48 protein-coding genes and 1 pseudogene (2 of these 49 only partly in view) are annotated in these 57671 nt (G+C 54.7%); 25 read left to right on the plus strand and 24 right to left on the minus strand.

Translation table 11 applies throughout. From position 1 onward, the window contains the following. The 3 genes from C1N59_RS10950 to C1N59_RS10960 form a co-directional block, all read right to left on the minus strand. Positions 1 to 405: the 5' portion of a bifunctional diaminohydroxyphosphoribosylaminopyrimidine deaminase/5-amino-6-(5-phosphoribosylamino)uracil reductase RibD gene (locus tag C1N59_RS10950; RefSeq protein WP_110267814.1), read on the minus strand. The gene continues 33 nt to the left of window position 1, outside the view; the window shows 405 of its 438 coding nt (coding positions 1–405); it begins with the start codon at positions 403 to 405; its stop codon lies beyond the left edge, outside the window. A gap of 62 nt (positions 406 to 467) precedes the next feature. Then, positions 468 to 1295 carry an MBL fold metallo-hydrolase gene (locus C1N59_RS10955; protein ID WP_110267543.1) on the minus strand — a complete coding sequence of 276 codons (828 nt, stop codon included), beginning with the start codon at positions 1293 to 1295 and terminating at the stop codon, positions 468 to 470. Positions 1296 to 1367: 72 nt separating this feature from the next. Then, positions 1368 to 2252, minus strand: coding sequence for an SDR family oxidoreductase (locus C1N59_RS10960; RefSeq protein WP_394549483.1), 885 nt, complete (start codon positions 2250 to 2252; stop codon positions 1368 to 1370). A gap of 114 nt (positions 2253 to 2366) precedes the next feature. On the opposite strand from C1N59_RS10960, the gene C1N59_RS10965 reads away from it, so the two are divergent. The 3 genes from C1N59_RS10965 to C1N59_RS10975 all read left to right on the plus strand — a co-directional run bounded on the left by C1N59_RS10965 (position 2367) and on the right by C1N59_RS10975 (position 5810). Then, positions 2367 to 3269: an AraC family transcriptional regulator gene (locus C1N59_RS10965; RefSeq protein ID WP_394549485.1), complete on the plus strand. Its 903-nt coding sequence runs from the start codon at positions 2367 to 2369 to the stop codon at positions 3267 to 3269. A gap of 502 nt (positions 3270 to 3771) precedes the next feature. Further along, positions 3772 to 4755: a DUF1852 domain-containing protein gene (locus C1N59_RS10970; protein WP_394549486.1), complete on the plus strand. Its 984-nt coding sequence runs from the start codon at positions 3772 to 3774 to the stop codon at positions 4753 to 4755. 26 nt (positions 4756 to 4781) lie between these two features. Further along, the gene (locus tag C1N59_RS10975; protein WP_039340472.1) at positions 4782 to 5810 is read left to right on the plus strand and encodes a methionine synthase; all 1029 of its coding nucleotides are present in this window, start codon (positions 4782 to 4784) and stop codon (positions 5808 to 5810) included. A 229-nt stretch (positions 5811 to 6039) separates the two neighbouring features. Here the strand turns inward: C1N59_RS10975 and C1N59_RS10980 are convergent, their stop codons facing one another. Continuing rightward, entirely contained in the window at positions 6040 to 6207 is a 168-nt protein-coding gene (locus C1N59_RS10980; RefSeq protein WP_006119054.1) for a con-10 family general stress protein, read from the minus strand. Between the two features lie 1182 nt (positions 6208 to 7389). Between C1N59_RS10980 and C1N59_RS10985 the strand changes: the two genes are divergently transcribed. Both C1N59_RS10985 and C1N59_RS10990 read left to right on the plus strand, forming a co-directional pair. Next, positions 7390 to 7557, plus strand: a complete 168-nt coding sequence (locus tag C1N59_RS10985) for a con-10 family general stress protein (RefSeq protein ID WP_006119050.1) — start codon at positions 7390 to 7392, stop codon at positions 7555 to 7557. A gap of 140 nt (positions 7558 to 7697) precedes the next feature. Beyond that, complete coding sequence (locus tag C1N59_RS10990; protein WP_394549487.1) at positions 7698 to 8357, plus strand: hypothetical protein; 660 nt, start codon at positions 7698 to 7700, stop codon at positions 8355 to 8357. A gap of 426 nt (positions 8358 to 8783) precedes the next feature. Here C1N59_RS10990 and C1N59_RS10995 read toward each other — a convergent pair whose 3' ends face one another. From C1N59_RS10995 to C1N59_RS11010, 4 genes are all read right to left on the minus strand, one after another. After that, positions 8784 to 11114, minus strand: a complete 2331-nt coding sequence (locus C1N59_RS10995) for an FdhF/YdeP family oxidoreductase (RefSeq protein ID WP_394549488.1) — start codon at positions 11112 to 11114, stop codon at positions 8784 to 8786. Between the two features lie 405 nt (positions 11115 to 11519). Then, the gene (locus C1N59_RS11000) at positions 11520 to 13070 is read right to left on the minus strand and encodes an MFS transporter (protein WP_394549489.1); all 1551 of its coding nucleotides are present in this window, start codon (positions 13068 to 13070) and stop codon (positions 11520 to 11522) included. Positions 13071 to 13169: 99 nt separating this feature from the next. Beyond that, the gene (locus tag C1N59_RS11005) at positions 13170 to 14234 is read right to left on the minus strand and encodes a Gfo/Idh/MocA family protein (RefSeq protein ID WP_054687783.1); all 1065 of its coding nucleotides are present in this window, start codon (positions 14232 to 14234) and stop codon (positions 13170 to 13172) included. Between the two features lie 10 nt (positions 14235 to 14244). Next, a complete protein-coding gene (locus tag C1N59_RS11010) occupies positions 14245 to 15414 on the minus strand; it encodes a Gfo/Idh/MocA family protein (RefSeq protein WP_058709183.1) in 1170 nt (389 codons plus the stop codon). 196 nt (positions 15415 to 15610) lie between these two features. Here C1N59_RS11010 and C1N59_RS11015 point away from each other — a divergent pair, with 196 nt between their 5' ends. After that, the gene (locus tag C1N59_RS11015; RefSeq protein WP_033741281.1) at positions 15611 to 16684 is read left to right on the plus strand and encodes a LacI family DNA-binding transcriptional regulator; all 1074 of its coding nucleotides are present in this window, start codon (positions 15611 to 15613) and stop codon (positions 16682 to 16684) included. 359 nt (positions 16685 to 17043) lie between these two features. Here C1N59_RS11015 and C1N59_RS11020 read toward each other — a convergent pair whose 3' ends face one another. The 5 genes from C1N59_RS11020 to C1N59_RS11040 all read right to left on the minus strand — a co-directional run bounded on the left by C1N59_RS11020 (position 17044) and on the right by C1N59_RS11040 (position 26739). Then, entirely contained in the window at positions 17044 to 18300 is a 1257-nt protein-coding gene (locus tag C1N59_RS11020; protein ID WP_394549490.1) for an MFS transporter, read from the minus strand. Between the two features lie 844 nt (positions 18301 to 19144). Continuing rightward, positions 19145 to 19843: a hypothetical protein gene (locus tag C1N59_RS11025; protein WP_110267549.1), complete on the minus strand. Its 699-nt coding sequence runs from the start codon at positions 19841 to 19843 to the stop codon at positions 19145 to 19147. A 422-nt stretch (positions 19844 to 20265) separates the two neighbouring features. Continuing rightward, a complete protein-coding gene (locus C1N59_RS11030) occupies positions 20266 to 21921 on the minus strand; it encodes a methyl-accepting chemotaxis protein (protein ID WP_394549491.1) in 1656 nt (551 codons plus the stop codon). A gap of 1258 nt (positions 21922 to 23179) precedes the next feature. Beyond that, positions 23180 to 24724: a methyl-accepting chemotaxis protein gene (locus C1N59_RS11035; RefSeq protein WP_394549493.1), complete on the minus strand. Its 1545-nt coding sequence runs from the start codon at positions 24722 to 24724 to the stop codon at positions 23180 to 23182. 584 nt (positions 24725 to 25308) lie between these two features. Beyond that, the gene (locus C1N59_RS11040; RefSeq protein ID WP_394550829.1) at positions 25309 to 26739 is read right to left on the minus strand and encodes a purine-cytosine permease family protein; all 1431 of its coding nucleotides are present in this window, start codon (positions 26737 to 26739) and stop codon (positions 25309 to 25311) included. Between the two features lie 286 nt (positions 26740 to 27025). Here C1N59_RS11040 and C1N59_RS11045 point away from each other — a divergent pair, with 286 nt between their 5' ends. Further along, complete coding sequence (locus tag C1N59_RS11045) at positions 27026 to 28570, plus strand: methyl-accepting chemotaxis protein (RefSeq protein WP_394549494.1); 1545 nt, start codon at positions 27026 to 27028, stop codon at positions 28568 to 28570. Positions 28571 to 28887: 317 nt separating this feature from the next. Here the strand turns inward: C1N59_RS11045 and C1N59_RS11050 are convergent, their stop codons facing one another. The 3 genes from C1N59_RS11050 to C1N59_RS11060 all read right to left on the minus strand — a co-directional run bounded on the left by C1N59_RS11050 (position 28888) and on the right by C1N59_RS11060 (position 31942). Further along, the gene (locus tag C1N59_RS11050) at positions 28888 to 29955 is read right to left on the minus strand and encodes a mechanosensitive ion channel family protein (protein ID WP_033741268.1); all 1068 of its coding nucleotides are present in this window, start codon (positions 29953 to 29955) and stop codon (positions 28888 to 28890) included. Positions 29956 to 30466: 511 nt separating this feature from the next. Further along, positions 30467 to 31090, minus strand: a complete 624-nt coding sequence (locus C1N59_RS11055) for a protein phosphatase CheZ (RefSeq protein ID WP_394549495.1) — start codon at positions 31088 to 31090, stop codon at positions 30467 to 30469. Between the two features lie 177 nt (positions 31091 to 31267). Next, complete coding sequence (locus C1N59_RS11060; protein WP_253274972.1) at positions 31268 to 31942, minus strand: hypothetical protein; 675 nt, start codon at positions 31940 to 31942, stop codon at positions 31268 to 31270. 287 nt (positions 31943 to 32229) lie between these two features. Between C1N59_RS11060 and C1N59_RS11065 the strand changes: the two genes are divergently transcribed. After that, the gene (locus C1N59_RS11065; protein WP_394549496.1) at positions 32230 to 32361 is read left to right on the plus strand and encodes a hypothetical protein; all 132 of its coding nucleotides are present in this window, start codon (positions 32230 to 32232) and stop codon (positions 32359 to 32361) included. Positions 32362 to 32479: 118 nt separating this feature from the next. Next, positions 32480 to 33166, plus strand: a complete 687-nt coding sequence (locus C1N59_RS11070; RefSeq protein ID WP_394549497.1) for an RluA family pseudouridine synthase — start codon at positions 32480 to 32482, stop codon at positions 33164 to 33166. A 75-nt stretch (positions 33167 to 33241) separates the two neighbouring features. Here the strand turns inward: C1N59_RS11070 and C1N59_RS11075 are convergent, their stop codons facing one another. Further along, complete coding sequence (locus tag C1N59_RS11075) at positions 33242 to 33781, minus strand: DUF2058 domain-containing protein (protein ID WP_039340501.1); 540 nt, start codon at positions 33779 to 33781, stop codon at positions 33242 to 33244. A gap of 225 nt (positions 33782 to 34006) precedes the next feature. Further along, positions 34007 to 34489: a cold-shock protein gene (locus tag C1N59_RS11080; RefSeq protein WP_033741260.1), complete on the minus strand. Its 483-nt coding sequence runs from the start codon at positions 34487 to 34489 to the stop codon at positions 34007 to 34009. A 267-nt stretch (positions 34490 to 34756) separates the two neighbouring features. Here C1N59_RS11080 and C1N59_RS11085 point away from each other — a divergent pair, with 267 nt between their 5' ends. The 5 genes from C1N59_RS11085 (at position 34757) to C1N59_RS11105 (ending at position 40528) form a co-directional block, all read left to right on the plus strand. Next, complete coding sequence (locus C1N59_RS11085; RefSeq protein ID WP_039340502.1) at positions 34757 to 35422, plus strand: haloacid dehalogenase type II; 666 nt, start codon at positions 34757 to 34759, stop codon at positions 35420 to 35422. 24 nt (positions 35423 to 35446) lie between these two features. Further along, positions 35447 to 36496, plus strand: coding sequence for a phosphotransferase (locus tag C1N59_RS11090; protein ID WP_394549499.1), 1050 nt, complete (start codon positions 35447 to 35449; stop codon positions 36494 to 36496). 14 nt (positions 36497 to 36510) lie between these two features. After that, on the plus strand, positions 36511 to 37872 hold the full coding sequence (locus tag C1N59_RS11095; protein ID WP_394549501.1) for an aspartate aminotransferase family protein: 1362 nt from the start codon (positions 36511 to 36513) through the stop codon (positions 37870 to 37872). 15 nt (positions 37873 to 37887) lie between these two features. After that, on the plus strand, positions 37888 to 38391 hold the full coding sequence (locus C1N59_RS11100; protein WP_033741252.1) for an Lrp/AsnC family transcriptional regulator: 504 nt from the start codon (positions 37888 to 37890) through the stop codon (positions 38389 to 38391). A 484-nt stretch (positions 38392 to 38875) separates the two neighbouring features. Then, positions 38876 to 40528: a methyl-accepting chemotaxis protein gene (locus tag C1N59_RS11105; protein ID WP_394549502.1), complete on the plus strand. Its 1653-nt coding sequence runs from the start codon at positions 38876 to 38878 to the stop codon at positions 40526 to 40528. Positions 40529 to 40739: 211 nt separating this feature from the next. Here C1N59_RS11105 and yjfF read toward each other — a convergent pair whose 3' ends face one another. From yjfF to ytfQ, 4 genes are read right to left on the minus strand one after another with little or no spacing between them, the layout of a single operon-like run. Then, positions 40740 to 41723, minus strand: a complete 984-nt coding sequence (yjfF, locus tag C1N59_RS11110) for a galactofuranose ABC transporter, permease protein YjfF (protein ID WP_394549503.1) — start codon at positions 41721 to 41723, stop codon at positions 40740 to 40742. Beyond that, complete coding sequence (gene ytfT, locus C1N59_RS11115) at positions 41720 to 42736, minus strand: galactofuranose ABC transporter, ATP-binding protein YtfT (protein ID WP_394549505.1); 1017 nt, start codon at positions 42734 to 42736, stop codon at positions 41720 to 41722. Before ytfT ends, yjfF begins: the two co-directional genes overlap by 4 nt. Beyond that, positions 42729 to 44249: a sugar ABC transporter ATP-binding protein gene (locus C1N59_RS11120; RefSeq protein ID WP_283786844.1), complete on the minus strand. Its 1521-nt coding sequence runs from the start codon at positions 44247 to 44249 to the stop codon at positions 42729 to 42731. Before C1N59_RS11120 ends, ytfT begins: the two co-directional genes overlap by 8 nt. A gap of 54 nt (positions 44250 to 44303) precedes the next feature. After that, complete coding sequence (gene ytfQ, locus C1N59_RS11125) at positions 44304 to 45260, minus strand: galactofuranose ABC transporter, galactofuranose-binding protein YtfQ (protein WP_033741249.1); 957 nt, start codon at positions 45258 to 45260, stop codon at positions 44304 to 44306. Positions 45261 to 45925: 665 nt separating this feature from the next. On the opposite strand from ytfQ, the gene ydgT reads away from it, so the two are divergent. The 9 genes from ydgT (at position 45926) to nth (ending at position 53490) form a co-directional block, all read left to right on the plus strand. Then, entirely contained in the window at positions 45926 to 46141 is a 216-nt protein-coding gene (gene ydgT, locus C1N59_RS11130; protein WP_033741248.1) for a transcription modulator YdgT, read from the plus strand. A 107-nt stretch (positions 46142 to 46248) separates the two neighbouring features. Then, positions 46249 to 46692, plus strand: a complete 444-nt coding sequence (locus C1N59_RS11135; protein ID WP_033741245.1) for a DUF2569 domain-containing protein — start codon at positions 46249 to 46251, stop codon at positions 46690 to 46692. A gap of 123 nt (positions 46693 to 46815) precedes the next feature. Then, the gene (gene rsxA, locus C1N59_RS11140; protein WP_013025663.1) at positions 46816 to 47397 is read left to right on the plus strand and encodes an electron transport complex subunit RsxA; all 582 of its coding nucleotides are present in this window, start codon (positions 46816 to 46818) and stop codon (positions 47395 to 47397) included. Then, a complete protein-coding gene (gene rsxB, locus C1N59_RS11145; protein WP_033741239.1) occupies positions 47397 to 47975 on the plus strand; it encodes an electron transport complex subunit RsxB in 579 nt (192 codons plus the stop codon). The genes rsxA and rsxB overlap by 1 nt, the downstream gene beginning before the upstream one ends. Beyond that, positions 47968 to 50469, plus strand: a complete 2502-nt coding sequence (gene rsxC / locus C1N59_RS11150) for an electron transport complex subunit RsxC (RefSeq protein ID WP_394549507.1) — start codon at positions 47968 to 47970, stop codon at positions 50467 to 50469. Before rsxB ends, rsxC begins: the two co-directional genes overlap by 8 nt. After that, complete coding sequence (gene rsxD / locus C1N59_RS11155; protein ID WP_006119020.1) at positions 50470 to 51528, plus strand: electron transport complex subunit RsxD; 1059 nt, start codon at positions 50470 to 50472, stop codon at positions 51526 to 51528. Positions 51529 to 51531: 3 nt separating this feature from the next. Continuing rightward, a complete protein-coding gene (gene rsxG, locus C1N59_RS11160; RefSeq protein WP_283788898.1) occupies positions 51532 to 52164 on the plus strand; it encodes an electron transport complex subunit RsxG in 633 nt (210 codons plus the stop codon). After that, positions 52157 to 52861, plus strand: coding sequence for an electron transport complex subunit E (locus tag C1N59_RS11165; protein WP_054633871.1), 705 nt, complete (start codon positions 52157 to 52159; stop codon positions 52859 to 52861). The genes rsxG and C1N59_RS11165 overlap by 8 nt, the downstream gene beginning before the upstream one ends. After that, complete coding sequence (gene nth, locus C1N59_RS11170; RefSeq protein ID WP_006119017.1) at positions 52858 to 53490, plus strand: endonuclease III; 633 nt, start codon at positions 52858 to 52860, stop codon at positions 53488 to 53490. The genes C1N59_RS11165 and nth overlap by 4 nt, the downstream gene beginning before the upstream one ends. Positions 53491 to 53533: 43 nt before the next feature. Here the strand turns inward: nth and C1N59_RS11175 are convergent, their stop codons facing one another. After that, on the minus strand, positions 53534 to 54238 hold the full coding sequence (locus tag C1N59_RS11175; RefSeq protein ID WP_039340525.1) for a CTP synthase C-terminal region-related (seleno)protein: 705 nt from the start codon (positions 54236 to 54238) through the stop codon (positions 53534 to 53536). Positions 54239 to 54835: 597 nt separating this feature from the next. Here C1N59_RS11175 and dtpA point away from each other — a divergent pair. Then, positions 54836 to 56313, plus strand: a pseudogene (gene dtpA / locus C1N59_RS11180) (dipeptide/tripeptide permease DtpA). A 153-nt stretch (positions 56314 to 56466) separates the two neighbouring features. Further along, positions 56467 to 57072 (plus strand): glutathione transferase GstA, encoded by a 606-nt coding sequence (gene gstA, locus C1N59_RS11185; protein ID WP_172912631.1) that lies wholly within the window; start codon positions 56467 to 56469, stop codon positions 57070 to 57072. Between the two features lie 29 nt (positions 57073 to 57101). On the opposite strand, the gene pdxY is transcribed toward gstA, so the two are convergent. After that, positions 57102 to 57671, minus strand: the 3' portion of a protein-coding gene (gene pdxY, locus C1N59_RS11190) for a pyridoxal kinase PdxY (RefSeq protein WP_006119013.1). 291 nt of this gene lie beyond the right edge of the window; 570 of the gene's 861 nt are visible here — the last part of the coding sequence; its start codon lies off the right edge, out of view; it ends in the stop codon at positions 57102 to 57104.

A 57671-nucleotide genomic window follows, 5' to 3' on the forward strand; every position in this document is an offset into this window, starting at 1 on the left:
AAAACACTCAACGTCATTTCTCGCCACGCCCAGCGTCACGCCGATGCCCGCTTGCTTTAAGATCGCAATCCCTTCTCCGCGATTACGCGGATGCGGATCTTCAATGGCGATGTAAATATGTCTGGGCCTGAGCCGGGCCAGTGTTAGTGCGCAGGACGGGGTTCTGCCCTGAAAGGCACAGGGCTCTAGCGTGACATAGATTTCGCACTCTTCTACAGGTAACGTAAGTGTGGAAAGTGCATCAGCCTCAGCATGGTACTGACCCGGTGAACGGGTAAATCCGGTCGAGACAACCCGACCATTGTGAACAATTACGCACCCTACCGGTGGGTTAGGTCTGCAATGCGGCAGCGCATGGCGGGACTGCGCCAGCGCTAACAGCATAAATTGTTGTGATTTTTGCATCATTAACAGGACTCGTCTCATTACCGTTTTACGTCCGTGAGCTTAGCTACAGAACGTAAAACTCAGATAAACTGCCATTCAAATCCCGCAGAGGTGCGGCTGACATAACCTGCCGACGAGCCCGGAAAATGCGAACTAAACCAGCGTGCCTGATGCTCACTCGCCCACGTCATTGCCCAGCGCCGCTGGGCTTCGGCCTGCGCGGCATCAGCACAAAAGCGCGAGGCAAGCTGGGGCTGACTGACCTGCAAATCGTTATGCATCAGGTCACCGGAAAACAGCGCATAATCGCCCGCACTGTGCAGAATAATCGACGCGTGGTCATGACTGTGGCCGGGCGTGGGCACATAGCGCAGCACATCAGCAAACACCGGCTCTTGCGTCACATCGAACGTCTCCAGCAAACCCGCCGCGATAACCGGATTAATGCTGTCCTCTAACAGCGTTTTGCGTGCCGGATCGTGTTGCCAGCCTTTTAACCCGCTATCCGAACAGTAGTAGCGGGCATGTTTGAAAAACGGTGTCCATTTACCGTCCATCCAGTGCGTATTCCAGCCCACATGATCGCCATGCAGATGGGTGATCAGCACGATATCCACCGCGTCAGGATCGACGCCCGCGTCACGTAAGCGCTGCGCATACGGCGTATTCAGCTGATGGGAGAGCGGAGAGCCTGCCCGCTCGCGACCATTGCCGCTGCCCGTATCGATCACAATAAGGTTGTCAGGCGTGCGGACCACCCAACTGTGAACAGAGAGCGTAATCGTTTCCGGCGTTCCGCTCGCTAACGCCTGCGCGGGAAACAGCCATTCCGTGGACAGAGACGCGTCCAGTTCAGGAATTTTAAAGACCTCGCACTCACCTACGCGGTAAACCGGCGTCACAGACATATGACCTCTCAAATCAGGGGAAAATGATACTGACTCGTCGCATATTGCCATCTTCCCGGCAGCTAAGCACGCTTAGCCCGGCATGCGTTCAAGATCGGCAATCAATCCCGGCCCTGTGGGCTGCCATCCCAGTTGCGCCCGAGTAAGCCTGCCTGAGGCGGACATATCCTGCGCAACGAAATGACTCAGCCAGCCAAAATGATCGGTAGCTTCAGCGGCTGAAAGGGATATGACCGGCAGGTTGAGGATCCGCCCGAGGGCGTCGGCAAGCACGCGCAGCGTAATGCCTTCTTCGGCGACAGCATGATAACGGCTTCCTGGTCTGTTTTTTTCCAGCGCCAGCCTGTAGAGGCAAACCGTATCGTCAAGATGCACTGCTGACCAGCGGTTTTGGCCTTCATCAATAAAAGCGGAAACGCCTGTCTGTCTCGCCACCTCAATCAGCGACGTAACCAGGCCCTGTTTCAACGGATTATGTACCTGAGATAACCGCACAACGGAAACGTTGCCCCCTTTTTCCAGTGCCACTATTGCGGCCAGCTCGGATGCCCGGCGCGGATTAGGATGAAGCGGGTTGAAATAGTCTTCTACGGCAGGTCTTCCCTGCCCCGGCGAGCCCAGTCCCACCGCCGAGGTGATGATTAAGGGCCGTGCGCTTCCTGCCAGTGCCGTGGCCATCGCGGCGATTGCCTGCCGATCGGCTTCACAGTTTGTCAGAAACGTCGAAAAATCATGGTTAAAGGCGGTATGAATCACCCCCTCGCAGCTTGCCGCGCCCCGTTGCAAACTATTGTGATCGTTAATATCACCCCAAAAGGGCTCGACACCTGCTTTGCTGAGCCTGTCGACACCCTGCTGATGTCGGGTCAGTCCGACCACCTCATGCCCTGCCGCGATCAGATCGGCCGCAATCGCCGACCCGATAAAACCCGTTGCTCCTGTAAGAAATAACCGCATGTCTGTTCGTCCTCTTGTCAGCCTTCGCAACCGTGGTTGTCTACTTTACGGTGGAGAAGGAATGCGCTCTATGTGATAACGTCGCTTTTTTATGTCTGACCGTCTGGGATGATCATGGACCCGCTTTCACAGCTCTTAGCCCTGCTTGAACCACAACGTTACGTTTCCGGTGGTGTGATACTGACGCCGGAGATGTCGGTACAATGGCCCGCTCATGATGGCGTGAAGTGCTATGCCGTCGTAGCGGGTGCCTGCTGGCTGACCGTTGACGGTGTTGCGGAACCCTTGCGCCTTAACGCCGGCGAGTGCTATCTGCTCCCGCCAGGCGCACCTTTCAGGCTGGCCACAAACCCGGACGCGCAGACTGTCGATTTTCAGACGGTGCGGTCTGAGATGGTTGCCGTGACAGCGGCAAAGCTTGATGAAACCTCCGCCTGTTTACTGGTAGGCGGGCATTTCCTGCTGACCGGACGGCCCGCACAGATGCTGTTAGGTACGCTGCCGCCAGTGGTGCATATCCGGCGCAGCGCAGACAGAGCCGCCATGCAATGGGCGCTGGAAAGAATGTCACAGGAAGTCCGTGAAGCGCAGCCCGGCAGCATCCTCATCGTGCAACAGCTGGCATTTATGCTGCTCATTCAGGCGTTACGGCTGTATGCAAATGACCCGCAGCAGTCAGGCTGGCTTGCGGCCCTGAAGGATAAAAAGCTGGGCGCGGCGCTGGCCTGCATGCACCAGCACCCCGAACACAAGTGGACGCTGGCGGAACTGGCAGCCAGGGTGGGAATGTCACGCGCGGTTTTTGCTGAACGATTTAAGCAAACGGTGGGCATCGCGCCCGTCGACTATCTCACGCAATGGCGCATGCATCTTGCCTGCGACCAGTTAAAAAAAGGGAATGGCGGGCTTACCGCGATTGCTGCCGGGCTGGGCTATGAATCTGAGAGCGCCTTTGCAAAAGCCTTCAAGCGTGTCATCGGTGTTTCACCAGGCAAGTTCAGTAAACAAAACGCCTGATCGGGCGGCCCGAAACCAGGGATGATGGCGGGCTTCAGGGGAATATGGCTGCGCGGCGCTGAAAAGCCCTGCGTGAGTACGGCAGCGCTTGCTGCGGGCCTGTACAACGCTCATGAAAGAGGCTCATTAACCTGAATAAATATCACCGCTTTTCCCGCAACATGAGAAATCTTCACATGAGCCGTTTTCATGAGGAGGCGGAAACCGGGATATTGGCAGGCCTTACGCCACAAGGGTTCAGGGCGCATTGCATCACGGCACAGTCTGTCCGTTTGTATCCATTCCGCGTATGGCAGAGGCTTTACCTCTGTCGACCATGAAGATGGCTCATGTTGTGTTGAAATTAAGTCGCTTTCCCTTCCTCCGCGCCTCTGGCATAAAATATGCTTTATTGACAAACACACAACGTGAAAGCGGTTAAACGAAAAACCAGAATGCAGGCCAGTCTGGATAACTAACAGCCACAGACCGTTTTTCACATCAGAACGCAGGGTGCATCACGATGAAAAAAGAATTCACATTTACGATTAAGGGCAGTGTTTTCGATGAGAATTACAACCCGTCTGAAAATACGCGCATCACCACCAATTTTGCTAACCTGGCGCGCGGGACGAACCGTCAGGAAAACCTGCGCAATGCCTTAACGATGATTGATAATCGCTTCAACTCGCTGGCGCACTGGGATAATCCAAAGGCCGATCGTTATGGTGTGGAACTTGAAATCATCTCGGTTGAGTTAAATATCGAAAACGAGACGCAACGCGGCGCGTTTCCTGTAATTGAAATTCTGAAAACCCATATCGTCGATAAAAAAACTCAGCAGCGTATTGAAGGTATTGTTGGCAATAACTTCTCCTCTTACGTGCGCGATTATGATTTCAGCGTGCTGCTGTCTGAGCACAATAAAAACAACACCGGCTTCAGCGCACCTGCTAACTTTGGCGATTTGCACGGCAATATTTTCAAGTGCTTCGTGAACTCTTCGGCCTTTAAAGAGAACTTTAAAAAACAGCCGGTCATTTGCCTGAGCGTGTCCAGCAAAAACGTTTATACCCGCACAGGAAACCGTCATCCGGTACTGGGTATTGAATACCAGCAGGATGCCTATTCCCTGACTGACCAGTATTTCCACAAGATGGGTCTGACGGCGCGCTATTTCATGCCGGAAAACAGTGTTGCCCCGTTGGCGTTTTATTTCTCGGGTGACCTGTTGAGTGATTACACCAATCTTGAGCTGATCAGCACCATTAGTACGATGGAGACGTTCCAGAAAATTTATCGTCCTGAGATTTACAATGCTAATTCACCGGCTGGCCAGTGTTATCAGCCAAGCCTGAACCATCTGGACTATTCATTAACGCGCATTGTTTACGATCGCGAAGAGCGTAGCCTGTTAGCGGTAGAACAAGGGAAATTTACCGAAGAGAAATTCATTAAACCTTATAAAGCCGTTCTTGAAGAGTGGTCTGCCAGTTACGCGCTTTGATTAACCGAAATACAAGGTCACCTATTATGAAAACGTTGTTACCTACCTCAACCGCAGGCAGTTTACCGAAGCCATCCTGGCTGGCTCAGCCTGAAACGCTGTGGTCGCCCTGGAAGCTGCAAGGCTCAGAACTGGCTGAAGGGAAAAAAGATGCGCTGCGTTTAATTCTGGACGATCAAATCCAGGCCGGTATTGATATCGTCAGCGACGGTGAACAAACGCGCCAGCACTTTGTGACGACATTTATTGAGCACCTGAATGGTGTTGATTTCGAGAAGCGCGAAATTGTCCGTATCCGTAATCGTTATGATGCCAGCGTACCGACGGTGATCAGCGCGGTTAGCCGTCAGAAACCCGTTTTTATTGACGATGCGAAATTCTTGCGTCAGCAGACTAAGCAGCCAATCAAATGGGCGCTGCCGGGTCCGATGACCATGATTGATACGCTGTATGACGGCCATTACAAGAGTCGTGAAAAGCTGGCCTGGGAATTTGCCAAAATTCTGAATCAGGAAGCCAAAGAGTTAGAAGCGATTGGCATCGACATTATTCAGTTTGATGAGCCCGCTTTTAACGTGTTCTTTGATGAAGTCAACGACTGGGGCATCGCCGCGCTGGAACGCGCTGTGGAAGGCCTGAAGTGCGAAACCGCTGTGCATATTTGCTACGGCTACGGTATCAAAGCCAATACCGACTGGAAGAAGACGCTGGGGACGGAATGGCGTCAATATGAAGAAGTCTTCCCGAAACTGCAAAAATCAAAAATCGATATCGTTTCGCTGGAATGTCAGAATTCGCGCGTGCCGATGGAGCTGATTGAGCTGATTCGGGGTAAAAAAGTCATGGTGGGTGCCATTGATGTAGCAACCAATACCATTGAAACGCCGGAAGAAGTGGCCGCGACGCTGCGTAAGGCGTTGCAGTTTGTGGATGCCGACAAACTCTATCCGTCAACCAACTGCGGTATGACGCCATTATCCCGTGAGGTGGCGCGTGGCAAGCTCCATGCCTTAAGCGCGGGTGCGGCTATTGTCCGTCAGGAGCTTTCAGCATAGTTCACGCGGGTAATCTGCAGCAGGTGAGCGCGCTGACGTGACTCGCCTGCCATCCCTGCCTTGTCGTTATCATCCCTTTGTGTAAGAACAGCCTGGCACTGACCGGGCTTTTTCGTGCGGGGGCCGCTGCCGTCTCTGATGAATTAGCCTGGGCATTGATGATGCCTGCGGAAACGGTGGGATCATGGAGCAGTCCCTGCTCCGCTGTTCAGTCCTTTATAAGCCGGTATCAGGAGCCACGATGGCTGTTCTGGCCCCCTTTCTTACCGGCTTCTGAGGCTTTTTCACGATCGTTTTTGAAATTGCCGCCGCTGTTCTGGCCGCCTTTTTTACCGGCTTCAGAAGCTTTCTCTTTATCTTCCGCGAAATTACCTGATCCGCCACGATGTTCAGTCATAATATTTCCTCTTCAGGTTAAAGTTGTCTGCTTCTTTGCTTCACCATTTGCATGGCACTGTTAAGGTTATAACGCGCCTGTTAATCTGCAAGCGTGGCGGATAAAACATTCGCCGCTTTGTTTAGCGCTTTTAATACTGCCGCGCAACCGCAACGGAGGGCGGAAAATAAAAGCGAAAAACAACAAGATAATCACCATAAAACTCGCTTCTCTTGTTTAAATGCGACTGCTTTCATTCGTCAAAAAATTAACAAGAGGTTACATTTAGGCGTGTAGAACGGCAATTTTCAGGCAAAATAAATACTCAGCCTTAGGCTGACATCCCTTCACGGTTAAAAGACAATCTGTTTACGCACCACCACGTGCTCCCGCAGCATCCCACTCAACCTTTTGCCAGCCTCAGAAAACGACGCTACCACGTCTGACGCCTGCCCTGTAATACCGTGCTCTGCCATTAAGCTTTACCTGTTGGCGTCGGCCACGTGTTAACGGCCTTATTGATCAGGGGCACAATAACGCTGCCTGGAAATAAAAGAGAGTGGTCTGTCGTCAGGAGCAGGTAATGTATTTCAGTCATCCGTCAGCGGCAACAGCGCGCGCTCAGGAAAAGCCACGGCGATTGTGAATATTCATTACTCATCGCGCTCTAAATAAAACCCTGCGCCTAAAAAAGGCTCCCCGCGCCTGTCGCGCGAGTGAATATACCGCTTTATTTTCTCGCCTGGCTGTTTAAAAAGACGACCTCCCGTTTCGTCGGTTAAAACATAACAGGACGCCCCCAACGCCAGCTATGAAAATAGTGGCATTCACTGACATCAAAAAATGCTATCGCGCCCTGTGTGTTGATAAGCGGATTGAGCGTTTCTGTTGGGTAAAAAAAGAAAATGGGATCGTTGCGTGGCAGCATGAATATGTCGCCGTCAGGCCGACAGGTTATAAAAAAGTTAAGATTCGTCTTAAAAAAATCGGGCAGTAAAGCTGTACATGGAATGAAACTTTCGTACAAATTTAATGCTAATAATCCTCATTTTCAAAGAGTAAAAAACCTTTCAAGACGAAGCGGTATTAAAAAAACCGTTTTTTATTTTTTTCCATTGTATTGTTTCGCATTGGAATTATCAGAAACCATCGACCAAAATGAGGCTTTCCACTGTTAATGATGAAATGAGAGAGGATAGACCCATGGTCAAATATCGTGGCGGCGCAGGAAATTTTGCAGCAAACCCCGAGAGAGCCTCTGAAGCGGGTCGGAAAGGCGGCAAAAACAGTAGCGGAAACTTCAGGAACAACCCCGAGCGTGCAGTAGAGGCGGGCCGTAAAGGGGGAAAAGTCAGCCGTCGTACGGGCTAGTTCCCTTTGCGATTTCGCCCGTCTGCCTTTGCCGCGCTGGCGAGCATCTCTTTATACCTCCACCGAAACGCGCAACGCCAGGAAGGCCGCTTATCTTCCTGGCGCTGGCGCACATCTGATTTTTATAAACAGGAGTTTTTATGTTGTCATCCGACACGCTTTGTGCGCTCACAGGCGCCTCCCTGACCAATGTACGACGCTGGCAACGGTATGGACTTGTTGCTGTAGATCCCGTGACAGACTACTGGACAGAAGCCCAGCTCGAAGAAATCCGCGAAGTCATGTCAGCCAATGCCCACGGCGCAACGGCGCAGGAAATGCACGATGGCCGCAGGCAATCAGAGGGCGTAATGACGTATGGCTGGCCCGCCCGCCGTGGCGAAATCCTGACCAGTCTGGAGTTTGGTTCAGACAGGCAGTTGATCCGGATTATCCGTAGCCTGAGTCGGGACCTTGCCGGTGACGATTTTATCCGGTCTTTAATGCGTCCACTCTGCAGTTGGCTGCGCGAGGACCAGCGTCGTGGCGCTGCGCGCAGGCTTGCCCGCTTTGAACATGTCACGGAGCATCATCACGCCTGTGTGACCCGCGCAGCCTCTCGCTCGGCCAGCGTACCGCTGTTGCTTGAGATTGCAGGTGAAGTACAGAACACGGATGTGCTGCTTGAGGCCATCCGGTTAACGGCACAGGGCTTTAGTGTGGATGTCTGCGTGGACACCTCTGTGCCGCTGCCAGCTCATCAGCGTAAGTCTTACGATCACCATCTGATCTGGCAGGCCAGCCAAATCAGCGTTCAGTAGCCGGTTCGCGTTAATGCTGCCCTTCCCCTCTTCATTCCGCAAACAGGTTAGCGTTTTCCCTTCACTCCGCGTGGCTGCGGTATGTTCTCCGGCGCTTTCCCTTGCGTTCTGACACCCCCTTGCGTGCTGTTCTGGTGTGGATACGCGTGACCCCAGCCTTACAGTAAACGCACTCATTTATCCTTCAATCCTGACGTTTTATGAAAGACCGTGGACTAACGCGGGCCATAGCATGGCGGTGATTGCGCCGGACAGGTTAGTTCCGGGCCGCCTTTTCCGGTTACGCATCCCCGGCGGTGCACGCCCCCAGTGATGCGCCCCATACAACTCAATGCCACTGGCGGCGCACAATGCGGTGGCGACGCGATTCTGCACCCGCTGCGTACCGCTTCTCTCAGAGGGCGCACACGTTCTGTGAATACCGGGCTAACGACGTGTGGCAGAGCCGGCCAGTGCGCTTTCAGGCTGAACGCGTTCGAGCCTGACAGGGGTGCTTTTATAGGCCGGTATACCACTTTTGGTATCATGGCTGTCCAGCGGTACCAGTACGTTCGCTTCCGGATAATAGGCTGCGACCGAACCATAGGCCATATCGTGCACCACGATGGTCAGCTTATCCATGCGCCTTGAGGTCGGGCTACCGTCCGGGTCCAGGGCGATGACGTTGACCTGCTCGCCGACGCGTAACTGCCGTTTTTCGGCCTCATCCGGGTTGATAAACAGCACATCCCGGCGTCCTGTTACGCCCCGGTAGCGATCGTTCAGACCATAAAGCGTTGTATTGTATTGGTCGTGGCTGCGCAATGTCGTCAGCACCAGATCGTGGCAGGTCAGTGAGCGTGGATCTTCATTGATGCCCGCCATCACCAGGAACTGCGCTTTTCCTGACGGCGTGTGCCAGATGCGCTCGGATGCGCCATTGGGCAGGCGAAAACCACCCGGTTGTTGAATGCGCTGATTATAGTTTTCGAAGCCCGGAAACACCGCTTCAATGGCCTGGCGGATATTACTGTAATCACGCGTCATCTTGTCCCAGTCGACAACCGTATCAGGCAATGTGGCTTTCGCCAGGCTGGCCACCAGCAGCGGCTCTGACTTCAGGTGCGGCGAGGCGGGATCGAGCGTGCCTCGTGAAGCATGTACCATCGACATGGAATCCTCAACCGTAACACTTTGCGCACCCGAGGGTTGCTCATCCACCTCCGTGCGTCCCAGTACCGGAAAAAGATAACTGTGCTTTGCCATCAACAGATGTGAACGGTTCAACTTCGTCGCCATGTGCACTACCAAATCCAGATTGCGCATGGCAGGAAAGGTGACCTGTGGGTCAGACATGGCTTCAGCCAGGTTGCCGCCAAGGCACAGCAGCGCTTTAGCACTGCCGTCACGGATGGCGCGAATTGCCTCAACCGCGCCGTGACCGTGTTGTCTGGGCGGCGTAAAGCCAAACACTTTTTCCAGACTGTTCAGCAGACTGTCAGACGGGATTTCGGTAATCCCAACCGTGCGATCACCCTGAACATTGGAGTGGCCGCGCAGCGGACAAATGCCGGCCCCCTTTTTGCCCATGTTGCCGCGCATCAGCAACAGATTCGCGATTTGCTGTACATTCTGTGTTCCGTACTGATGTTGTGTAATGCCCATGCCGTAGCAAATAATGGTGCGATCCGCCTCCGCATACAGCCGGGCAAGATGCTGAATCTCTTCACGCTCCATCCCAGAAACTTTCAGAATGTGCGCCCAACTGGTCGCCTCCAGATCGGCCTTCAGTGCCTCGAAGCCCTCAGTGTGTTCATGAATAAAGGCCTCATCCAGCACACCCGGTTCGCCCTGTTCTCTGGCCGTCGCATCCATAGCGATCAGGAATTTCATCATCCCTTTCAACATGGCCGCGTCACCGCCTACGCGCACTTTATAATAGGTTGACGCCAGCTCGGTTGAGCCCATCGACAGCATCTCGATCGGGCTTTGCGGTGAGGTAAACCGCTCCAGCCCGCGTTCGCGTAACGGATTAATCGCAACAATCGTCGCACCACGTTTTGACACCTCTCTGAGCGTGCCCAACATGCGCGGATGGTTGGTGCCCGGGTTATGACCAATACATAAGACAAGGTCGCAATGGTCAAAGTCATCCAGCTCGACGGTGCCCTTTCCTACGCCGATGGATTCCGGCAACCCCACACTGGTCGGCTCGTGGCACATATTGGAACAGTCTGGGAAGTTATTGGTACCGTATTCGCGGGCAAACAACTGCCAGAGAAAAGCGGCTTCATTCGATGCGCGGCCAGAGGTATAAAACTCAACCATGTTCGGATCGCTATAACTGCGCAGCCGCTCACCTATTTCACGAAAGGCCGTTTCCCATGCGATGGGCTGATAGGTATCGCTGGCCGCATCATATTTCATCGGATGGGTCAGCCTCCCTTCGCCTTCCAGATCCAACGCGCTGCGCGCCCACAAATCGCTGACCTTGTTAGCCGCGAAAAAATCGGGCGTGGCACGCTTACTGGTGGCTTCCCACGACACCGCTTTGGCCCCGTTTTCGCAAAACTCAAAAGAAGACGTATGCTGCGGATCAGGCCAGGCGCAGCCGGGGCAATCAAAGCCCTGGGGCTGGTTCACCCTGAACAGGGCAATGACGTCCTGTTTCACCGCCATTTGTCCCCGAATCGCATCCGCTACAGCTTTTAATGCGCCCCAGCCACCCGCTGATCCGCCATACGGTTTGACCCCAAAAGTACGATTCGTTTCTTTCATTTTTATTCCAACCTGTATCAATGACTTTTGCTTAAGCCTGGTACAGGATTAGGAACACGCCTGATAAGCAGGGCGCAAAGTCTGATTTAATTTTTGCAAAATGTTACCTCGCTGCGGTTAATTGCAGCCCATGCGCTTTTTGTGTCCCAACGGCGTTACCCGCCGTGTTTCGCTTAAAAGGCAGAATTTTAGATCACGCATAAATAGCGAGCCGGCGTCACTTTTCATTTGCATAATCATGGGCAGGCAGCGTCCGCCAAATAGCGGGAAAATGACGACGAAAATCATATCCACGCGCGTCGCGTGATATTTATTTATCCGTTCTGCTTATTTCTGGCTGGCCATTGACGTTTCTGGCGGTTTATATTTCTCCGGTAAGTCACGTCACGCCAACGGCCTGTTCGCTTACACTTTCAGTTCTGACTTTACAGCAGCATCCTGTACAGGTTCTTTTTTACTGGCTCCCCAGACGTCATCATAGGCATAGCCGGTCAGCGCTTTGATCACCTCACGGGTTTCGGCATCACAGTCTTTAGGTGAACCGCCCAGCTTACGGCGTGCGACCTCTTTAATCAGCAATTTGTGGCTGCGCTGGGTCAGTTTGAACTGGAACGTCAGCCAGAAACTCACGGCCAGAAGCGCGCCTGTCACGCCTACCATCAGCAGGACAATGGCGGTGACTGCGCTATCAGGCTGAGCGCCGTTCCCCTTGGCAAACCCGCTTTCCTGGAGCACCACGCCAATAATAAAGATGGCAATCGCGACCGAACTTTTGCGCGTAAGCACCATGACGCCCGCGAAGATGCCTTCCCGGCGCTGACGGGTTACCATTTCATCAATATCGGGAATAAAGCTGTAAATGTTCCACGGAATATAATACAGCCCCGCGCGCGCTATCCCCATAAACAGGAAGGCGGCGCTAAATAACAGCACGGGTACATGCCACTGCCAGAGATAAACGGCATACAGAAAAAGCAGCACGACGGCAATAGATATATAAGAGAGTCTCAAGGCGTTAGAGGGCGTCATAGAAAATCTGCCCAGCAACAGCATAAATAAAAAGGTGCCGGGGATAGACATAAACATCATATTACTCAGAAGCAGCGAGGCTAATGAGGCATCCTGTTTTAACCCATAAATAACGAAATAGGTAAAAACGGCAAGAAACACATCCATCGCTGTGAACGAGCAGATATAAATGAGCAGGTGCTGACGAAACGCCCGAATTTTAAATGACGAGGCGAGATCCACAAACATGTGTTTCACATGCGAAAGAAAATGACGCGCGGGTGCCGGTGGCTTTTGAACCTCGTCTGCATCCTGAATATCTTTCGCTTCCCAGGTGGTATACCAGGTAATAAATACCGCGACGCAGTAAATCACTGAGAAAATCACGCCCGTGAGTGTATAGGTGATGGCGTTGTCTTTGCCCGTGTACGTCATGATGACGCCCGGTACCGAGACCGCGAGAAAACTTCCCAGCGAGGAAAACATCATCCGCACGCCGGAAAGGCGAGTGCGTTCACTGAAACGGTTGGTCATTTCTGACGACAGGGTTTCCCACGGCACCAGCACCATGGCAGATAACAATTCGATGGTGAGATAGGTGCCAAGATAATACCAGTAGCTCATATCCGTGACCCACAATGCGCCGTACAGCAGCATCAGAGGCGAGGAAATTAACAAGAAAAAACGACGACGGCCGAATTTGCGCCCGGCCCAGGTATGGCCGAAATTATCCGTGATATACCCCATGATCGGACTCAGTACGGAATCAATCACCCTGGCGATGGCGAAGATGGATCCGGCTTCCAGCACCGATAACCCGCAGTAGGTGGTATAAAAAAACAGTAACCAGGCACCTATCACTGCAAAGGCACCGCCCCCAAATAAGTCGGTAATGCCGTAGCCTGTTGCTACGCCATACCCGACGCGACGTTCAGTCGGTTTAACCATTTATCTGCTTCCTGTTCTGGTCGGTGTTTTATAACGGCAAGCCAGTGCCTGCCGTCGCTGTTATCAACAGAATTGGAAAAGAATGGGCGTGCGGGCTGACTACACCGCGTTAGCTAACATTTGGGCTTTGATACACAGTTCAGCCGCTTTAAACGCATGTTCCTGCGTCATGGCGTGCTCTGTGCGATGCAGACAGTCGGTGATCAACTGGCCAAAGAACGGGAAACCCACCGTGCCCGCCACGCTGTAGCGAAACTCACCGTCCTGATTCACCAGGTAAACCACATCCTGCTCGTCACGCGTGAGATCGGTATACTTGCGAATTTCGATGTAACCGTCGGTTCCGAGCAGCGTCATTCGCCCGTCGCCCCAGGTCGATAAGCCTTCCGGGGTGAACCAGTCACAGCGAAAATAGCCGGTTGCGCCATTTTCCCCTGCCAGCATCGCCTCGCCGAAATCTTCAAACTGCGGATGGTGCGGATGGTGAAAATTGCGCACCTGACTGGCAACCACACGGGCCTGACTATTGCCGGTGTAATAGAGAAACTGCTCGATCTGGTGGCTGCCGATATCGCACAAAATGCCGCCAAAGTAGCGACGTTGATAGAACCAGTCCGGACGGCCGGTTCCTTCGCGATGCGGGCCCGTGCCCAGCGTTTGCACCACCCGTCCAATCGCGCCCTGTTCCACTAACTGTCCCGCGAAAACCGCGCTCTCAACGTGCAGACGCTCGCTGTAGTACACCGCATATTTGCGGCCGGTTCTGGCGCACATGGCTTTGGCATCGTCCAGCTGTTCCAGGCTGGTGAGTGGGGCTTTATCGGTGAAGTAATCTTTCCCGGCCGCCATGACTTTCAGTCCCAGCGCACAGCGTTCCGAGGGAATGGCCGCCCCTGCCACCAGCCGCACCTGTGTGTCAGCGAGGATCGTGTCCAGGGAATCCGCCGCCTGAGCCTGCGGAAACTGTTGCAGGAACCTGTCGACTTTGGTCGCATCCGGGTCATAAACCCATTTCAGCGTCGCCCCGGCTTCAGTCAGGCCATTGCACATCGCATAGATATGCCCATGATCCAGCCCGGCGGCAGCGATAATAAACTCGCCTGGGTTTACAACCGGCTGGGGTTTGCCTTTCGGCGCGTAGTTCATGCCATCCTTTTGATTCATGCTGTTGTCCTCACGCAAAGTTTTTGCCTAACGGGATCGCATCCTCATCCGCGAAATTTTCCACGGAGGCCTGTTTTTCATAAAAGTGCGGTGCGCTGGCAATCAGGCCACCGGTACGGTAGAAGGTGTCGTTGCTGGCAATCGGCAGCGTGACGGTGGTATGGGTTATAGCCGACTTGTAGATGGCGGTGATTAACGCCAGGGATTGCTTGCCCTGCTCACCGTCTACCAGCGGCGCACGCTGCTGCTCAATGGCCGAGAAAAAGTCATCCACCTGACCGGCATGCAGTGTCCATGTCAAGGGCGGGATCTGCGCATACAACTGGTCCAGTTCGTTTTCCAGCGCGATGTGATGATCCTGTTCCGGAAAGCCGTTTTCCGCCGCCTGATAAGCAACAGGTTGCCAGGGCGCAGAGAGCCGCGCTTTCTCGCCCTGTAAAATGATTTTTTGATCTTCACCGTGATGCACCACCGAGGCCGTCAGCTGTGCCAGCGTGCCGTTCGGGTAACGGAAAATAGCGGCACTGAGATCTTCGACCTCCGCATTGTCATGGGCGACATTGCTCATCATGGCGACCACGTCCGTCGGTGCGCCGAGCATCCATTGCAGCGCATCGATGTGGTGCACAGCATGATTGAGCGTGCAGCCCCCACCTTCTTTTTCCCACGTCCCGCGCCACCACAGGTCGTAGTAGGCATGACCGCGCCACCACAATGAATCAACCTGGGCGTGACAAATCTTTCCTGCCAGGCCGGAATCCACGGCCGCTTTTAACCGCCAGAAGGCATCGGTAAAGCGGTTCTGCGCCACCACGGAGAGCACTTTGCCGCTGGCCTTTTGCGCCGCGATCATGGCATCGCACTCTTCAAGCGATGCCGCCATCGGCTTCTCGCACAGCACATGTTTGCCTGCCTGTAGCGCCGCTATCGTATTCTCGGCGTGCACATAAGGCGGCGTGCAGACATCCACCACATCGATATCTGCGCCATCCGCCAGCATGGCGAGATGATCGCTGTACACGCGTACATCCTTCAGGCCGTAACGCTGCAATTTATCGCGGGCTTTGTCCGGGTACACATCCACTACCGCCACAATTTTGCCGCGTTCGGGAAACTGCAAAAACGCCTGAATATGTAAATTGGCAATATTACCCATACCTACTATCGCAATTTTTAACATGCCACTTCTCCGTCTTTGACCGTCGCTGTCGTCTTTGCGAGGAACATAGAAAAGCGGCTGTCGTGGGACAAACTGTTTTTGTGAGAATGTTCGCAGAGCGGCAAGGTAGTTTGTGAACAGCATGTAAAATCGCATTACTATCAAGCCACTACGACTGCAAAAAATTGCAAAAATTGATTGGGACGGGGATCACACTATGGCGGGCAAGCTCAGGATGGACGAAATTTCGGCAAAAACCGGATACTCTGTCAGTACCGTTTCGCGCGTACTGAGCGGCAAGGCCTATACCAGTGAAAAAGCCCGTAATGCGATTGTGCGCTGTGCACGTCAACTGGGTGTGTTGCACGACATGGTCAGCAGCCGCCTGTTAATTAACGGTCTGGTGGTCTTTGCGCCCGCCCGGACCTTTGCGCCGCGCGGCGATCACTTCTATCTGGAAGTGACGCGCGGGATTGCCGAAGCCTGTGCCAGCCATGATGTGCACATCAGTTACTGCCCACTGGAGGAACAGCGTGCCGATGTGAAACTGTTTCTGGAGAAGGCGGGCGCAAAAAGTAACGATGCGATCATCATCATCGGCACCGACGATCAGGCGATATTCAGCCTGGCAGCCTCGCTGAATAAACCCTGCGTCCTGATAAATTCCCGCGATAAAGACATGAAACTGGATGCGGTCTCCCCCGATCACCATGCGATTGGGTTCAGCGCCATGCAGCACCTGTTTGAGCAAGGGCACCGCCGGGTTTTGACCGTCACCTGTCTGCGCCGTGAAACACTGTTTCTGCGGCTGGAGGGAATTAAAGACGCGTACCGCCATTTTCACCTGCCCTTTAGCGCGCAGAAGGACCTGATTGTGGTTGAAGCCTATTCTGAGCATGAAACCGAAGCCGCTCTGAATGGCTGGCTGGACGAACATCCGCGTGAGGAGTGGCCCGATGTGATAGTGCCGGTGGGCAAAGGGATTATTACCGGCGTTCAGACTGTGCTGGCGGCACGTTCCTTGCGTATTCCCGAGGATATCTCACTGATGACGACCGATCTGGCAAGTCAGCTGGCGGGCGCGGCCGGCAGGCCGGTGACAGGCTTTGCCGTCCCGTGTCGGGAGCTGGGCTACGAAGCCATCCAGCTTCTACAGAACCGTCTGAACCGGCCCCATGCGCCCGTGTATAATCTGCTGTTGCAGGCAAAACTGATCGACCACGGCACGGTCGCCAATGCCACTCGCCATGCGGCGCGGGAGGAAATACGGGACGATCAGACACCGGCCTGAACAGAAGGATGCGGGTTTGCAGCAGGCAAGTCATCTGTTGCAGGCCCCGCTCAACGCTAGCATTTGTGATTAGCCGGCTGACACGGGCACAATAGGCGTGAATTCTCACCGAGCCCACAAGGCAAACTGTGCAAAACAGCCTGCCTTTCCTGCCCACATAGCTGAATACAGGCTTCCCTCTTCACCTCATCGTGCTTTGTAAACCGGTTTGCATCGTAGACCTGCCCTGCCGACGCTCTTGCCGGTTCGGCATCCTGACCTCCCCGCCGGACAGTTATCACGCCTGACCCGATCTTCTGGTTCGTTGCTGCGCATGTCAGTTGCCGTGACCGCCTCCCGTTTGCGCTATACAGGTGCCTTCACGATTTCGCCTGCAAACGTGCCAGCATACGTTGCCTGTTGACATAAATAATGGCGCAGAGCAGGAGGCTCAGCATGGCCGTGCTTATAAATACGCCCGGCCCGGTCATGGCCAGCATCACACCACCCAGTAGCGGCCCGGCAGCAATACCGAGCGTTGACAATGTTGAGGCGCCCAGGTAGGCACCTCGATGTTCGGCGGGTGCCAACTGGTCGAGTAAAATATTCAGGTTCGGCATCAGAATCGCTTCGCCTGCACTAAACAACACGGTGACAGACAGCCAAAGCCAACTATCCGCTGTTCGCAGGGAGAAAAAAGACAGCTGTGAGAAAAAGAAAATCACTGCACCCAACAGAATTCGCTGAGGTAAATGCATCCTCGCCATAATGCGGACCAGAAAGGTTTGAAATACCAGCACGGTCGAGGCATTCGTGACCAGTATTAACGTCACCAGCTTTACAGCCGCGTCGCTGTTCAGTAACAGAAGGTACTGGGGCAGTACCGCTTCAAAATGAATAAAAACGATACTGCACAATGTGCTGCACAAAAGCCCGGCCACAAAAATTTTATCTCTGATAATAATTCCCATAACCTGGTGAAGTCTAACAGCGGAAACCTTGTCGGCCGGCGGCGTGTTCACCGGTTTACCCGCCGGGATAAACAGGAGCACGTAGATAAAAAAAGGGAAATAGCTCAGGCCGGTTATCAGAAATGTGCCTTTCTGAGACGTCAGGCCAAAAGCAATGCCCACCAGGGGGCCCAACACCGCAGCGACGTTGACCAGGTAGTAGCGCACTTGCAAAGCCAGTGCGCGGCGGCGACGATCGCCCAGTAAATCACTCATTAGCGCACGCAAAGGCGGATCGACCCACGCAAAGCAAACGCCGATAATCATCAGGCCGGTAATAAACAGACCGACTCCCGTCGCCTGCGCCAGAAGGATATAGCCGACTGCCGAAAATCCACAGCCCATCAGCAGAATAATCCGTCGTCCTAACCTGTCCGAAATCTGGCCGCCATACATGCCCAGCCCCACGGATACCAGCGCACTACTGGTCATCGCGCAACCGATGGCAACAGGCGACATGTGGTAGTTCTGTGTCATGATCATTGCGATAAATGGCCAGGCCATAAAATAGCTGAACCGAATAATCAGGGTAAAAATGAGCAGCGCGTGAACTGTCGCCGGAAAGGTTTTTAACGTCTTAAATACACCGGGCTCTACCCTGATTTCAGCGGCGGGCTGTGTTGTCATACGTCACCTTATGATGGGTCTGTTGCACACTGAAGCGTCAGAGAAGCGCACGGTTTGTCAATTAGTAATATAAGTATTCCTGACACGATGCAATATAAAATCACGCTAACTCTTTGATTCACAGGCTTATGACGTATTCAACCCTCGCCACAGGATAATGTAATGAAAAGCCTGTTAATGATTTATAACGTCAGGCGTTAATCCTGAAACAAACACCAAGACCGCCAGGGGCGCAGGCGAGAAACAAGGCGATATGGCGCATCGTTGGAAAATTACGCCTGATTCTCACGTCAGCCTGAATGCACAGGATGGGTTTTACCCACTCTTTAAAGTTCGCCATCCCATCAATGTAAGGCGGCCATTTTTTCTCCTAACGCAGCGGTTTTTAACTGTTTCCTTACTAAAAGGGACGCCGCGCAGAGATAGCCGTTTTTTTATCCGTACATCATGCAGGCCCGGACGCTGCCTGAAATCAGACACTGTTTTGTCAGTGGTTACCCGACAAAGACCCACTCGATTGTGAATAGCAGGGATTATGTGCTCCGGGAAGAAGCCGGGATCGCCGTCGTTCAGGTGATAAGACCGGTTACACCGGATAACAGGGGACGGCTTACAGGTCGTCATACAGCGGGTCGGTTTCAGAGGAAATGGAGACAGGTCTGCCCGCACCAGGTGTTGCTGCCAGTAGAAAGCTTTAACAGGTTGCATGAAGCGAACAGCGCTACAGGCTGGCTGTTTCACCACGTGCTTGTGTTTTCAGACCGGAAATAACGGACCCTGTTTAGCATAATATGGCACCCCTCAGGCTGGTGATAACAAGGCGCTAAGCGCGCCCCGAATACCCTTATTGCGGTAGTGCATGCGCAAAGAATTTAACCCCATCAGGCCAGGCGCCCCGGTGGCCTGAAAAGGCGGCAGCGGCGTGACCGATCGTCATATTTCGGCTGCCTGCCTGGGTGATATCCGGGCCGTCTGCGCGTAATCTTGCCAGCGAGATGCGTGACGGCCTGACAACAGCGATATGACCTGGTCTGTGCTGATCCGGGCTTTCATAGGCGACCACCACCAGCATGCCTTTATTCGCCAGCTGCTGAGCGTGCCACGCATCGCTGACCCTGATCCAGCCTGACTGACGCCCTTCACTACTGTCAAACCAGCGCGTTTGTGCGCTCGCCAGGAAAATCTGGCTATGCTGAGGCGGCCTGAGCATATAGACGCCCAGGCGTGCGCCTACCGCCGCCGCAAACGCACTGCAGTGCGTATGATTACCGGGACCAGAATAGGTATCCGGTCTGTCAGGCTTGCCCGTTTCCCAGTTGACGTGATGATGATTCAGCCATAAATGCTCCACGTCCGCATGGTCAAGCACGGCCAGAATCTTTTGCGCGTTGGGCGTGAGCGCGCCGCAACAGGGCGCATCCTGCGGCGGCACGGACTGGACGTTGCCAGCCGGAACCGGGCTGGCGACAGCCGACAGGGACGGGAAGAGAAAAGCCGCACTCGCAAAGACGGCCAACGCATATCTGCTCAGTGATGGTTTCATAGTGACCTGACTGTATAGAATTAAGGTTCGGCATTGAAGGGGCTCCTTGAGGAAGCGCGCGCACCCCTTCGTCCGCCATTCCGTGCGGTGAAGCGCCGGAACCCATCGCGCCTGCCTGCACCTTTATTTTACGCCTCTGCCACATCTTCAGGGTTGGGTTTCTGCATGGCGAATTGAGCTCTGCCTCCCGGGTATCCCGCCTGAAGCGGCGAACAGCCTGCATGTTTCTGTCATCGCACACCCGGTCGTGGCGTGCCTCGGTGACGTGACACGTCAGGCGGATTTCAACTTACTCCGGTAGGGATTTTTTGCAAGGATCACGTTCTGTAAGAACCGCAAGGTCACCACGGAGAATCTGTGGTGACCCCTGCCCGTTCAGAGCCTGCGCCCGTTTTCAGCAGCACAGGCGTTTGTGTTGATTTTCAAAAACTCTGCCAGTTGGTCTCCGCTGCAGCGGGAACAATATTGCTGACAGGGCGCGTCATGGCGGGCGGAGCTATCGCGCTTTTCACTTCCTTAAGCGCGTCAGGTCCTGCACGCTGGATAACAAACGTGGCAACCAGGCGGTTTAATGCTGAGGCCTGTTCCATTAATGAACGCGACGCAGAGGATGCTTCTTCCACCAGGGCCGCATTTTGCTGCGTCACATCATCCATTTGATTGACGGCCAGATGGACCTGGCTAATTCCCTGAGACTGTTCCTGGGCGGCGACAGAGATTTCATCGACCAAATCGGTAACCTGCCGGACGGCATCGTTCATTTTGTGCATATTTGTACCCACCCCTTCAGCCTGTACCGCACCGGCTTCCACAAAGCCCATTGACGATTCAATCAGCGCTTTAATCTCGCGGGCTGATGATGACGAACGCTGCGCCAGGTTGCGCACCTCGCCAGCCACGACCGCAAAACCACGGCCCTGCTCGCCTGCCCGTGCGGCTTCGACCGCCGCATTCAGGGCAAGGATATTGGTCTGAAAGGCAATCCCCTCAATGAGAGAAATAATGTCGGTAATTTTGGCCGAGCTTTCGCGTATATCGCCCATCGTCGTCAGCATTGTTTTCACCCGATCTGCGCTGTCTTCTGAAATCTCGCGCGCATTTTTCGCTAACTGGCTGGCCAGTCGGGTATTTTCTGCCGTCTGACGCACCGTTTCACTCAGCTCTGACATACTGGCAGCCGTTTGCTCAAGTGATGCCGCCTGCTCTTCAGTCCTTGCCGATAAATCCTCGTTACCCGCTGACATTTGCGATGACGCTGTACTGACAGACTGCGCGGCACTTTCCACAGCGTTCAGTGACAGCGACACAGTCTGAATCAGATGATTAAACGCTTTTGCCGTCAGGCCGATTTCATCAGAGCGTGTGTCATCTGCTTTGAGAGTGAGATCGAGGTTTTCGCTGGCCTGCTCCATCGTCAGGCGCATGGCATTCAGCTGGCGGCGAATGGCTAAAATTGTCTTAACGGTAAAAAACCCCAGCAGCAAAATAGCGGCGGCTGAGCCGGTGATCAGGGTTAACAGCGTATGGTGATAGGTTCTGTCGTTTTCTCTGCTGAGCGCATTGGCGAGATCGGTATTGAGCTGAAGTTGCTGCTGATAATTCGCAATGAGCTGTCGGGCTTCGGCACCAATCCCTGTTGTCCCCTGCAACATTCCCAGAGACACAGCATCATTCTGAGCACGTGAGGCGGCCAGAAAGGCCGGCAGGTCGCGTTCTATTTTATTAATCATCGTAAACGCCTTTTCCGTCATTTGCCTGTCTTGCTCGTTGGACGTGTCCTCTGCAAGGTAGTGCTGATTAAGCGCACGAATATGTTTGATTGTGTCGTTGACTTCTTTTTCGATGACAGCCTGCCTGGCCAGGTCAGTCACGCTCTGATGATGATAAAGGGCGATGATGACGGCGTTACTGCCTTCAATCATCTTTGAAATACCGGTGATTGACGGGACCGTATTTTCATTAACGTATTTGAAGCGGGTCTGAAATCCTTGCGACACGCTGACAGATACGCCAACCATAGCGACCAGCGCTGCGGAAAGCAGCGAAAACGTGAACAAAAGACGCTGAGTTATAGTCATTGTTTTTACCAGGTAAAAGAGAAAAGAAATACGTCTGATATGACTCAGAAAAAAGGCGACATACAGACAGTCAAATAAAATATCGGCGCCATAAAAAAATAATCAAACTGAGTTGCCGCTCTGTTTATACGCCATTTATACATGCCTCTCTCCTGAAAAAACAACTCACTGAAAGGCCTCAGTTATTTTTGCAACGCTGTTTTCTAAAAATTTAATGTCGCGCATTTAAAACGTAATAACACCCCTTTTTCTGTGCCTTACGTTAAGCACCCTCCTTTATCTTTCACTTTTCCTGTTAAAAGGGGAAAGCCATCAAGAAAATTTAAACAGTATTTTAAATGACATATTTAAATATTTTTTCTATACGCGGGAGCGCTGTTTTGTAAGGGAGAAAAATCCTGCATCGCGTCCTCACCCTGCTGAGCGGCGTCCTGCTGCTTTCTGATGCGACAGCCAGCCTCACCACACGAAAAACCCATAAAAACCCTTTTAAAACAAATCATTATGGAAAATTGCGTGGCGGAGCGCGCCATTAAACCGTTACCCTGTCGTTTTCAATACGGGGACATTTTACGTCATCAGCCACGCTGAATGCCTGTACAGTGATGAACCGGCAACGCATAAAACCCTATTTTTAATTTATCCTTAAGCGATAACTCATTACTTGTAGCCATAAAAAAAGCCCGGCATGCCGGGCTAACAAAAATCAATAAACTGCCACCTTTAGGCCGACACTGTATAGCGCAGCGCAGAAAGTGTAGTTGAGCGCCGCATTATTACTGTAGGGAATACCATAAGAGATGTAATCAGATGTTAATTTTTCGCAAAACTCAATTAAACACCGCACTATTTTAAGAGCCTTATAGTATTTTCCTCTTTTCTACAATGCTGTGTCATTGCAGCCATATAAACGCTTTGCTGCTGTCTGCTTTTTTAAACGGCATCGTGAACATGAGGTTATTTTTTTACGACGCAGGCGCGGGACATATTTACGTTAACAGAAAAGTGTCTCACAGGCGGCTTTCGCCATCAGCCGGTCAGCGCGCATCAGAAAGCCCTGACAGGGGCTGCGCCTCACCGGGCGTTGATTTTCGCAGCCAGGCGCATCCTGTTAGTCACCCGTGTCATGCTGATAATGACTCGCTGTCAGCTGAGACAGTAAGAATATCCCCCTCAACATTCATGACGTTGCGTCAGATAACAGGGTTCATCCGGTTACTGCACCGCCCGCCCGGATAGCCCGGCGGGCGGTGATCTGTCAGACCTGAAATGCCTCCACCATGTTACGCAGCGCATGCGCCTGTTCTGACAACGAATGGGAGGCAGAGGATGACTCCTCGACCAGGGCTGCATTGTTCTGCGTTACGCCATCCATCTGGCTCACCGCGATGCTGACCTGCGAAATGCCCTGCATTTGCTCAGAGGAAGCCAGAGAAATATTATCCATAGCCTCAGCCAGCTCGTTCACCCTCCCCACAATGTTGACAATGCTTTGTCCGGTCGTAGACGCCACCGTGGTGCCGTTTTCTACCTGACCTACCGCCTCTTCAATCAGCAGTTTGATATCGCGCGCAGCCGTAGCGCTGCGCTGCGCAAGCGTTCTGACTTCACCGGCCACTACCGCAAATCCCCGGCCCTCTTCGCCTGCGCGTGCCGCTTCAACCGCAGCATTGAGCGCCAGAATATTGGTCTGGAAAGCGATGCCTTCAATGACGGTCGTAATATCACGCACTTTCGTTGCGCTCATGGATATGTCCTGCATGGTATCGACCATCCGCTGCACATCCTCTTCGCCGCCTCGGGCAAGACGGGCGGTTTCGCGGGCAGATTCGGCGGTCTGCCGTGCGCCGCTGGTGTTGCTTTTCACCGTGGCCGTCAGCTGCTCCATGCTGGCGGCCGTTTCCTGTAAAGCTGCCGCCTGCTGTTCGGTGCGGGAAGAAAGCTCGGCATTCCCCTTGGAAATTTCATCGGCGGCTAACGCGACAGCGTTCGACGTATCCCGGATATTCGCGACCATGTTGCGCAGGTTGGCCTGCATGACATGAAGGGAGGCCAGCAGGCTGGTCGTGTCGTTACGACGAAGTGTGACAGGTGACGTTAAATTTCCGGACGCAATCGATGCTGCCAGCACCTGTGCCTGCGCCGGTTCGCCGCCCAGCTGGCGCATCAGCGTACGGATAATGATAACGCAGGCCATCACAGCAACAACCAGAGACAAAAAGACCATTATCGCCATCAGACTGGCCGTACGTGACGCTGACTCTCTGGCATCAGAAACCGTTTTTTGACTCACCTCCATCTGAATTTCAGAAAGCCGATCCAGTGCATCCAGCATTTTCCGCTGTACCGGCCGTACCGTTTTCAGCAGGTAATCAATCGTGGCCGCCTGGTCGCTTTGCATCGCCTTCTGGCCTGCCATGGTGATCAGGTTCAGCGCCTGGTCATCTTTAGCGAGCAGGTTCTCCAGGGCATTTTTTCCTTCGGCTGATACATTCTGTGACATGCTGCTCACCAGTTTTTCGCGTTTCGCCAGGTAGTTCGCTTTCTGGTTTTGCACCCGCTCCCACTCGGTTTGCTTCTCTTTTGCATCGGTCAGTAAGGCAATATTTCTTACCGCAACGGACATATCCCGGGCAGCACTGCGCATATCCTGGATCAGATTGTACCGATACATTTTATTGTTGACGGCATTATCCATGTCGTCCCGTGCCTGCCAGAGTGCGTGAAACGCAATGCCTGTGCAGAGCACAAAAAGCAGGATGAGCAGACTGAAGCCTGCAGCGAGACGTGTGGCAATTTTCATGGTGTTTTCCCCGATAATGTTGCTACTGCTGTGTGTAGTCCGACTTTGCTGAATACATTTGCCGGAAAGATCTCTGCAAATGAAAATGTGTGTTTCCTTCACCTGTCAGTAACGGCTGACAGGGAAATCTATATAGATGACAAAATGAAATTCGGGTGGGACAAAGGGGACAGAAAGCAAAGCCAATACGGCAAAGTCGCGCATAGCGCGGCTGGGAGGGCGAAAACTTACTTTACAGAATATTGTTAGTAAACATGTCACGATAAAACGCGGCGTATCAGACATCTCCCGTGACAGGGGGCTCATGCTGTTCGTATGCGATCTCCCGCTTCTGTGAACAGCATTGTGTTACGTTGACGGCAACGCCCGCAGGCAGGCGTAACCGCATGAATCCTGTACGGGCGGAGGCGGTTCTGTGCCCGGTTTGCGATGAACATCGATACGGTCAGGACGATTCATCGGGTCCCTTTCGGAAATGCCTGTGACGCGATGTTGTCCATTGTTCAGACGGGGAAGATGCCGTAAACCGCTTTTCCATTCCCCCGTTAAGCCGTCTTACCTGCCGCCAGAAAACATGGCAACGGCTATTCTGCCAGGGAGACTGAATGGACGGGGGTGCCCCGGCGATCCCAGCGGCGGGCCATCCACCACAGCAGTGCCGTGATGCACCAGCCAATACACCACGACACATCGTTACCGGCAAACAGCCAGGTGAGTGAACCATGATGAAGTGGATTGTCGATAAACGGCAGTTGTACCAGCACACCCAGGACATAAACGGTAATCCCCACCCTGTTCCAGCGGCCATAACGTCCGTCTGGCTGTGACAGCGCAGGAATATCCACTTTGCCCTGGGTGATCACATAGAAATCGATCAGGCTAATCGCGCTCCATGGCACGAAAAACGCCAGTAAAAACAGCAGAAAATGGGTGAACGTTTTCAGAAAAGCGGGTTCACTCAGCAATCCAATCACACAGGCCACACTGACCATCAGGACCACAAACAGAATGCGTGCACCCCGACCCATTGCGGATTGCCGGCGGAAACCCGAGACAATAGTGGTCAGTGCCATAAAACTGCCGTAAGCGTTCAGGGTGGTGAACGTGATTTTGCCGAAGCAGATAGCGAAATAGATCACCATCGCCATCGTGGGCGTACTACCCAGGCTGACAATATAGCCAACCTCGTTGCCCGCAAACGCCTTTCCGGCCAGCGCCGCGACAATCACACCCAGCGTCATGGACGCCTGCGTCCCCGTTACGGTGCCGAAAAACACTGACCAGAACAACGTTTTCGCGGAGACATTCGCAGGCAAATAGCGCGAATAGTCGGAGACATAAGGACAAAATGCGATCTGCCATGAGGAGGAGAGCGATACCGCCAACAGGAAATGAGCCAGCGTGAAGTGCTGATTCTGCCAGACAGGCGTTAAGTCATGCGTCACCACCAATGTGATAAACAGATAAGCAAAAGCCAGTACACCAATAAGGCTGGCCAGTTTGCCAAGCTGATGGATCACCCGGTACCCCAGCACCGCAATGACGATGATTATCGCGCTAAACAGGATCATCCCCGTCGCATTGCTGACATGCACCAGCTTAGCCAGCGCCTGACCGGCCAGCACGGTACCGCTGGCCGAAAAACCGACGTACATCATGCATACCAGCAGCAGCGGAATGACCGCCCCATAGACGCCGAACTGCATGCGGCTGGTGATCATTTGCGGTAAACCCAGGCGCGGCCCCTGAACCGCATGTAATGACATGATACCTGCGCCCAGGATCTGTCCGACCAGTAATCCCACCAGTGACCAGACCACATCGCCCCCCAACACCACCGCCAGCGCACCCGTAACTATCGCGGTGATTTGCAGATTTCCGCCAAACCACAATGTGAACTGGCTAAAAGGATGACCATGTCGCTCCCGCAGTGGGATGTAATCAATGGAACGGCTTTCAGAGAGGCGCGGTTGCTCAACGCCTGAATAACCTGCTGCAGATGTTTCGGCTGGCATCATTTCCTCACTGGGCAGTGTATGGGGTGCGTTGCTGTTTACGTCCGGCGGACGCCAACGCAGGGTGACAGTACATGTATAGACAGGCAAGGATGGTGTCATGCTCACGCTGAAGTGACAAGGCCATGCGTCATTGGAAAATGTGATGAGGCCTGTTCGGCAAAATGTGCGCACGAAAAAGCAAAACTGCTTATTTCTGATACGATTTAAACGTAGCCGTAAAAAGTAATGTCCTTTTTGCTACGAACGCAAACACAGCAAATTTAACCTACATAATGAGACAATAATGAAAATATCCACACGCCTTATTGCAGGTTTTGGCCTGCTTATTCTTTTGTTCATCCTGTGCACCGGGATCGCCCAACAGGCCCTGCATCATGCCCGTGAAGGCATGGACGATACCGTCAACATCAAGATGAAAAAGTATCAGTTAGCGCAATCCATGTACGGTGAAGTCAGAGATATGGGCATTGCCGTCAGGAATATCGCGCTACTCAGCGACACCCAGGCGATGCAGCCTGAAGTCACGCGGATTCAGAAACAGAAAGCGCTCTTTATTGCTAACCGTCAGGCGCTCGGCGCTATCCTGGCAACCGACTCTACGCCGGCGGGTCGTGAGGCTTTCAAAAGAATTACCGACAGCGAAGGACCAACGTTTGCCGCCCTGGATCAGGCAACCAGGCTCGGGCTGGCCAATCTTGATAAAGAAACCACGGACTATCTGTTAAAGGACGTGCGTCCTGTTCAGACTAAGTTACTGAATGCTCTGCGCGATATGACAGAGATTCAGGAGAAAAACAGCCAGGCTGCTGTGCAACAAAACAGCCATTCTACTGCCCGCGCCTCGCTGATTCTGATGCTACTGGCCACCGCTTCTGTGATTGTCGCGGTCGGTGCCTGTGCGGTCACTATCAGCGTGCTGATGCGCCAGCTGGGCGGTGAACCGGCACAGGCGCAGGCGCTGGCCGCCTCCATCGCAGCCGGCGATCTGACCGCCGCCGTGTCACTGCGCCGCAAGGACACCACCAGCCTGCTGGCCTCCCTTGACGTCATGCAAGCCAGGCTCCGTGCGCTGGTTTCCCAGATTAAAGAGGCTTCGGCCTCCGTTGCGCTGGCTGCCGATGAAATCGCGCAGGGCAATACCGAACTGTCCTCACGTACCGAACAGCAGGCGGCGGCTTTGCAGGAGACGGCTGCCAGCATGGAGCAGCTGACGGCCACGGTGAAAAGCAATACGGCCGGTGCACAGCAGACGGCCGATTCGGCACGTGAAACCGCACAGCTTGCCCGCACGGGCGAATCTGACATGCAGCGCATGACGCACACCATGCATGACATTTCGGTCAGCGCCACTAAAGTGCGCGACATCACCGCCGTGATCGAAAGCATTGCCTTTCAGACCAATATCCTGGCCCTGAACGCGGCTGTTGAGGCGGCCCGTGCCGGCGAGGAAGGACGCGGTTTCGCCGTGGTCGCGGGCGAAGTGCGCACGCTGGCCCAGCGCAGCGCTACAGCAGCACGTGACATTAAAACGCTGATAGAACAGGCCGTTGAACAGGTGGAAAGCGGCGTGACGGTTGCCTCCTCAACCGGGCAGAGCATCCTGAAAATCGTTGGAATGGTCGGCGAACTGGCTGACGCCATGGATAATATCTCTCTGGCCTCCTCCGAGCAGATGCAGGGCATTTCGCAGGTCAGTATCGCGGTGAGCCAGATGGATGGCGTGACGCAGAACAATGCCGCCTTGGTTGAAGAATCGTCTTCGGCGTCACGCTCACTGTCGGAACAGGCGCATGCGCTGCGCGGCATGGTCGCGGCATTCCAGGTGTAAAAAAGGCGGCAACCGCCGCCAGTGAGCAATAAATTCGGCACAAACCGCCAGGAACAGGTGGGCGTCGTCATGACAAAGCCTGTCCCTGGCGGACAGTCGACAGCGGCAGTTATCTTGCTCGATCATGCTGTCCGCCAGGAACGCCACCGCCCCGCACGCAGCGGTGTCGCTGACCGTCCCTGAGACCGGCGTGTCAATGCAGTCCAGACGTCGCGCCCGCCTGTGGCTTAACGCCACACTTTCCTTGCCCCACGCCCGTTTGCCCCACACGGGTGAGCCAGCCTCCTGCCTCAATACAGACGTGAGAACCCCTGGCGTCAGCGCGAGTCCGTCTCAGTCAGCGTTGCCCTGACATGCGGCAGGCTCTGCGGGTAGTTCTGCTGAATAAATTCGATCATTTTTTCCCGCACGTAGCAGCGCAAATCCCAGGCGGTGGGCGAATTTTGTGCCGTCATTAATAATCTGATTGTCATGGTTTTTTCAGAGGTGTCGGTGACCTGAAGCACCTGGGTTTGCTGATCCCAGAGTTTGGTTTCACTGAGCACTTTCTCGAAATGCTGACGCAGCGGCTCAAGCGGCAGGGAGTAATCCACATACAGAAACACCGAGCCCAGGATTTGCGCGTTGTTGCGCGTCCAGTTCTGGAAGGCGTTTTCCGTGAAATAGGTAATCGGCAGCACCAGCCGACGGAGATCCCAGATACGCACGACCACATACGTCAGATTGATCTCCTCTATCCAGCCCCACTCTTTTTCCACCACAACAGCGTCATCAATTTTGATTGGCTGGGTAAAGGCAATCTGAATACCGGCAAACAGGTTAACCAGCGACTTTTGCAGCGCAAAACCGATGATGATGCCTGCGACGCCCGCACCGGCCAGGATGGTCGTGCCGAATTTACGCACGCCGGGAAAGCTGAGCAAGATCATCGACAGACTCAGCGAGACCAGGATCACGATGGCCACTTTTTTCACATAAATTAACTGCGTGCGAATCTTACGGGCACGCAGATTGTTCGACAGATTGATATCGTAGCGAATAAAAAGCATATCCTGCGCCACATTGGTCAACCGAATCAAAATGGAACAAATCGATAAAATGATAAAGATATTGGCGGTGGAGGTGATAAACGCCACGGTTTCAGGACGCAGATCGATGTAGTTAATGCCGATATTGATCAACACCAAGGGGATAAACAGAAACAGCGAACCGCGCAGGTGCTTTTCCAGTGATTTGAACAGTTTTCGGTCCCGGTTCTGCCAGAAGCGGATGAACCTGAGAAAAATAAACCGGGCCAGAAAGCCCACGATAAATGAAAGCGTGACGAGCAATACAGCAGGTATCCATGTTGGCGCACCCGATAACTCCCCAATAAGTAATGGCATCATTTCCCCTTATAGTCCGTCAGCAACCTGAGTTGTCGGATAAGTCACTAAAATCAGTAACCGTTGTGTTCCCGGTTATCTACGAATGAAGTCATTGCGCACATTAGTTTATGAAATTTTTTAACAATTGACTGACCTGTCGGCAAAAAAGCCCTGCCAGCATGCATATGGCCCGAGACAGCCAAATGCAATTAACTGTTATTTATAGCATTTTTATTCTTTCGCGAAGCAGCGGATCGCCGTTTTGTGTGGGGATGTTTATGTCAGCGCAAGCCCTGACAGCCGACGGCCAGGCAGGCATACGCGACTGCCGCCGTTGACAGTACCGCGCCAGGATGCGCGGTGCGGCTGGCAAAACGGGAGAAGAAATCTGTCCCGCTGTGCCGTCGGTGTTGCGAAAAAGGCGCCGGTGGGCGGTATCGCTGAGAGGTCGCCCCCCTGCCTGACGAATGGCGCAGGCAACCCTTTAGTATGCCGGAAGAGATCGGTCTTAAAGAGAGCGAGTCCAGCCTTAGAGTCCCAGGCTGGCGAGCAAATCGTCCACGTCATCCTGCGAGGCTGACGGGCTCTCTGATGGCTGTGCAGCAGCCGGTGGACTGGCCACTTTGGCCACAGGCTGTGCGGGCACGTTATCCCTCAGCACCTGAACCAGGTGGACTTCCAGCTCGTTCAGCATTTTCGTCATGCGCTGGATAATCTGGCCCGTCAGGTCCTGGAAACCCTGAGCCATCATCACCGCCTGAAGTTGCTGACGGGTGAAACCGGTTAACTGCGGCACTGTGCCAAGCCATGTGCGCGTTTCTTCCGCCAGCGCCCGTGCCGCGCCCTCGTTTTCCGGTGTGATAGCCGTGCTGTTCCAGCGCGCCAGCAGACTTTCCGCCTTATCCTGTAGCGTTGTCTGCGCAGGCTGTGTCAGCTCCACGCAGCCCAGTACCTCACTGGCCGCATTTTCGGTCATAGTCACCACATAGCCCAGACGCGCGCGGGCATCCGGGATCCCGCCCGCGACCTCTGACAGGATTTGATCGTAGCCCAGTTCACGTAGGCTGTTACGTAAATTACGCAGCATAAAACCTGCACGAATGATCAGTGTGCGCGTATCATCCGCAGATAAAGACAGTTTAAGTTCAGACATCGAAACGCCCTCCGTTCAGAGTTGTGATTAGATTATCGGCAGGCGCGGCCTGAAAATTAATTGCTGTGGTCATTATCTTTATGGCGCAGCGGATAAAGGACGTTGGGAGACGGATTTACAGCGGAGACTAAGGCGCTTGTTGCACGGCCTGCCGGTTAAAACAGGCCGTACTGCTCACTATTTTTTCAGTAAGCGTGGCAGTTGATTATCCAGCTCCAGCAGGCAGGCATCCATCATCTTTTGCGTCACCTGCGTGACTTTGGCGTAATGGTTGGCCGTCCAGTCATTCAGCGGTGCGGTGACATGCGCGGGTTCACATTCCGAAACCACATAGGGACTCAGGATCGTGCCGCCTTCCGGACGTTTATAAAACAGGACCCGATACGTTAAATCGTAGTTACTGTTGCCGGACGACATATCGGTGTACACCAGCGACCATTTTGAGGCAGCAATGAACAAGGGTTGTGTGTAAGCATAACCCCCGCCATTTTTATTCAGCCATTGCTGGATTTTGACGTCGGCTTTGGGCGTGAAATACGCGGCGGTAGGTTCCGGCATGCTGTCAATATCACTGCCCTTGTAGTTATTCTTATCAAATGAACCCGTGCTGATGCCGCCCCCCAGCACGGCACTCAGTACCGCTATTCCCATTCCTGTCCCGGCTCGGGCCGGCGTGACCTGGCGCAGTTTAACATCCGCGTAGGTATTATTATTCATATCGGTAGGTGCGAAAATCGTGTTGACGGTTAGTGAACTGCCGTTCTCCGCCTTGATCAAATGCGTATTTTTATTCTCCGCACATCCCGTCAGAAAGAGTAAAGCCAGCGTGCCCGTAACGATAATTTTGTTCATCATGAATGCCATTCCCTTTATTCAGCAGCCCTGATTCGTTATTTTTTATGCAGTTATAATGATCACACTGCATTTATCTATAACGGGTATTCATGAAAAACCTTTAGGTATTTTTTATTAACCTTTTTTGACGCCCCGTAACCGGCTGTGTCGCTGCCAGCGCCAGGGAAAGACGGAAAGATAATGCAGCCTGTTGTGGCGCGGGCCCGGTTAGCTGGCAGGATGCGCCTGGTCTGTCGCGCCCTGTCGTGATGTCTGTTCCCGCCTGCAACAAGGCGGTGAACAGCGTGTCACGCCCGGAGCTTACTGGCGCGGTGCCCGCAACCGTGCTGATCTGGTCAGATCCCCGCAGTGAACCGATGACGTCCGGCCTGCCGGTAAGCACGCCAGCGATCACCGCGCTGGCTATCAGCCGTTAGCCGCTGTGACCGGCATTAACTAACGCAGCGTGCGCGGGCTTATCCTGCGCCTGGCGTGATTCGCCTGCGGGCGGAAAATGGGTTACTATCCGCGCCCGCTTCCCTTTGAGGCTGCCTGATGTCTGCCCTGTTCGACGATGTTATTGCGCCGCCCTGCCATGAGGCGATCGCGATCCTCTATGAGGACGCGCACCTGCTGCTGATTAACAAACCCAGCGGGCTGCTGAGCCTGTCCGGCAGGCACCCGAAAAATCAGGACTCGGTCCATTTCCGGCTGGCAGCGCGCTTTCCCGGTTGTACCCTGGTTCACCGGCTGGATTTCGGCACCTCCGGGCTGATGGTCATTGCCCGTAATAAGGCGATCAATGCCGCCCTGTGCGCGCAGTTCAGTCAGCGAAGCGTCAGCAAAGTTTACACCGCGCTACTTTGCGGCCACGTTGAACACGATGAGGGAAGAGTGGATGCGCCGATTGCGAAGCAGTTTCCGTTGATGGCGATTTGCGCACGCACCGGCAAACCAGCGCGCTCGCGCTATCAGGTGTTGGCGCGTTTTACGTATGTCCCAGATGACGGGCCGTCTCTGCCGGTCACGCGGGTGCAGTTACGTCCTGAAACCGGTCGCACTCACCAGCTGCGTATTCACTGTCAGCACCTGGGGCACCCTATTTTAGGCTGTGAGTGGTATGGCGGTCTGCCGCCGCACAGCGCACGGGCACCCAGACTGATGCTGCATGCCAGCGAGCTGCATTTTAACCATCCTGTCAGCGGAGACGCGATTCAGGCCCGTCATGACAGTCCGTTTTAGGGGTAAAACGCCATGCGGTTATTCTGCGCCCCGCGACCAGGCGGAGGCGGTCTGAAGCGGCTGATGTCGCGTGGATTACCACATCAAATCGTCTGGCACTTTGAAATCGGCATAAGGATCGTCCTCTTCCTGCGCGTCCTGACTGAGTGCGCTGTTTAAGACAATGCTGTCGGGATCGCGCTGCGCGATCTTATCCGCGACGCTGGCCGGAATAATCGCGTAGTGCGGCTCGTCGCTGTTTTCTGCCATCAGACGGGCAATGGCCAGGCGACCGTTAATCAGTTGGGTCTGCACAGGTTTATCGACCATGATTTTTTTAATCAGGTTGTTATCCGTGAAGTTAAAACCGATCTCACCTTTTGCCACGACGATTCTGTTCATTTCAATTAACTGCTTCACCTGCGCTTTATACTCTTTCGCCAGCACCGCTTGTTTATGCTGTTCGCTGAGCTGCCTGTCCCGCTCGATCTGCGCTTTTTTGTTTTCTTCTACGGCTTCTCGCGCTTCGCGCGCCTGCACGCGTGATTTTTTCGCGGTTCTCTGGACCTTGTCCATTTTTTTACTGGTTACCAGTCCCGCTTTTAATAACTGCTCCTGAAGAGTGAGTTTTGTCATGGTCGTCTCTGCATCGGTGAAATTAGGGTGTAGAAGTGAGCCTGAGGCGTTACCGCCCCGCCTTTTTGCGTCGGCAGACAGGCGGAAAGCGCGAGGTCAGGTACGGATCTGCGGCGCGTGGCAGGTGCGTCATAACGGCGCTGCTGGCGGCGCATGACCTCGCTCCATGAACATCGCCTTGTCGGCCAGGCCGTCGTCCCAGCGGGCCAGCGGCGTTATCGGGCATCAGACTTTGAGCATTTTGACGGTAGCGTCAATATCAATCTCATCTTCCGTGAAGATTAAGGTTGCGCCCTGAAAGGTCGTGATCGCCAGTTTTTTCAGGGTGCGCATCGCTTTCGTCTTTTGCGCTGATTTGGGTCGGATATTATTCATCAGTATTCCCACCGACAGCACCGTGTTTTCTTTATCAATCCCTGCATCTGCCGGAACGTCTTCACTGAAAACAACGTAAGATTTAATCGCGGTAAGTTTGATGCGCTCACCCGCAATATAAATGTATTTACTCTCCGGCAGGACTTTCACCGCAAACGCTGACAGCCCTTTATTATTCGTCGTAGGTTCGAACGTGACCGAGGCATCTTTTTTAATCAGGTCAGGATTGGCAACTTTGATGACATGAAAATAACGGTTATCGCCGTTTTCATCTTTAATAAAACCAAAGCCTTTATCCTGAAACCAGGTAGTAATTGTACCGTTCATCGCCATTGTCGCCTGTTTAATCGTTTATCACCTTAATTTTTGCAGCGCGCAGTGTAAAACACAATGCCCGTACGCACTACGTTTTTGGGCATCATTACGTCCGGTCCCGCCGTTTCAGCCTGCCCCGTCAGTGAGGATCTTCCACACCACCCGGCCCGATGCCGTAAAGCGGCCGCAATTGAGCAAAAACCCCTTCTTTGTCGCGGTAATAAGAAATTATGTGTTTGTGTCGCGCGATATACTTCTTTCATCCACATGAAAGAGGTTAAGCAAATGATTTTCAGGCCAAAATTTATCAGCTTTGATTGCTATGGCACGCTAATCAATTTCGAAATGGGCCCAACGGCAAAGGGCATTTATGCCGATCGGGTCAGCGAAGCGCACATGGCGACTTTCCTGGCGCATTTTCGTTTCTACCGGCTTGATGAGGTGCTGGGTGCCTGGAAACCATTTTACCAGGTGATTGAAAATGCGCTTCAGCGCGCCTGTCATGCCCATGGCGTCGTCTATCAGGAAAGCGATGCGCAGACGCTTTATGCTGCCGTGGCCAGCTGGCAACCTCATCCGCATGTGGTTGAGACGCTGACGACGATAGCACAGCATATTCCGTTAGTGATTTTATCCAATTCCATGATCGACCTGATCCCGCACAGCGTTACCCGTCTCGGCGCGCCCTTTCATGCGGTGTACACCGCCGAAGAAGCCCAGGCCTACAAGCCGCGTGCCCGGATCTTTGAGTATATGTTCGACCAACTGGGCTGCGGCCCCGAACAGATGATGCACTGTTCATCCAGTTTTCGTTATGACCTGATGACAGCGTGCGATCTGGGCTTTATGGCCAGGGCGTTTATCGATCGCGGTCATGAGCCGGCCATTGACGGTTACGGTGTGAACCGCCTGACCGACTTCCGCCAGCTTCCCGGCCTGCTGGGCCTGTAATCTCTTCAACGGCAGGGAAACATCATGTCTGAAACTGAGACACATCAGGCTGTCGCCCTGAATACCGCCGCGCCTGCGCTGTCGTTATCTGCCGTACAGGCGTTAGTGGCAGAGCGGTACGGTATGACGGATACCGTTGTGCAGCCGCTGGCAAGCGAACGCGACCAGAACTGCTGCATTGAAACCCGGACCGGTACGCGTTTTGTCCTGAAAATCAGTAATCCCGCCGAAGCGAAGGCGATTGTCGATTTCCAGATCGCCGCGCTTGAGCATATCGCCGAGGTAGCACCGGATCTGCCCACACCGCGCGTCGTGCGCACATCAGCGGGTAAGAAATGTGACGCTGTCACGTTACCAGCAGGGAGCACCACGCTGGTTCGTATGCTGAGCTGGCTGGAGGGCACTCAGGTCAGGGATACCCAACCTACCCCCGCACAGCGTCGGGCCATGGCGTGCTGTCTGGGCCGGCTGGATTTGGCGTTGCAGGGTTTTTCACATCCGGCCGCCCGCCACGATCTGCTGTGGAATGTTTCCGCCGCGCATCGCCTGATGGACAAACTGGAGGCAGTCATCGATCCGGCACGGCGTCGCCTCGCAGAAAAATTTATGATGCGCTTCACCACCCAGGTATTGCCGCGTCTTGGCTCGCTGCGGGCGCAGGTGATCCATAACGATTATCACCTGTATAACGTGCTGGTTGCGCCAGATGAACAGGAGCGTCTCACTGGCATCATTGACTTTGGCGACATGATCTATGCACCGCTGGTAGGCGAAGTGGCCACTGCCGCGGCCTTTCAGATGACCGGCTGTGACGATCCCTTCGCAGGGGCTGCGCAGTTCGTCGGTGCCTACCACAAAACCCTGCCGCTCACCGATCTGGAACAGGCTCTTGTCACCGACCTGATGGCGACGCGTCATCTGATTACTGTTCTGATTACCGAATGGCGCGCGGCCCGCTATCCACATAACCGCGCTTACATCATGCGTCACAATCCTGCCGCCTGGGAGGCGCTGTCGATGCTGGCAGACCTGTCCCGCGACACGGCACGTGATCGCCTGCTGGCCGAACTCTGATACGGGAGACTTTCATGAAAAGCACCACCGACCTGAATATGGTTAATGCCTATATCCCCGGGCAGGCCGATGTTGACCCGGTGACCGTGGCGATGATTGACCGCCGCGATGCGTTGCTGGGCCCGGCCTATCGCCTGATGTATGAACATCCTCTGCACATCGTGCGCGGTGAGGGTGCCTGGCTGTTCGATCCCGAAGGGCGCCGCTATCTGGATGTGTATAACAACGTGACATCGCTGGGGCACTGCCATCCGGCGGTGACGGACGCCATCTGCAATCAGGTCAAAACGCTGGCCACCAACACGCGCTATTTGCATGACACGATTCTGACCCTGGCTGAGCGCCTGCTGGCGACGGTACCTGAAACCCACCTGGCTCACCTGATGCTGACCTGCACGGGCAGTGAAGCCAACGATCTGGCCTTTCGTATTGCCAAAATCCGGACCGGTGGCACCGGAATTATTGTGACCGAAACCGCCTATCATGGCATTACGGACGCCGTCTCACAGTTCTCACCCTCGCTGGGCAAAAGCGTCGATCTGGGGCCGCATGTTCGGCTGGTCCCTGCCCCGCGCGCCTATCACGCCGACGGTGTCGATCTGAGCGAACGTTTTACCCAGGATGTGGAAATGGCCATTGCCGATCTGCAACGTCACGGCATTCAGCCTGCTGCGTTGATCGTGGATTCACTCTTTACCAGCGACGGGATCCTGCCCGGCCCGACCGGCTTCCTGCACGGCGCGGTGAACGCCATCCGGCAGGCTGGCGGCCTGTTTATCGCCGATGAAGTCCAGCCCGGCTTTGGCCGCACGGGCGAAAACATGTGGGGTTTTCAACGTCACGGACTCAGACCGGATATCGTGACGCTGGGCAAACCCATGGGCAACGGTCAGCCTGTTGCCGGTTTACTGGCCACAGCCGACGTGCTGGCGGAGTTTGGGCAGCGCTCCCGCTACTTCAATACCTTTGCCGGTAATACTGTTTCCTGCGCGGCGGCCCTGGCGGTGCTGGATACCATTGAGCGAGAGGGACTGATTGCGCATGCGCGTGAAACCGGGAACAGGCTGCTGGAAGGCATTCGCGGCCTGAGCCACCGGCACGAAGCCATCGGCGATGTCCGGGGGGCGGGCCTGTTTGTCGGCGTGGAACTGGTTTCTGATCGGCAGAGCCGCGCAGCCGACCGCTGGCTGACCAGTCAGGTGGTGAACCGGATGCGGCAAAAAGGCGTATTGCTGAGTGCCTGCGCCATGGGCCATAACGTATTGAAGATCCGTCCTCCTCTGGTGTTGACGGCCGAACAGGCGGAAATAATAATCGACGTGCTCGACCAGGCGTTGACGGACGCCACCGCAGCACGCATGGGCCATTCAACCTGAGAGAATACGCCATCTATGTCACATGCCAGGCTCCCTGACCGCACCGATATCCGGATACTTGAGCATCTGCAACGCGAGGGGCGCTGTTCGATTGTCGAACTGGCTGAGGCAATAAACCTCAGCCCCAGTCCCTGTCTGGCGCGAACCCGCCGTCTGGAGCAGAGCGGCATTATCGCCGGTTATGCCGCCCGGATTTCACTGAATAAACTGGGCTGCAATCTGGTGGTGTTCTCCGAGATCACCCTGGCGAGTCATTACCCTGCTGATTTCCTGCGGTTTGAAACCGGTGCCCGTCAGTATCGGGAGATTGTCGAGTGCTACAACATCAGCGGCGGCTACGATTATCTGTTGAAAATCATCGCCCCCAACCTTTACCGGTTTCAGGATTTAATGGCGCGGCTGCTGGACGACGAAATCGGCATTGCCAAATTCGCCAGCCGCGTGGTGCTCAGGCACCCCTGGCCGTGGCGAGAAGAACCGTTGAGCGAAATTGCCAACGGAAACTGCAGCTGGGAATAGGCAAGTAACGGGCCTGTGCACGGGCGTTACCTGAGACATCAACCGTTGAACCGCCTTTCCGTCTGTTTCGTTGCGGTGTGGGTCCGCGCCCTGTCCGGCCGTTTTGCGCCCGCTACCGCTGCTGTCTGGCGGCCATATCGACACAGACACGTTTTTTCCTCACCCGACGGGTTACGTCCTTTCTGAACCTGGCAGTTTACGCCTGTCACGGCTTTTAGCGGTCTCGTTCTGACGATGCGCCGCACGAGGCCATAAGACCGCCACTCAGCCGTGCTTTATTTAACAAATTATTTACTTGAGTAAATGTTACTCAAAGTGAATATTTCACCTAAAGCCTTTGCCGAATAATGCCGATACCACGACTGGCGATAGTTAACCTTACAAAATTTTATACCGATCACCTTCCGACCTTTACGTAAAACATTTTCGCATCAGCTCGCCCATCGGGCTCGTTCATGCCGGGGCCTGACACTATGGAATGCATATGAACAACATCAGAATTGGAATACGGCTTGGGGCCGCCTTCGGCTTTATGGCGCTGCTGGTTATTTTTATGGTCCTGATCGGCGTGATAAAAATTAACTCACTCGGCAACGCCAATGATGAGATCTCGGGCGCGCTCTACAGCAAATCCTCCTCGTCTGCTGCGTTGCGCTATTACACCTCTGATATGAGCCGTCTGGCACGAAATGCCATTCTTCTTAAAGACGTGACGAAAAGAGAGAAAGCCATAAGTGATTACCGTGGGGAACGTCATGAAGTGGATACGCTGATCGCGCAGATGGGCAAACAGGTCAGCACGTCTCAGGGCAAAGCGATTTTTGACCAACTGAACGCCCGCTCAGCCCTGTTCCTGCCTTTTATCGATGAGGTTGTCGCGCTGGCTCAGCAGGGAAAAAGTGATGAGGCGACGCAGTTGCTTTTTGGCCCCCGTTACCAGACGCAGGGTGACTTCATGGCGTCGCTGAAAGAGATGCAGACGTTTCAGGAAGCGCGCATGAAATACGCGGCCGACAAATCGGGGGAAGATCGCGCCGATGCGCTGATGATACTCATTATTGCCGGGATTGTTGCGCTGCTGTTGGCCGCCATATCCGCCGCGATTATCACCCGCAGTATTACACGTCCACTGAAAGAAGCGGTTGAGGCCGCCTATCGCGTGTCCCACGGCGATCTGAGTGGTGTCGTCGTAACCACGGGTAAAGATGAAACGGGCAAACTGTTGTCCGCCATCCGCGAAATGCAGGATTCGCTAATCAATACGGTCAGCCTGGTCAGGAAAAACGCGGAGAGTGTTGCCTCGGCCAGCACACAGATTGCTCAGGGTAATGCAGAGCTTTCACAACGTACCGAAGAACAGGCCAGCTCGCTGGAACAGACCGCCGCAACGATGACGCAGTTGGGTATGACGGTCAAAAATAACGTCGACAATGCCCGTCAGGCGGGGCAACTGGCGGTCAGTGTGCGTGAAGTGGCCAATAAAGGCAGTGACGCGACAGAGGCGATCACCGGCACCATGAAATCCATCAGCGACAGCTCCGGCCGTATCGCTGAAATCACCGCCGTTATCGACGGGATCGCTTTCCAGACCAATATCCTTGCGCTTAACGCCGCGGTGGAAGCCGCCCGTGCAGGCGAGCACGGCAAAGGCTTTGCGGTCGTCGCCAGTGAAGTGCGATCGCTGGCACAGCGCAGCGCCACCGCAGCCGGTGAAATTCGCCAGCTGATCGCGGCAAACGCCCAAAGCGTAGGCCAGGGAAATGAACTGGTCGTTCACGCGTCTGAAACCATGTCAGGCATTCTGTCTGCTGTGGGCAAACTGACAGATACGGTAGAAGAGATTACCACTGCCAGTGCCGAACAGGCGCGTGGCATTGAGCAAGTGGGCACCGCCGTGACAGAAATGGACAGCACCACACAGCAGAATGCGTCACTGGTGGAAGAATCCGCGTCTGCCGCATCCAGTCTGAAAGAACAGGCCGACATGCTGTTACAGGCCGTTTCCGTGTTCAGCCTGGGTTCTCCGGCGACCACGGTGGCGACGGACGGTGTCGCGCCCACGGTCATGTCTCCACGCCAGACGAAGGCGGTTACCACGAAGGCGGACAATGCCGACGACGGCTGGACGAGCTTTTAATAACCTTACCGCGTCGGGTACCGGCGCGGCGGTTTCAAAGACAGAGCCCGGCGGCCGTGCGGGCTTATTCCCCCTGCGCCCGAGCCCTCATCGTTGATGCCCGCGCCTGAGATGACGATAAGGTTGCCGCTGGTTCGTCGCGTCCCTCTTCCCTGCCCGACACCGACAAAAGCGGCGCCGCAGCGCCGCTTTCTCATGCACCTGCCTGACGTCAACTCAGCCGCTTCACCGGTGCATTCTGCTGCCTGTCCCAAATTACGGTGAGTAACCGTTGCAGGGCGATAAAGGCAAACAGCAGGATGCCAATGGCGATTTTGGTCCACCAGGAACTGAGCGTGCCGTCGAAGTTAATCCAGGTCTGAATCAGCCCCTGAATCAGGACGCCAAATAACGTGCCGAGAAGGGTCCCTACACCACCGGACAGCAGGGTTCCCCCGATGACGACAGAGGCGATGGCATCCAGCTCAACGCCCAGCCCGGCCAGCGCATAACCCGCAGAGGTGTAGATGGAAAACACAATACCCGCCAGCGAGGCTAACGTGGTCGACAACATATAGATTTTGATGGTCGTGGCGCGGGTTGAAACGCCCATCAGCTGCGCGGAAGTCATATTGCCCCCGATGGCGTACACCTGATTACCGAACCGGGTGCGGTGCGCCAGAATCATCCCGCCTACAACCACCAGCAACATGATCAACGCCAACAAACTGAGCCGCCCGCCGCCCGGCACTTTCCAGGCCAGGCCGGAAAGCGTGGCGTACAGCGGATGATCAATCGGAATGGAGTTTTCGGAGACCAGATAGCTGCATCCACGCAGGAAAAACATGCCCGCCAGCGTAATAATAAACGCAGGGATTTTGAGTGCGTCGATTAGCCAGCCCATCATCGCACCAAACAGCGCCCCCATGCAGAGGACCAGGGCAAAGGCCACCAGCGGATTAAGGTGATAATCGCCGATGACTTTGGCCAGGAAGACGCCAGAAAACGCGATGACGGCCCCCACAGACAGATCGATGCCGCCCGACAGAATCACAAAGGTCATGCCCACCGCGATAATGCCCAGAAACGCGTTATCCGTCAGAATATTACAGATGACCCGCGTCGAGGCAAAACCGGGAAACTGGCTCAGGCAAAACAGATAGCCGAGTACAAACACCAGCAGCGTAATCATTAAAGGCAGATGACGTTTAATCATGATGCACGTCTCCGTTTAAACATCGCAATAAAGCGCGGGGATTGCAGCAGCAGTACACACATCACCACCACCGCCTTCACCACCTGATTAAGTTCCGGCGGAAAGCCCGACAGTAAAATACCGGTATTCATCGCCTGAATAATCAGTGCCCCCATCAGCGACAGCAGAATGTTAAATCGCCCGCCCATCAGCGAGGCACCGCCAATCACCACCGCCAGAATGGCGTCCAGCTCCAGCCACAGCCCCGCGTTGTTCGCATCGGCCCCGCGAATATCGGCCGCCACAATCAGCCCCGCCACCGCTGCGCAGATTCCGCTGATGGCATAGGTGGACATCACAACCAGCCAGCCATTCACGCCCGCATTACGCGCAGCGCGCAGGTTGATCCCGACGGCTTCGATAAACAACCCAAGGGCCGTTTTACGCACCAGCAGCCATACCAGCAGCGCGACCGCAATCGTGATCCAGACCGGCACCGGCAACAGCCAGAGCGCGCCGTTGCCGAACCAGCCCAGGCTGTCGTTGTTAAACGTCACGATCTGTCCCTGCGTAATTAACTGGGCGATGCCGCGCCCGGCCACCATCAAAATCAGCGTCGCCACAAATGGCTGTATGCGTAACAACGCAACCAGAATGCCGTTCCACAGCCCGCAGGCCAGCCCGCTGGCCACCGTGACCAGAATAATAAACGGCACGCTGTGGCCCGCCACGGTCAGCGTGGCCGCCGTCGCGCCGGCAATCGCCATAACGGCACCGACCGATAAATCGATCCCACCTGTGGCAATCACTAAGGTCATGCCGACGGCCAGTAAGGCTACCGGCGCAGCCCGGTTGAGGATATCAATCGGGCTGCCAAACAGCCGGCCATCCTGTAAATGGATGGCGAAGAAATGCGTTGCAACCAGGCTGTCGACCAACAGCACCAACAACAGCGCGATAAGTTGCGGCATGCCTGGCGGCAGCCTGAACATGCGACGTGCCACCCGGGTCGGGGTAACCGGTGATTCAAGCATGCTGCGTACCTCCATCAGCAATGGCGTTAACGATTGCCGCCACAGAAAGCGCTTCCAGTGGGATTTCTGCTACCTGTTTCAGATCGCGCATAATGATGACGCGATCGGCATAGCCCACCAGTTCTTCCAGCTCCGAGGAAATGACCAGTAGCGCCAGCCCATCGGCACATAACGATTCAATTAAGCGGATAATTTCGGCATGTGCGCCCACGTCAATGCCGCGCGTGGGTTCATCCAGAATCAGGAACTGCGGTTTTGTCACCAGCCAGCGAGACAACAGCACCTTTTGCTGGTTTCCGCCCGACAACAGCTCGACGGGCTGCTCCGCATGCGGTGTGCGAATGCCCAGGCTTTTAATAAAACGCTCGGCAATCGCCTGCTGCTCGCGTTTCTTGATCGGGCGCAGCCAGCCGCGCTGCGCCTGTAACGCCAAAATGATGTTCTCGCGGACAGAAGCCGCCCCGATAATTCCGTCGGTTTTTCGGTCTTCCGGACAAAAGCCCATCCCGAGACGGGAAGCCTGCGCGGGCGTTCGGATCGATTCAACCCTGCCTTTGATTTTTGCCGTGCCGCGATCGGCGCGGCGAATGCCAAACAGCACCTCTGCGGTTTCGGTCCGCCCCGAACCCAGCAAGCCTGCCAGCCCGACCACTTCACCGGGCCGGACCTGAAGCGTGAAGGGTTCGATCGTGCCCTTCTTACCATAATCTTCGAATGACACGACCGGCTGGTTGCTCTTCAGCGTACTGCCCTGACGCTGCAGCGCGGTCGCCATCAGTTCCCGGCCAATCATCAGTTTGACCAGATCAATTTGCGGCAGCGTAGCGGTGTCGTGCGTGGCAATAAACTTGCCGTTGCGCAGAACGGTAATGCGATCGGTAATGCGGTAAACCTGGTCCAGAAAATGGGTGACGAAGATCAGGCTCATCCCGCGATGTTTTAACTCTGTCATCAGGGTGAACAGCATTTCCACTTCGCTGGCATCCAGACTGGCGGTGGGTTCATCGAGGATTAATACCTGGGCGGAGAGATCCACCGCCCGGCAGATCGCAATAATCTGCTGCATCGCGACGGAGTAATGACCAAGCGGCCGCGTGACGTCCAGCACAAAACCGTATTTGCGCATCAGGGCATCCGCCTCGCGCACCATGCGCTTACGATCAATCATGCCGAACCGACGCGGCTCGCGCCCAATGTACAGATTATCGGCCACCGACATATTCGGCAGCATATTCACTTCCTGGTAGACCGTGCCGATACCGATTTTCTGTGCTTCAGCAGTACTGCGCGGCGAAATGGCCTGACCGTTTAACGTAATCGTGCCGCTGTCGCGGGTGTACACGCCGGTCAGCACTTTGATCAGGGTTGATTTGCCTGCGCCGTTCTCACCTAACAGCGCCATGATTTCGCCTTTGCGCAGGCTGAAAGAGACATCGTCCAGCGCTTTCACGCCGGGAAAACCTTTACTGACGCCGTTGATGGCTAAAAGAGGTGATTCATTGTGTGTCGTCATGCTGTCAACTCCGCCCTACATCAAAGAAGACCGCCCCGAAGGGCGGCCTGCGGCTTAGTAACCCATGTTCTTTTTCTTGTCTAACTCGGCCTGCGCGTCAGCAGGTAAAAAGAGTTTTGATTCGGTTCGGATAATTTTGGGTGGCAGGGTGCCGTCTTTTTTGAATTTTTCCAGCGCGTCAAAGGCCGGGCCGGCCATATCTGGCGTCAGCTCGACGTTAGCGTTGGCTTCCCCGGCCAGCATCGCTTTGTAGATATCCGGCACACCATCGATCGATCCGGTCAGAATATCTTTGCCCGGTTTCAGACCGGCTTCTTTGATCGCCTGAATGGCCCCGATGGCCATATCGTCGTTATGGGCATAAACCATGCAGATATTTTTGCCGTTGTTCTCGGCCTTGATGAAACTTTCCATGACTTCTTTCCCTTTACTGCGGGTAAAGTCGCCAGACTGAGAGCGAATCACTTTAATATTCGGGTGGCCACTGATCGCTTCAGCAAAGCCTTTTTTACGATCGATGGCGACGCTCGCGCCAACCGTGCCTTGCAGCTCTACGACATTACATTTTTTATCGCCGACGGTTTTTACCAGCCAGTCACCAATCAGCTTGCCTTCCAGAACGTTATCGGCGGTGACAACGGCCTGATACAGCGAGTTATCTTTTACGACGATGGCGCGGTCCAGCAGGTATACCGGGATTTTGGCATCTTTGGCTTCTTCTAATACCGGCTCCCAGCCCGTCTGCACAACAGGCGCAATAAAGATGGCGTCCACGCCCTGCGCGATAAAGGAGCGCACGGCTTTAATCTGATTCTCTTGTTTCTGTTGACCATCGGCGATCTTTAAATTAATGCCGCGTTTTTTGGCTTCGCTTTTTGCGACATTGGTTTCAGCCGAACGCCAGCCGGATTCTGAGCCTACCTGTGAGAATCCCACTGTCATTTCCGCCGCTAACACTGAGCCACTTAATGCGGCGCTGACCATTGTCGTCAGGAGTAAACGTTTCCACATAGTTTTTCTTCCTCTGAAGGGCGTTTGCTGTACAGGGTAAAGTGCCTGTGTAGCCTGACGTAAAAAAGGGCAGATTAGGGCGACACGCCTCACAAAACTGAGCGATTTAAAGGGGTTACGTTGATTAACGGAATGCTCTCAGCGCGGGCTTATGGACAAAACGCCTGTGTCTTTTTTCAACTTACGTTAAATAAATGTAATAAACAGAATCGCTTAAGTGTGACACTGCTGAAAACGATTACAGCCAGGCGTACAGAATGAGCCATCCCGTTTTCAGCCCCGGGAAAAGTCTGTTTTGTGATTTCCAGCACACACAGAAATCCCCTGTCTCCGGCATGAAACGATTCCGCTGACCGCACTGGCCTGAGGTTTATCCTGGTTATGTTGTTATCCGGCCCTGAATCGCAGTTATACACAATCGATTCGTACATAAAAGCAGATAAAAAGTGACTTGTGACTCAGAAATGATTCTTTTAGGTTGGGTCTGGATGCACCGCTTTACAGCGACAGGATTATGGCGACTATTCAAAACCTGATAAAATTCACCTTTAGCGAGCTATGCCCCACGTTTGTCTGATTTTTGCTTTTTTTCATCCGCGGAACTGGACAGCGTTAAGCGGCTCCCTATACTTGGCCTTCTTTCTTATTGATTCGTTATGACAAAAATGACTGCGCACGATTACCTGTTAAAATTTCGCAAAGTGAATAACCTTGAAAGTCTTGAAAAACTGTATGACCATCTGAATTATTCGCTGTCGGACGACAAAGACATTATCAATATGTACCGGGCAGCCGACCATCGTCGTGCCGAACTCGCATCGGGTGGCCGCTTGTTCGACCTGGGCTGCGTACCAAAGTCAGTCTGGCGCTACGTGGTGTAATCCCGCGCATCTCCCCTGTTCCCGCCCTCCTGTTTTCACTGTTGGTTTGCGTCTGTCTTAACATGCTATTCTGACCCGCTGACGACGTTGAAACAGGATGAACCGCAATGACGACCCCGATGACAGCCCCACGTATTGGCGGCTGGCTTTTACTGCCACTGGCATGGTTGCTGATGACGCTGCTGACCACCGCGCTGGTGATGGCCATGTATCTGACGCCACTGTTTGATGCGCAATGGCGCGAAACCTTGTTTAACCACCGTTCGCTGGTGACGGGCTATTGGGCCATTTCATTATTGACCGCCACCGCATTGTGGGCTTACAGCATGTGGGTTGTGTGGATGTTCTTTAAACGTTCGCACCGTCTGCCGCGCCACTATATCGTGTGGTTGCTGATCACCGTTTTGCTGGCGCTGAAAACCTTTGCCTTTACGCCGGTGTCTGATGCACGCGCGTTGCAGACTTTGCTACTCTCACTGGCCGCCGCCGCCGTTTTTGTTCCCTATTTCAAACGTTCCGCGCGGGTAAAAGCGACATTTACTCAGCGATAACGCTGCTGTTTTCGTCAAGAGTTTAATTCTGAGTGCGGTTGGCGGCTGGCAATAATGCGATGGAGTTGTGATGCAGCGCTTTATCAATGATAATAAGCCGCTTTCTGGTATTCAGGCGAAAAAATGACCGATTATCTTCTCCTTTTTGTTGGCACAGTGCTGGTGAACAACTTCGTGTTGGTGAAGTTTCTCGGCCTTTGCCCGTTTATGGGCGTTTCCAAAAAGCTGGAAACGGCCATTGGCATGGGCCTCGCCACCACGTTTGTGATTACGCTGGCCTCCATTTGCGCGTGGCTGGTGAATCACCTCATTCTGGTTCCGCTGGACTTAGTGTATCTGCGGACCATGGCTTATATCCTGGTGATCGCGGTTGTCGTTCAGTTCACCGAAATGGTGGTGCGCAAAACCAGCCCATCGCTGTATCGCCTGCTGGGTATTTTCCTGCCGTTGATCACGACAAACTGTGCGGTACTGGGCGTCCCCCTGTTGAGCGTTAACCTGAATCACACCTTTCTTCAGGCGGCGCTGTATGGATTCAGCGCCTCGCTGGGCTTCTCGCTGGTGATGGTGTTATTTGCCGGGATGCGTGAGCGTCTGGTGCTGGCGAATGTCCCGGCCCCCTTCAAAGGGAATTCTATTGCGTTGATCACCGCGGGGCTGATGGCACTGGCCTTTATGGGCTTTACAGGTCTGGTGAAATTCTGATGAGTGCAATTTGGATAGCGGTGGCGGTACTGAGCGCCCTGAGCCTGGTCTTTGGTGCCCTGCTGGGTTACGCGTCACGCCGCTTTGAAGTCGAAGAAGATCCCATTGTTGAGCAGATTGACGCCGTGCTGCCGCAGAGCCAGTGCGGTCAGTGTGGTTACCCCGGCTGTCGTCCCTATGCTGACGCCGTGGGCAACAATGGCGAAGCCATTAACAAATGCGCGCCCGGTGGTGAGCAGACCATGCTTAAGCTGGCCGCCCTGCTCAATGTTGAGCCACAACCGATCGATGGCGATGACGAGGCTAAAGCGCCCGTGCGTACCGTCGCGTGGATTGACGAAGAAAACTGTATTGGCTGCACAAAGTGCATTCAGGCCTGCCCGGTTGATGCCATCGTCGGTGCCACGCGCGCCATGCATACCGTGCTGAGCGATGTCTGCACCGGCTGCGATCTGTGTGTTGCCCCCTGTCCTACCGACTGCATTGAAATGCGTCCGGTTGCCACCACCACGGCCAACTGGAAGTGGGATCTGAATACCATTCCTGTTCGGGTGATCCCGGTAGAGAGTCATGCTTAATCTGCTTAATTTCTTTAAAAAAGAGAAGATCTGGGATTTTCAGGGCGGGATTCATCCGCCTGAGATGAAAACCCAGTCCAACGGCACGCCGCTCGCTGAATTGCCGCTGCCGCACCGGTTTATCATTCCCCTGAAGCAACATATTGGCCACGAAGGCGAAATTTGCGTTTCCCCTGGCGATAAGGTGCTGCGCGGCCAGCCGCTTACGTTTGGACAGGGCAGAATGCTGCCCGTACATGCGCCCACGTCGGGCGTCATTGACGCTATCGCTCAGCACATGACAGCGCACCCGTCTGGCCTGTCAGAGCTGTGTATTTTTCTGACGCCTGACGGTGACGATCGCTGGATGCCGCTCTCCCCGCTTCCGGACTACCGTCAGCATGAACGCAGCGCCATTCTTAAACGCATACATGATGCCGGCATCGCCGGTCTGGGCGGCGCGGGCTTCCCGACGGCCACCAAGCTGAAAGGCGGCCTGCAGGGCGTCAACACGCTGATCATTAACGCGGCTGAGTGCGAACCTTACATCACCGCTGACGATCGTCTGATGCAGGACTGCGCCGCCGAGGTGCTGGAAGGATGCCGCATTCTGGCCTGGGTGCTTCAGGCGGAGCGCGTGCTGATTGGTATCGAAGATAACAAACCCGAGGCTATCGCCGCCCTGAAGCAGGCGTTGGGTGGTGAGCGGGATTTACAGATCCGCGTTATCCCGACGAAATATCCGTCCGGCGGCGCTAAGCAGCTGACCAAAATACTCACCGGCATGGAAGTGCCGCATGGTGGTCGCTCTACGGATATTGGCGTGCTGATGCAAAACGTCGGTACGGCATGGGCCGTGAAGCGCGCCATTATCAATGGCGAACCGATCACCGAGCGCGTGGTGACACTCACCGGTGAAGCCATCGCGCAACCCCGGAACGTGTGGAGCCGCTTAGGGACGCCAATCAGCCACCTGTTGCACCAGGTCGGTTTTCACCCTTCACCAGGACAAATGGTCATTATGGGCGGCCCGCTGATGGGCTTTACCCTGCCGTCGCTGGATGTGCCGGTCGTGAAGATCACCAACTGTATTCTGGCCCCGTCCGGCACTGAGATGGGCAACACGCAACAGGAACAGTCCTGCATTCGTTGCTCTGCCTGTGCTGACGCCTGTCCGGCCAACCTGCTGCCACAGCAGCTGTACTGGTATAGCCAGGGGGGCGATCACGATAAAGCCCGTGCCCATCACATTGATGACTGCATTGAATGTGGTGCGTGCGCCTACGTCTGCCCGAGTAACATTCCGCTGGTGCAGTACTATCGTCAGGAAAAAGCTGAGCTGCGCGCCATCGACCTGGAAGCCAAACGCACGCTGGAAGCGAAAGCGCGTTTTGAGGCACGCCAGGCACGACTGGAGCGGGAAAAGCAGGCGCGTGAAGCACGTCATGCTGAAGCCAAACAGCGCGTAGCCCGCAGCGAAAGCGGAGAGCTGGCTGCGGCAAAAGCCCGCGCCAGAGCGAAACAATCTGCTGAGAATGTAGATGCCGCTGCCGAAGCACGTCATGCGCAGGCCCGGTTACGGCAGGCTGAGGCACAGGCGGAAACCCAGGCGCTGAGTCGTCAGACGACCGATCCACGCAAGGCTGCGGTTGAAGCGGCAATTGCGCGTGCCAGAGCGAAGAAACCGGTGACGCCTGACAGTGCGGACACGACTGAAACGGCGGTGGCGGATCCACGCAAAGCCGCGGTGACCGCCGCCATCGAACGTGCCAAAGCGAAGAAAGCCGCCCAGGCGGCTGACGCTGAGACGGCCGACACCGCATCCGACGATCCACGCAAAGCCGCGGTGGCCGCCGCCGTCGAACGTGCCAAAGCGAAGAAAGCCGCCCAGGCGGCTGACGCTGAGACGACCGACACCGCATCCGACGATCCGCGCAAAGCCGCGGTAGCCGCCGCCATTGAACGTGCCAAAGCGAAGAAAGCCGCCCAGGCGGCGGCTGACGCTGAGGCTACCGACACCGCATCTGAAGACCCGCGTAAGGCCGCGGTGGCCGCTGCCGTCGAACGAGCCAAAGCGAAGAAAGCCGCTCAGGCGGCGGCTGACGCTGAGGCTGCCGACACCGCATCTGAAGATCCACGTAAAGCTGCGGTGGCCGCTGCCATTGAACGTGCCAAAGCGAAGAAAGCCGCCCAGGCAGCTGACGGTGAGACGGCCGACACCGCCCCCGAAGACCCGCGTAAGGCCGCGGTGGCCGCCGCCATTGAACGTGCCAAAGCGAAAAAGCGCGCTGCCGCGCAGGCGCAGGCAGAAGACGCGTCCCGTGAGGCGGCCGAAGCGCACAGGGACGTTGAGCAGGCAGAGAGGGCGCAGGAGCAGGCTAATCATGCCAATGCCGAAGCCGAAGAGGCACCTGAACTCGATCACCCCGCCGATGCGCGTAAAGCCGCGATTGCGGCGGCTGTCGCCCGTGCCAAAGCGCGTAAAGCGCAATCGACATTGACACCTGAGGATTAAATGGCGTTCCGTATCGCAAGTTCACCTTATACTCATAACCGCCGCAGTACCGGCAACATCATGATGCTGGTTATCCTGGCGGCGCTGCCTGGTTTTGCCGCGCAGTGCTACTTTTTTGGCGTGGGAACCTTATTGCAGGTTGTGTTGGCCTCGCTGACAGCGTTGCTGACAGAAGCGGCTATCCTGCGCCTGCGTAACACACCGGTCGCCCCTCAGTTGGCCGATAACTCCGCCCTGCTGACGGCAATTCTGCTGGGGATCAGCATCCCGTCTCTGGCCCCCTGGTGGTTAGTGGTGGTCGGTACGGTATTTGCGATTGTTATTGCCAAACAGTTGTACGGTGGCCTGGGACAAAACCCCTTCAACCCGGCCATGGTCGGCTATGTCGTTCTTCTGATCTCATTTCCGGTTCAGATGACCAGCTGGATGCCGCCAGAAGCCTTACAGGTGATTAAACCCGGCGTGCTGGACTCGCTGAGCATGATCTTTACGGGTCATACGCTGGCGGGCGATACGTTACAGCAACTGCAGTTGGGCGTGGACGGTGTCAGCCAGGCCACACCGCTGGATACCTTTAAAACCGGCTTGCGCGCAGGCCACAGTGCAGAGCAACTGTTAGCCCAGCCCATTTACAGCGGCGTTCTGGCCGGTCTGGGCTGGCAATGGGTTAACGTGGGTTACCTGCTTGGCGGGGTATTCCTGCTGTGGAAAAACACCATTCGCTGGCATATTCCGGCCGCGATGTTGCTGTCGCTGACCGTCTGCGCCACGCTCGGTTGGTTACTGGCTCCCGCCTCGCTGAACAGTCCGCTGATTCATCTGTTTTCCGGGGCGACGATGCTGGGTGCATTTTTTATCGCCACCGATCCGGTTACTGCCTCCACCACTGACCGTGGTCGTCTGATTTATGGTGCCCTGATTGGTCTGCTGGTGTGGCTCATTCGGAGTTTTGGCGGTTACCCGGACGGCGTTGCTTTTGCCGTTCTGCTGGCTAATATATGCGTACCGCTGATTGACTATTACACGCAGCCGCGCGTTTACGGTCATCAAAAGGATTAAATGATGCTGGACACCATACGCAAGAATGGCGTGACCCTGGCTCTCTTTGCCGCGATCACCACCGGCGTCACTGCTGTTGTAAATACCGTGACCAAACCCACCGTTGAGCACCAGACGCAGTTACAGCAAAAAAATCTGCTGGATCAGGTGGTGCCGACCGATATGTACGATAACCACATTCAGCAGGAATGTTACGTTGTCACTGATGCGGCACTGGGTAATGCCAGCCCTCATCATCTTTATCTGGCGCGAAAAGGCAACGAACCTGTGGCCGCCGCCCTGGAAACCACTGCCCCGGATGGCTATTCTGGCGCGATTCAGATGCTGGTCGGCGCGGATTTTCACGGTAAGGTACTCGGCGTGCGGGTGATTGAGCACCATGAAACGCCGGGCCTGGGGGACAAAATCGAGTTACGGATTTCTGACTGGATCAACAGTTTTAATGGCAAAGTGGTAACCGGGCCGGATGACAAAGCGTTTGCCGTCAAAAAAGATGGCGGCGAATTCGACCAGTTTACCGGTGCCACCATTACCCCGCGCGCCGTCGTAAATGCCACCAAACGTACGGCATTGTTAATTGAATCCCTGAAAGGGAAACTCTCTTCGTTACCCGAATGTGGAGACGCCAATGAGTGAAGCGAAAAACCTGCTGGTCGGCGGGCTGTGGAAAAATAACTCGGCGCTGGTGCAGCTGCTGGGCCTGTGCCCTTTGCTGGCGGTGACCGCCACGGCCACCAATGCTCTGGGGCTGGGGCTTGCCACGACGCTGGTGCTGACCCTGACAAACAGTTTTATTTCGGCCTCGCGTCGTTGGGTGCCTTCTGAGATCCGTATTCCTATCTACGTGATGATCATCGCCTCTGTCGTAAGCTGCGTGCAGATGCTGATTAACGCTTACGCCTACGGTCTGTATCAGTCACTCGGTATTTTTATTCCGCTGATCGTGACCAACTGCATCGTAGTGGGCCGGGCTGAAGCCGTGGCCTCGAAAAGCAGTATTCCCCTTGCCGCACTGGATGGCTTTGCTATCGGTATGGGCGCCACCTGCGCAATGGTGGTACTGGGTTCGATCCGTGAAATCATCGGCAGCGGCACATTGTTTAACGGTGCGGATCAGTTGCTGGGTCCCTGGGCTAAAGTGTTGCGGATTGACGTGATTCATTTTAACTCGCCAATGCTGCTGGCAATGCTCCCGCCGGGTGCCTTTATCGGTCTGGGCATGATGCTGGCGGGGAAATATGTGATCGATCAGAAAATGAAGCAGCGCGCAGCGCGTCGCGCAGAAGACGCGGCGCTTGATGCGCCGCAGGGCAACACGGGAAAAGCCGTGTGAACCAGACGAAACGCATTGAGATTCTCAGTCGTCTGCAGCAGGCCAACCCTCACCCCACGACCGAGCTGCAGTTCACCTCGCCGTTTGAACTGCTGATTGCGGTTCTGCTGTCGGCTCAGGCGACGGACGTGAGCGTTAACAAGGCTACTGCAAAGCTGTACCCGGTGGCGAATACACCTGCTGCGATGCTGGCGCTGGGCGTGGACGGCGTGAAGGAGTACATCAAAACGATCGGCCTGTTCAACAGTAAGGCCGAGAACGTGATTAAGACCTGCCGTATTTTACTGGACCAGCACGGCGGTCAGGTGCCTGAAGATCGCGCCGCGCTCGAAGCCTTACCTGGCGTCGGCCGTAAAACGGCTAACGTGGTGCTGAATACGGCTTTTGGCTGGCCGACGATTGCGGTGGATACGCACATTTTCCGCGTCTGCAACCGGACGAATTTTGCGCCGGGTAAGAACGTCGAGCAGGTCGAAGAGAAACTGTTAAAAGTCGTGCCGAAGGCGTTTAAAGTCGACTGCCATCACTGGCTGATTCTGCACGGTCGTTACACCTGCGTGGCGCGCAAACCGCGCTGCGGGTCCTGCCTGATTGAAGACCTGTGTGAATATCCCGATAAGGTCGAATAAGCCCGGATAACAGCCTGTGACTGGTCACAGGCTGTTTTACTGTTCAGCGCTGACGCTGCGCCAGCGCCGCCTGCATCCAGGCCATCACCAGCGGCGAATCCTTATCCTGTAATGCCGCCCGTTCGGACTGGAATAAGGTGGCGACATAGAAAGGATGATCGGTCAGTTCAATGCCGCGTACATCGCCGTTCAGATCCCAGGACGTGATCCGCATGTTTTTACCCTGCAGCGCCGCACTGAAAGCCGGGTTCACGCCAAAATTGCAATGATAACCTTCATCGCTGGTCAGCGCACCGTAGGCGCTGGCCATACGCGAGCCGGGTGCAAACGTGACCTCCCCTCGCTGTTCGACCAGTGAGCAGCTTAGCGGCGCAATCACCATCCGACCGGTCTCGCTGGTTTCGGCATGACTGGCATCTTCCCAGCCCAATACGTGGCGGGCATAGTCGATAACCGCATACTGAAACCCGCCACAGGAGCCGAGAAAGGGCTTACCGTTTTCCCGTACCCAACGCAGCATGCTAAACACGCCGTCATCGTTTTTATAGGGGCTGCCGGGCACCAGCCAGACGGCATCATGCTGCGTAACGGCGGACAGATCATCTAAATCCGGGGTGGGAATCCAGTCAGGCTCAATCGGGATGGCAAGGTGCGCCGCGGCGCGCGCCAGCGCCAGGGGAATGGATTGATGCGAAACAGCGTCCGGGCGGTAGTCACCCACTAAGGCGAGACGTAAAGATAACGACATAGCAACATCCTTTTTGGGAAATAAAGAGGCTACGTGAGTGCGCGTGCGCTGTCGAGCAGGTGAGCGCATTTTTGCTGGTTTTTTACGCCTGTTAATTAAGGGCCGGACGCATTATTTCCTGATGAAACCATTTTTCTTCTGCTGAAATAACGGCGAATAATGTGAGTTTAATCAACTTTATTGCGCACCCGGCGTCGTTTTGCACCATAGTATGCAGATTATTTCAGCGAAACGACGTCAAAAGCCGCATTTCCGGCGCTTTATTCTGATGAAAGATCACTTTCCAAAGCAAAGCTCTACGCAACCACCGTTTAGTGGTTAATGTCATTATTGACGATCTGAAAAGCCCCACGCAGGTATTTTGAACCAATAAAAAACCTGAAAACATGACAAAATTTCAATCAGTAATATTTATTTAGGTTTTAACACCATATTGACCCTGTCTGGCAGAAGGTAGAAAACGCTTGCCCTGCCGCCTTTATTCAGCCAAATTAGTCGCCGTTTTTCCCATCTAATAAAAATCTGGCCCATGGTGTGATCACATGGCGCGGACGGAATGCCTGTCACGACGCAGGATATGAAATAACAGAGGTACAAGTGTCAACTGCAAACAAACACACCGACGAGGCCGTCAGCCTTAATGCTTTTAAACAGCCCAAAGCGTTTTACCTGATCTTTTCAATCGAATTATGGGAACGTTTTGGCTACTACGGCCTGCAGGCCATTATGGCCGTTTATCTGGTTCGACAGCTCGGCATGTCGGAGTCCGACTCCATTACCCTGTTCTCGTCCTTTAGCGCACTGGTTTATGGTCTGGTCGCTATCGGCGGCTGGCTGGGCGATAAAGTGTTGGGCACCAAACGCGTTATCGTGCTGGGTGTACTGGTGCTGGCCATCGGCTACGCGCTTGTCGCCTTCTCCGGTCATAACGTCAGCGTCGTCTATATCGGTATGGCGACTATTGCGGTGGGCAGCGGCTTGTTTAAAGCGAACCCCTCTTCCCTGCTTTCCACCTGCTACGAGAAAGACGATCCGCGCATTGATGGCGCCTTTACCATGTTCTACATGTCCATCAACATCGGCTCACTGTTTTCAATGATGCTGACGCCGTGGTTAGCCGAAAAATATGGCTATAACGTGGCGTTTTCGCTGTCGGTGATCGGCCTGGTCATCACGCTGCTTAACTTCCTGTTCTGTAAGCGCCTGGTGAAAGACTTTGGTTCCAAACCGGACTTTGCCCCACTCCAGTTCGGCAAACTGCTGATGACGCTGGCAGGTATTGTGGTGTTGATCGCCCTGGCTAACTGGATGCTGCACCATCAGGCCATTGCCCGTATTCTGCTGGGCCTGATTGCGCTGGGCATTATGGTGATCTTTGCCAAAGAAGCCTTCGCACTGAAGGGCGCGGCACGTCGCCGTATGATTGTCGCTTTCCTGCTGATGGTCGAAGCCATCGTCTTCTTCGTGCTTTACATGCAGATGCCTACGTCGCTGAACTTCTTTGCGATTCGTAACGTTGAGCACACCCTTTTTGGCATTACCTTTGCGCCAGAGCAGTTCCAGGCGCTGAACCCGTTCTGGATTATGCTGGCCAGCCCCATTCTGGCAGCCGTGTATAACAAGCTGGGCGACAAGCTGCCGATGCCGCACAAGTTCGCTATCGGCATGGTGCTGTGTTCTGCCGCGTTCCTGGTATTGCCTGTCGGCGCGAAATTTGCCAGCGATGCCGGTATCGTGTCCCTGAACTGGCTCATTCTCAGCTATGGCCTGCAAAGTATCGGCGAACTGATGATTTCGGGACTGGGCCTGGCGATGGTGGCACAGCTGGTTCCACAGCGCCTGATGGGCTTTATCATGGGCTCATGGTTCCTGACCACCGCGGGTGCTGCCGTCATTGCCGGTAAAGTGGCCAACCTGATGGCGGTGCCTGAAAACGTTACCGATCCGCTGATTTCGCTGGTCACGTACGGCAAAGTGTTCCAGCGATTGCCACCGCCGTCATCGCTGTGCTGATGCTGGTGACGGCCCCGCTGCTGAACCGTATGACGCAGACGACGGAAGCGGAAAAAGCCTGAGTGCGATTTTGACACGCAGCAAAAACCGGGCCTTGCCCGGTTTTTTTGTTTTTGTCGCCGATCGGTTCCTGGTAGATTACTCATGCTAATAACTGGTAATTCTGCCACAGGGGATTACTATGCAAACACGACTCGCAACATGGTGGCTTCATGATGAAACTGTTTTGTAAAGCTGGTGCCTGTTCTCTTTCACCCCATATTGTTCTGCGTGAATGTGGGCTGGATTTCACTCAGGTCAATGTCGACCTGCAAACCAAGCTCACCGAGCGCGGGGATGATTTTCGTCAAATCAACCCCAAGGGTCAGGTACCGGCGCTGCAATTGAGTGAGGGTAATGTCCTGACTGAAGGCGCGGCGATTGTGCAGTACCTGGCCGATCTCAAGCCCGATCGTCATCTTCTGGCCCCCGTCGGCAGCCTGACGCGTTATCACACTATTGAGTGGCTCGGCTACATCAGCAGTGAGTTACATAAGAGTTTTTCACCGCTGTTCCGCAACGATGCGCCCGACGAGTACAAAGCGCTGGTGCGCCGTCAGCTGGAGGCAAAATTTGCCTGGGTAAACGGTGAACTGCAGGACAAGCCCTGGCTGATGGGCGTGCATTTCAGCGTCGCGGATGCTTATCTGTATGTGGTGACGCGCTGGGCGAAAGCGCTGAACCTGGATGTCAGCGCGTTGAGCCACCTGCAACAGTGGTTTGCGCGCGTTGAAGAACGGCCATCGGTTCAGGCCGCGCTAAAAGCGGAAGGCCTTATCTGACACGATCAGGGCCGTTACCGGCCCTTTTTTTACAGCTTCTCTGCCGGAAAATAGTGCGTTGGCCGGGCAATAGCGTCCTGCGCGGCAACCAACTGCAGCTCATATTCCCCCATCTCATGCGTTTTCAGCATCACTTCATAGACGGCGGCCGTGACGTGCTCCAGCGCCGCCTGCAGCGACTGTCCGTGCAGCAGATCGACCAGCAATAAGCCGCTGGTTAAATCGCCCACGCCTACAGGCTGGCGAACGCCAAAGTCCACCAGCGGACGGCTGATGTGCCAGGCTTCGTCGGCGGTGACCAGCAGCATTTCAAAGCGATCGCTGCGGCGTCCTGCCCGTGCCAGATGCTTAATCAGCACCACTTTTGGCCCCTGCGTGATCAGCAGGCGGGCAGCCTCAACGGCGGATTCGACACTGGTTACCGTGCGTTCGCTGAGCATTTCCAGCTCCAGCAGATTTGGCGCGATGATATCGCTGGCCGGTAGCGCCATTTTGCAGTGAAACTCCGCCACGCCCGGTGCCACAATGCAGCCCTTTTCCGGATGCCCCATGACCGGATCGCAAAAATACCAGGCCTCGGGGTTGGCGGCTTTTACCTG

Source organism: Pantoea sp. SGAir0183, from assembly GCF_043545505.1.

Excerpts from the sequence above, each read along its gene's own strand:
- C1N59_RS10955 (WP_110267543.1), bottom strand. The coding sequence starts at position 1,295 with ATGTCTGTGACGCCGGTTTACCGCGTAGGTGAGTGCGAGGTCTTTAAA.
- C1N59_RS10960 (WP_394549483.1), bottom strand. The coding sequence starts at position 2,252 with ATGCGGTTATTTCTTACAGGAGCAACGGGTTTTATCGGGTCGGCGATT.
- C1N59_RS10965 (WP_394549485.1), top strand. The coding sequence starts at position 2,367 with ATGGACCCGCTTTCACAGCTCTTAGCCCTGCTTGAACCACAACGTTAC.
- C1N59_RS10970 (WP_394549486.1), top strand. The coding sequence starts at position 3,772 with ATGAAAAAAGAATTCACATTTACGATTAAGGGCAGTGTTTTCGATGAG.
- C1N59_RS10975 (WP_039340472.1), top strand. The coding sequence starts at position 4,782 with ATGAAAACGTTGTTACCTACCTCAACCGCAGGCAGTTTACCGAAGCCA.
- C1N59_RS10980 (WP_006119054.1), bottom strand. The coding sequence starts at position 6,207 with ATGACTGAACATCGTGGCGGATCAGGTAATTTCGCGGAAGATAAAGAG.
- C1N59_RS10985 (WP_006119050.1), top strand. The coding sequence starts at position 7,390 with ATGGTCAAATATCGTGGCGGCGCAGGAAATTTTGCAGCAAACCCCGAG.
- C1N59_RS10990 (WP_394549487.1), top strand. The coding sequence starts at position 7,698 with ATGTTGTCATCCGACACGCTTTGTGCGCTCACAGGCGCCTCCCTGACC.
- C1N59_RS10995 (WP_394549488.1), bottom strand. The coding sequence starts at position 11,114 with ATGAAAGAAACGAATCGTACTTTTGGGGTCAAACCGTATGGCGGATCA.
- C1N59_RS11000 (WP_394549489.1), bottom strand. The coding sequence starts at position 13,070 with ATGGTTAAACCGACTGAACGTCGCGTCGGGTATGGCGTAGCAACAGGC.
- C1N59_RS11005 (WP_054687783.1), bottom strand. The coding sequence starts at position 14,234 with ATGAATCAAAAGGATGGCATGAACTACGCGCCGAAAGGCAAACCCCAG.
- C1N59_RS11010 (WP_058709183.1), bottom strand. The coding sequence starts at position 15,414 with ATGTTAAAAATTGCGATAGTAGGTATGGGTAATATTGCCAATTTACAT.
- C1N59_RS11015 (WP_033741281.1), top strand. The coding sequence starts at position 15,611 with ATGGCGGGCAAGCTCAGGATGGACGAAATTTCGGCAAAAACCGGATAC.
- C1N59_RS11020 (WP_394549490.1), bottom strand. The coding sequence starts at position 18,300 with ATGACAACACAGCCCGCCGCTGAAATCAGGGTAGAGCCCGGTGTATTT.
- C1N59_RS11025 (WP_110267549.1), bottom strand. The coding sequence starts at position 19,843 with ATGAAACCATCACTGAGCAGATATGCGTTGGCCGTCTTTGCGAGTGCG.
- C1N59_RS11030 (WP_394549491.1), bottom strand. The coding sequence starts at position 21,921 with ATGACTATAACTCAGCGTCTTTTGTTCACGTTTTCGCTGCTTTCCGCA.
- C1N59_RS11035 (WP_394549493.1), bottom strand. The coding sequence starts at position 24,724 with ATGAAAATTGCCACACGTCTCGCTGCAGGCTTCAGTCTGCTCATCCTG.
- C1N59_RS11040 (WP_394550829.1), bottom strand. The coding sequence starts at position 26,739 with ATGCCAGCCGAAACATCTGCAGCAGGTTATTCAGGCGTTGAGCAACCG.
- C1N59_RS11045 (WP_394549494.1), top strand. The coding sequence starts at position 27,026 with ATGAAAATATCCACACGCCTTATTGCAGGTTTTGGCCTGCTTATTCTT.
- C1N59_RS11050 (WP_033741268.1), bottom strand. The coding sequence starts at position 29,955 with ATGCCATTACTTATTGGGGAGTTATCGGGTGCGCCAACATGGATACCT.
- C1N59_RS11055 (WP_394549495.1), bottom strand. The coding sequence starts at position 31,090 with ATGTCTGAACTTAAACTGTCTTTATCTGCGGATGATACGCGCACACTG.
- C1N59_RS11060 (WP_253274972.1), bottom strand. The coding sequence starts at position 31,942 with ATGAACAAAATTATCGTTACGGGCACGCTGGCTTTACTCTTTCTGACG.
- C1N59_RS11070 (WP_394549497.1), top strand. The coding sequence starts at position 32,480 with ATGTCTGCCCTGTTCGACGATGTTATTGCGCCGCCCTGCCATGAGGCG.
- C1N59_RS11075 (WP_039340501.1), bottom strand. The coding sequence starts at position 33,781 with ATGACAAAACTCACTCTTCAGGAGCAGTTATTAAAAGCGGGACTGGTA.
- C1N59_RS11080 (WP_033741260.1), bottom strand. The coding sequence starts at position 34,489 with ATGGCGATGAACGGTACAATTACTACCTGGTTTCAGGATAAAGGCTTT.
- C1N59_RS11085 (WP_039340502.1), top strand. The coding sequence starts at position 34,757 with ATGATTTTCAGGCCAAAATTTATCAGCTTTGATTGCTATGGCACGCTA.
- C1N59_RS11090 (WP_394549499.1), top strand. The coding sequence starts at position 35,447 with ATGTCTGAAACTGAGACACATCAGGCTGTCGCCCTGAATACCGCCGCG.
- C1N59_RS11095 (WP_394549501.1), top strand. The coding sequence starts at position 36,511 with ATGAAAAGCACCACCGACCTGAATATGGTTAATGCCTATATCCCCGGG.
- C1N59_RS11100 (WP_033741252.1), top strand. The coding sequence starts at position 37,888 with ATGTCACATGCCAGGCTCCCTGACCGCACCGATATCCGGATACTTGAG.
- C1N59_RS11105 (WP_394549502.1), top strand. The coding sequence starts at position 38,876 with ATGAACAACATCAGAATTGGAATACGGCTTGGGGCCGCCTTCGGCTTT.
- yjfF (WP_394549503.1), bottom strand. The coding sequence starts at position 41,723 with ATGATTAAACGTCATCTGCCTTTAATGATTACGCTGCTGGTGTTTGTA.
- ytfT (WP_394549505.1), bottom strand. The coding sequence starts at position 42,736 with ATGCTTGAATCACCGGTTACCCCGACCCGGGTGGCACGTCGCATGTTC.
- C1N59_RS11120 (WP_283786844.1), bottom strand. The coding sequence starts at position 44,249 with ATGACGACACACAATGAATCACCTCTTTTAGCCATCAACGGCGTCAGT.
- ytfQ (WP_033741249.1), bottom strand. The coding sequence starts at position 45,260 with ATGTGGAAACGTTTACTCCTGACGACAATGGTCAGCGCCGCATTAAGT.
- ydgT (WP_033741248.1), top strand. The coding sequence starts at position 45,926 with ATGACTGCGCACGATTACCTGTTAAAATTTCGCAAAGTGAATAACCTT.
- C1N59_RS11135 (WP_033741245.1), top strand. The coding sequence starts at position 46,249 with ATGACGACCCCGATGACAGCCCCACGTATTGGCGGCTGGCTTTTACTG.
- rsxA (WP_013025663.1), top strand. The coding sequence starts at position 46,816 with ATGACCGATTATCTTCTCCTTTTTGTTGGCACAGTGCTGGTGAACAAC.
- rsxB (WP_033741239.1), top strand. The coding sequence starts at position 47,397 with ATGAGTGCAATTTGGATAGCGGTGGCGGTACTGAGCGCCCTGAGCCTG.
- rsxC (WP_394549507.1), top strand. The coding sequence starts at position 47,968 with ATGCTTAATCTGCTTAATTTCTTTAAAAAAGAGAAGATCTGGGATTTT.
- rsxD (WP_006119020.1), top strand. The coding sequence starts at position 50,470 with ATGGCGTTCCGTATCGCAAGTTCACCTTATACTCATAACCGCCGCAGT.
- rsxG (WP_283788898.1), top strand. The coding sequence starts at position 51,532 with ATGCTGGACACCATACGCAAGAATGGCGTGACCCTGGCTCTCTTTGCC.
- C1N59_RS11165 (WP_054633871.1), top strand. The coding sequence starts at position 52,157 with ATGAGTGAAGCGAAAAACCTGCTGGTCGGCGGGCTGTGGAAAAATAAC.
- C1N59_RS11175 (WP_039340525.1), bottom strand. The coding sequence starts at position 54,238 with ATGTCGTTATCTTTACGTCTCGCCTTAGTGGGTGACTACCGCCCGGAC.
- gstA (WP_172912631.1), top strand. The coding sequence starts at position 56,467 with ATGAAACTGTTTTGTAAAGCTGGTGCCTGTTCTCTTTCACCCCATATT.